This window comes from Mesorhizobium shangrilense (assembly GCF_040537815.1).
Taxonomy (GTDB): Bacteria; Pseudomonadota; Alphaproteobacteria; order Rhizobiales; family Rhizobiaceae; genus Mesorhizobium; species Mesorhizobium shangrilense.
Genome location: NZ_JBEWSZ010000010.1, coordinates 57,672 through 115,342 on the forward strand (window position 1 = coordinate 57,672; position 57,671 = coordinate 115,342).

The window sequence follows — 57,671 nt, forward strand, 5'->3', positions numbered from 1 at the left end:
CTTGCCCCGCTTGCTCCTGTAGCATCATGAAGGAGTGCGTCGCGAAATTTGGATCGGATGGATTGAGATTGTGAAGTGGGCCCATGTTAACCTCCGAATACGGGTAGGCTGGCTAGCCTTGGCGTTCCTATGCTGTGCGGCTTTGCTTACGAGAAACTGACGGGTGCTCTTAAGGATTCACAATGAGCATTGGGAGCCGCAGTGTTGTCCCGGAGATGCCGCCGTTGGGGCTCCGTTGCAAGTGGCGGAAAGCCTGCCCAAGCAAGAACCCGGTGGAGCAGGCGAGCACGATCATCGGCCCGCGAGTTGTTGAACAAGTCTGAGAACGAACGGTCGAGCGTGCTCAATGCCCCTGGTCCACGAACGATGGTTGGTAGGCACTAGTTCGGCCGAGGTCGATGTGCGCTATGTGCAAAAGCAGCTCGGCCACGCCTCAGCCGAGATGATGCGGAAATATCAGCGCCGACGTGACCGGTGTCGCATCAATCTCACCAAGGCCCGGGGTTGTAGGCGACAGAAAGCCGCTTCTCCTTTACGCACCAAACAGCCGCCGGTCCCAGTAGACGGGCTGGTGCAGACTTGTCTGGATCCTTGAAAACTCCGGATGCGCCGGATTGATCAGCGCATTGCAATCGAGACGCGCCACGACACTCGGCACCAGCAGGATGACGCTGCGCCGTTCTAAACACCAGGTTTCGCCAAATCCCTTGCTCACCGTCGCCGGCATCGTGTCCCAGCCGGGCAGTGACGGCTGGGAAAAGACCTCGTAGCTCAGCCCGCGCGGGATTGTGATTTCGATGTAGTGCTGGTTGGGCGGCAGTCGGCCGCTGCCATGCACCAGTTTTTCCAACAGGGCCGTCGAATAGTGCTCGCTCGTGTAGATTATAGGACTTCCGGGCGTGTTCCATCGCCCTGGCGCGATTGTCGAGCCGGTCGCATCGAAGATCGGGTAGGTGCCGGCCGGATCACCGATACGAAAGGACGATAGCGTGCGATCGAGGGTCTGCGCCGTCACGCAGCACTGCCGTACTTCAGACCTCCGAGGATATCGACCACCATTTCGGCGCCGAACTCGCTCAGGATAACGACGTCGATCGGTCGCTTGTCCTCAATCATCGGGTGCGGCCGAAACAAGAAATCGCGCGCTTCCTCTTCGTTCTGCCAGACATCGACAGCAAGACCCCAGACGCGCGCCACGCGGGCCAATCGTGTGCCCTCGTCCGACGAGAGACGATGTACCGTCTTGCGCCGCTCGTAGGTCGCCTTGGGGATCAGCCGGTATTTGAACTGAGCATCGCCAGGCGCCAGAAGATGCGCAACGCGCTCAAGTGCCCCGATGGGAAGTCCATTCTCGATCCGGGAGATCAGCCCGAAAGGCGACCGTGAGGCCACCTCTTTAACGGGCAGCCCTAACACGTCGGCGATATTTCCGAACGCTAGCATATTATCCTCCATTCCATGTGAGGCACGATATAGCCTCACATGGTGCGCCGTGCAAGCCCAGCATCAGCGCGAACCGATCCATCAACGCGTTATTCTGTCATCGTTGCTGCCAATGGGCGACTGCAACGGCCATGTAACATCTGGGTTGACAGCGACTATTTGTGACAAGGTGGGCTCCGACCTAAACCTTGAGGTGACGCCAAATGTGATGGATCCGCAATGGTACGCGCTGGAGCAGATGCAGGGGTTTACCGGCCGAAGACGAAAGGACCTGACATCAACCACCTTTGCCCGTCGCGAAGGTCTTGCATGTGGCTAAGCGCAAGTCAGGTTAATGTCAGGAAGGACGGCTATGTGCAACTGCCGACCATTGCCGCAATGAATGACCATTTCGCGCTTGCTCATGTGACGAGACCTGCGAAGGCAGCACGATCGAAAATTGAAGTCCATTTGGACTTCATGAGTCCAATTCGGCTCCGACTGTTGCATTGCCGACTTTTCAAGGAGAAGTCGGCAATTAGGTGAATGGGGTATTTCAGAATGGAAAAAGGTCCTTTGGCCGAGTTGTTGGTCGAACGGTTTGAGAATATGCCGCCGCAGCTGCGGATCGCCGCGCGTTTCGTGCTGGATCATCCCAAGGATGTCGCACTGATGTCGATGCGCGAGCAGGCGAACCAGGCCGGCGTTTCGCACAGCACGATGATGCGGCTGGCGCGATGGCTTGGCCTTGAAGGCTACGAGGATATGCGCAGCCTTTATGCGCGCGCGCTGCGTGAGACGATCGCCGGGGAGCCGGCGCGACAGGGTATCGAACAGCGTGGCGATCCGAGATATTCGACTGCCGGAGTCGTTGCCGACACACTCGCGGCCCAGATTTCAAGTCTTGGTGAATATGGCAATGCCATGCAGTTCACTGCCGCCGCCGACCTGCTTGCAAAATCGCGCAATCTTTTCGGTCTCGGCTCACGCGCCGCTTATCCGGTCGCGAATCACTTCGTTCATATCATGTCGTTTCTGGCTGGCGGTGACCGCAAGGTGACGCTGGTCGGCGAGATGGGAGGACAAGGTCTGGACGCGCTGCGGGATGCTGGACGGGGTGACGTGCTTCTGGCTGTAGGCATGTCGCCTTATGAACGCACGACCATCGACATGGCGCGCCAGTCAGCTCGGCAGGGTGTCAGGGTGGTGGCAATCACTGACAGCAGCGTGTCGCCGCTGGTCCGGATCGCGCAGGAAACGATCATTGTTCCGGTAAATTCGCAGTCGTTTTTCCGAAGCATGGCGCCGGCGTTCGCTGCCGTCGAGATTCTGGCGGCAGTGGCGGCTGCGCACTCTGAAACGAATGCCGCAGAGCGGGTAAAACAGTTGGAAGAGCAGCTTGCTTTTTATGGCATTTATTGGGAGCCCCCTCGATAACATCTGGAAGCTTCCGATCGGGCGGGCGTGAGGGCAGCCAGGCTGCCGGCGATGGCGATTTCCGAAGGTCGTTCAGATGGTGCGCCCGATAACGCCTACCAAGCCCCGTCCAGCCGCAGAAGGTCAATGCCAAGGCGAACGCCGCGCAAAAGACGTGGTTGGAGGCGCAGGCAGGGCTCGCCAACGTCGGCTCAGCATCCGATAGCGGCCGTCAGCCGAAGCATCTGTCTCAATGGTCGCACGGTCAGCTTTCCCTTTGCCGGCATCACGCCCTCCTCGTTCACCACATCTGAGCGGCGCGCACCGATAGCCTGCAGAAGATTGCAGCCTCGACATCGAGCCTAGACCTCTGCCGGAGAACTTGATCGAATTGATTGCTACCCCTGACCAGCAACGCGAACCTGCCGAAGGGAAATTGTAGCTTTCGTTGAATGATTCATTTCCAAGAAGTAATCGTTTTGGCAAATTCACGGCCGACATGCGGCAGCTGGTAAATCACCACATGGTTAGGAATCAGGAAATCCTCCGGCCTGCACTTTCTTCCGCAGCGCGCATACTGCCGCGACCATGTTCATGAGGGCAGGGCGGACCTCCTCCCATTTGCGTGTTTTGAGGCCACAGTCCGGATTTACCCACAGTTGGCCGTCGGACAGTCGCTCGCGGGCAAGCATGACGAGATCCGAAATCTCGCCAACTTCCGGGACACGTGGTGAGTGAATGTCGTAGACTCCGGGACCGATTTCGTTCGGATATTTGGAGCTCTTGAAGGCGTCTAGCAGTTCCATTTTCGAGCGCGACGTCTCAATCGAAATTACATCCGCATCCATTTCAGCGATCGCGTCGATGATCTCGTTGAACTCCGAATAGCACATGTGAGTATGGATTTGGGTCGCGTCCTCTACACCCGTTGAAGCGAGCCGGAAGCATTCGACAGCCCAATCGAGGTAGACTTTCCAGTCGGACTTGCGCAGTGGCAGGCCTTCGCGAAACGCGGCCTCGTCGATCTGGATCATCCTTGCGCCGGCTCTTTCGAGGTCCGCCACTTCATCGCGGATGGCGAGCGCGATCTGGCGGCAGGCCTCGGCGCGGGATACGTCGTCGCGAACAAAAGACCAGTTAAGAATGGTCGCCGGGCCTGTGAGCATTCCCTTCACCGGTTTTTCCGTCAGCGACTGGGCAAATTGCCACCAGCGCACCGTCATCGGATTGGGCCGCGATACGTCGCCGAAAATGATGGGAGGGCGCACGTAGCGGGAGCCATAGCTCTGCACCCAGCCATGCTGGGTGAAGGCGAGGCCGGACAGTTGCTCGCCGAAATGCTGCACCATGTCGTTTCGTTCGAACTCGCCGTGCACCAGCACGTCCAGCCCGATCTCCTCCTGCCAGCGAATAGCAGCCTCGGTCTCCTTCTTCAGGAAGGTCTCGTAGTCGACATAGCTCAGTTCGCCCTTCGCATGAGCGGAGCGCGCCTTGCGCACCTCCGGCGTCTGCGGAAAGGACCCGATGGTCGTCGTAGGGAACGGCGGCAGGCCGAGCGTGCCAGCTTGGACTTTGGAACGCTCGGCAAATGCGCTCTTTCGTTGCTTCATGCCGCCGTCAATGCTGGCGATCCGCCCCTCGACGAGCGGATCATGGACCTTTGTGGACATTGCGCGCGCGGCGGCAGCCTCGGCAGAAGCTTTCAATGCGCCTACTGCGGCCTGCCTGCCTTCGGACAAGGCTTGGGCCAGCACGACCAGCTCTTCGGTCTTCTGGGCCGCGAATGCCAGCCACGAACTGACGTCCACATCGAGCGCGGTCTCCATCCCCAGGTCGATCGGCACATGAAGCATCGAGCAGGACGGCGCGATCTCGACGCGGTCTAGGGGCCAGCCGGCGACGATCGGCTTGATGCGGTCGAGAATCGCAGGCAGGTTCGCGCGCCAGACGTTGCGGCCGTCGATCAAGCCAAGCGAGAGCACCAGATCCTTCGGTGCGAGCCGACCAACCGTCTCCAACTGCTCGGGAGCGCGCACGAGATCGAGATGCAGGCCCGCCAAGGGTAGGGAAATCGCGGTCTCGAGATTATCTTCCAGCGGCCCGAAATAGGTAGCCAGCATGATCTTCAACTCGGGCGCGGCTTTCGACAGCTGGCCGTAGGTGAATTCGAATGCAGCTCGTTCGTTCGGGTTAAGATCGAGCACAAGCGCCGGCTCATCAATCTGCACCCAGTCGGCTCCCGAAAGCTTCAGCCTCCGCAGGAGTTCCTCGTAGACAGGCAACAGCCGCGGCAGAAGCGCTATCGGATTGAAACCTTCGGCAGGTGACTTCGCCAGCTTGAGGAAGGTGACCGGTCCAAGGATGACCGGGCGTGTGTGAATGCCGAGGGCTTTAGCCTCGAGGAAGTGATCGACCGGTTTCATAGACAAGAGGGCGAAGGTCTGATCGTCGGTCAGCTCCGGCACGATGTAGTGATAGTTGGTGTCGAACCATTTGGTCATTTCCATCGCGGTCGAGCGGTGCCCCTGAGCCACATGCTCGTGGCCGGCATGTCCACAACCTGCGGTCTCACCCTGCTTGCCGCGCGCCATCGCGAAGTAGATGTCGAGTGGGACCTCGCCGCCCTTCCATGCGTAACGGGACGGCACGGCGCCGACCATGGCTGCAGTGTCGAGCACATGGTCGTAGAGTGAGAAGTCGTTCGACGGAATTTTCGATACGCCGCAATCGTGCTGCTCCCTCCAGTTAGCGGCACGGAGCGCCTTCGCCGTCGCCAGAAGGTCGGCAGCGGAAGATTTTCCGGACCAGTAGCTTTCAAGCGCGAATTTCAGTTCTCGCCGGCGACCCATACGCGGCATGCCGAGCGTTGCAACAGGAATTTGCTGAGAGATAGTCATGCCATACCCCGATGGTTGGGGCGTGGGGCAAGGAAGGCGCTAGCAGGCCGGCATGAACGCCGGGCTGCCGCGGCCACCGAGACACCCCGCCCGTGGACGTTGTTCGCCGTGGCAGGTCTCCTGGCTCGCGGGTCACAGCCTCTGCCCGTCTTCCCGAGGCTGTTCGCCTCAGTGACATTGCTGGGTTGGCTCGCCGCTAACAGTTGCGGGGGCAGCGCCGGCATCGCACCGGCTTCCCTCTTAGCTCCGTTGCGGCAGCGCCGTACGGAGAACCACGACCCGCCGACAATCACAGCAGTCCGCGCTCTTGTCAATCCAGCATAACGAAATGTTTATGTGTTTATGTGATTGCGCCGTGCACTTATCGGCGTGTTGCCAAAGTCGCTTTGATCGTTGTCGTGAGCTGTTGGCGCTGCAGCCACTCTCCAGTCCGCGCAAGCTGTGCGCTGAGCGGCCGGCAAATCTGCGAATCACATGATTCGCTCTTTGAACGACTTGCGGCAAATGTCAGCGTCGTGATGATCAAGATCGCCTGGAACTGTTACCGGCATTTGCGTCAACGTTCCTGAGCCTCGACAACCAGAAACTCAGACGGAAAGCCGCCAGCTTTCACGGATGGGCATGCGACATTTCGATTTACCCGCGCTTGCCTGGACCGCCTGCACAACGGGGAGATGGGCAGCTCGTCGCGGAAATGCCCACCTGATGTAGCCCCGCCTGTTCCGCCTCGCGGCGCAGATTCTGCCTTGGCCTTGGGCCGATCTGCTGGATCACCAGACCGGCGGCCAGTGAGCCGAGGTCGCCGCAGGTCTTGAGGTCGCGGCCTTGCGTGTAGCCGTGCAGGAAACCGGCGGCATAGAGGTCGCCGGCGCCGGTCGTGTCGACCAGTTCCTTGATCGCGGTCGCCTGGATGACCACGGTCTCGTCGCCGCGCACGATGACCGAGCCTTTTTCCGAGCGGGTCACGGCGGCGATCCGGCAATCCTTGCGGATCTGTGCCAGCGCCTCGTCGAATGACGATGTCTGGTAGAGCGACTTGATCTCGTGGCTGTTGGCAAAGACGATGTCGACGGTGCCCGAGCGCATCAGGTCGAGGAACTCGTCGCGGTAGCGGTCGACGCAGAACGAATCCGACAGCGTCATCGACACTTCGCGGCCCGCCGCGTGCGCCAGCTTGGCCGTCTGCCGGATGGCCTCCTTGGCGCGCGGCGGGTCCCACAGATAGCCCTCGAAATAGGTGATCTTGGCACCGGAAGCCTTGTCGGCCTCGACATCCTCCGGCCCGAGCTCGACGCAGGCGCCGAGATAGGTGTTCATCGAACGCTCGCCGTCGGGAGTGACGAAGATCATCGAGCGCGCCGTCGGCGGCTCGCCCTTGAGCGGCTTGGTGTCGAAGGCGACGCCCTGCGCATGGATGTCGTGGGCGTAGATTTCGCCGAGCGCATCGTTCGAGACCTTGCCGAAGAAAGCGGCTCGGCCGCCGAAGCTGGCGACGCCGGCCGCCGTGTTGCCGGCGCTGCCGCCGGACGCTTCGATCGCCGGGCCCATGCGGCTGTAGAGCAGTTCGGCGCGGTGGGTGTCGATGAGGTTCATCGCGCCCTTGATGATGCCGTTGGTCTTGAGGAATTCCTCGTCGCACTGGGCGATGATGTCGACAATGGCATTGCCGATGCAAAGCACGTCATAATCCGGCATCAATGTCTCCGCCAAGAACCCGCCGGCTTTCTGCCGCGCCGGCCGGGCGCGGGTTTGACGAGTTGGAATGGGTTGCCGCATGTCGCTGGACCCAATATCGGCGCCTCACGCAGCTGCCGGTCCTGCCTCACGCAGCAAGTCGTCAGCTCTGTCCGTCCTTTCCCAGGTGAACTCCGGCTCTTCACGGCCGAAGTGTCCGTATGTCGCGGTCTTGCGGTATATTGGGCGCAAGAGATCAAGCATCTTGATGATGCCTTTCGGTCGGAGATCGAACAGCTCAAGAATGAGGCGCTCGATCGTCTTTTCCTCGATCCTCGCGGTCCCGAAAGTGTTGACGAGGATAGACACCGGGGCAGCCACGCCGATCGCGTAGGCAAGCTGAACCTCGCAGACCTCCGCAAGGCCGCTGGCAACGACATTCTTTGCGACGTACCGCGCGGCATAGGCGGCCGAGCGGTCAACCTTGGATGGGTCCTTGCCCGAAAAGGCGCCGCCGCCGTGACGACCCATCCCACCGTAGGTATCGACGATGATTTTGCGGCCGGTAAGCCCGCAGTCGCCGCGCGGCCCACCGACCACGAACCGGCCGGTTGGATTGACCAGGAACCTGATCCCCGTCGTGTCCAAGTTGGGAGGCAAGACCGGCTTTATGATCTCCTCGATGACGCCTTCGCGGACCGTTTCTTGTGAGACCTCCTCCGCATGTTGCGTCGACAGGACTATGGTATCAAGCGCCACCGGGCGCAAACCTTCATAGCGGACGGACACTTGAGATTTCACATCCGGGCGCAGCCAGCCAAGCCGTCCCGTTTTCCGCACCTGTGCCTGTCTTTTTGTCAAATCGTGAGCGAGTTGGATTGGCAAAGGCATCAATGTCTTGGTCTCGTTGCATGCGTAGCCGAACATGAGGCCCTGATCCCCCGCCCCCTGCTCGAGATCCTGCCCTCGTCCCTCGTCAACGCCCTGGCTAATGTCGGGCGACTGCTCGGAGAGAGCCAGAACGACGGCGCAACGCCGACCATCAAAGCCGATGGCATCGTCATCGTATCCAATATCGAGAATCGTCTCGCGGGCAACTTGGCTGTAATCGACCTGCGCATCGCTGGTGATCTCGCCAGCCAGAACGACCATCCCTGTCTTCACCAACGCTTCGCACGCGACGCGCGCCTTCGGATCGGTGCGGAGGATCGCATCGAGAATCGCATCCGAGATGTTGTCGGCCATCTTATCCGGGTGTCCGGCACCGACGGATTCGGAAGAGAACACGAACTGCTTAGTCATGGAATGTCCTCGCTTCAGATGTTGGAGTTAGGTCGCGACATTTGATTTGCCCGCCTTACCTGTCGGTGATGCCGGGGACCTGGAACGCAAGGCAGAAGTCGGCAACGTCTCTCCGCACGCAGGCATGGACATCCGGATCATTGGGCTGGCGGCAGACCAGGTCGATGAAAGCGGCAATCTGCGCCATTTCCGCTTCGCACATCCCCACGGACGTCACCGCTGGTGTCCCTAAGCGGATGCCGCTTGTGAGCGCCGGATGCCGCGGGTCGCCCGGCACCATATTAAAGTTCGTAATGATGCCTGCTTCCGATAAGCGCTCGGCATAGGCCTTGCCTGACAGCGGCCGGTTCCGAAGATCAAGGATCAGCAGGTGATTGTCAGTCCCCCCGGTGACCAGGTCATACCCCCGCTCCAGAAGCGCCTGGGCCAGCGCCTTGGCATTCTTGACGATCTGCTGACCGTAGACATGGAAGGACGGGTTCGCGGCTTCCTGCAAGGCGACAGCTAGCGCGGCGATGATATTCATATGCGGTCCGCCCTGCAGGAGAGGGAACACCGCACGGTCTATACGTTTGGCGAGATTGTGTTTGCTTTTCGGATGATAGAGCGCCTGATAGCGGTCTTCATTCCTTGACAAAATAAAGCCACCGCGGGGACCGCGGATTGACTTGTGAGACGTGCTGCTGACGACGTCGCAATGGCCGACGGGGTTCGGGTGCGCTCCTGCGACAATCAGGCCACTGATGTGTGCGATGTCGGCCACCAGATAGGAGTTCACCTCCGAAGCGACTTCGGCCATTGCCGCATAGTCAAAAACACGCGGATAAGCAGTTCCGCCGACCCAAATGAGTTTCGGCCGTTCCCGCTTGGCCGTCTCGCGGAAGCGCTGATAGTCAATCTGCTGCGTCTCTTTGTGCAGCCCATAGGGGACGCGTTTGTAATCAGTGCCTGAGAAGTTGACGGCCCATCCATGTGTCAGATGACCCCCACCGGGGAGGGGCAAGCCCATCACTTTGTCTCCCGGGCTCAAAAGCGCGCGATAGACAGCCTGATTGGCCGGCGAGCCGGAATAAGGCTGGACGTTGGCGTGTTCGCTGCCAAATAGTGTTTTCAAGCGGTCAATGGCGAGGTTCTCAAGCTCATCGACGATCTCGTTTCCCGCGTAGTAGCGCGCACCGGGGTATCCCTCGGCGTACTTGTTCGTGAAAATCGAGCCGGTCGCTTCCAGCACCGCCGAAGAGGCGAAGTTCTCGGAAGCAATCAGCTTGAGCGTCGTCCGCTCCTGCCGCTCCTGTCTTAGAAGCAGTTCGTGAACGCGGCAATCGACCGCGGCCAAGGTTGACCGTCCGTGAGTGTCGGGCTGCGCGGTCGCGCCATCTGCGAAGTTGTCCATGACAGTTTCGTTCCCATTGGATTGATCTATTTCACGTTCAAGCAGGCGGGCCCTTCGACCGCGCGTCGTGTATTACTTTGAGGCGTTGCAGGTCTCGTTTATGAAAGCCATCGTCGTGGGGCAGGAGATCGATCAACAATTGAACCAGCCCACCGTCCTTGCTCCCCGCTTTGAGATGGTACGAGGGCCGTGGTTCGTTGCAGCAAAGAAAGTCGGCTCTGGCGAGCAGCCGGACGTGTCGCACAACCTGCTCGCGACGCCGCCCCAGAATCTCCGCCAGCTCGCAGACCGTTAGGTCCGCATGCGCGCAAAGGCCCAGGATTCGAAGACGATCAAGATGCGCTGCCGTCCGCAAGCGACTGACCAGTGTCATCATTGGTGAGCATCAAGCCATATGGAAACATTGGGCATCCGTCTTACTGACCTTGTCATTTGATGCTCTCCGTACGCTGCAGCTTTCAAGGAAATTATGTTTGATACAAGTCACGATTCTGGTCTGTCGCGAGGTATCGAAAATCTTTATTGAGTGTTATTGTCCTAAACCAAAATGAATACTCTTATTTACATCGCCTTTAAAACGTGACGCATGCTGTTTGGCGGCCGGAAAGTGCACGCCACTACGATTTTGATCCACTGACTTCAGACGCTGCGAGAAGCGTACCATTCCCGGCGGCTTGGAGTTGCTAAGAGTCTATGAATTTCTTTGAAGGATCTGTTGCAACGCCTGCGCGCATTGGCGAGGTGCTGATCAGGCGGCGAGCAGAGGTAAGACAGGTACCGGACAAATGATCCAGGTCGCACCCATCACCGCCATTAGCGATCGCCGTCTCAGCATTCAGGAGTGTTGGCAAACCTTTTGATACGCCATCTGGTCGCGGCCGCCACCCAGAGAGGCAGCTTCTGTGCGGCCGCCACCCAGAGAGGCAGCTTCTGTCAAGGCCGGGTGGCGACTGGCACGATCGTGTGCGCGGGGCTGTTCTAGAAGGTCTCGACTGAGACGACGCGACAGGAGGGTCTGGGCTTCCTGTTTGTCCGTGCCATGGCGTTTGGCGGCCTTGGAACAGCCAAGTTTGTCGTTTCACATTCGCTGCTCGGGCATCGACGATGCGCGACCGGCAAGATGGTCGATGGCATAGTGGGCGTCATTCATTGGTCGAGTTCGCGCCTGTCGAAACGCACCGGCTGGTCGCGGCGCGCGTCGCACCTCGATCGGTCGGATCGACAGAGCGGATGCTTCCCCACGTCCTGCCATGGTCAGCTCCTCGATCCTTTTGAAATCTGCGCGGCTATTGTTCGCGGTTTCGCGTCTAAATTGCAAACGTCTGCCAAGCAATCCGGCCCCGTTTGTCCGAAACTTCCAGTCACGTTTTGGAAGTGCGTGTTGGAAATGGTGATTCTATGACACATTCTCGCCACAGTTTAGCCGCGCCATTGCCTCAATGTCTGACGAGATAGACGGCGTTGCCTGAGACGGTTCGGTCCGGCACCGGCTCGTACCCCCAAGCCCCCCCGCCCTCGGGTCAGTGCCGGATCGAACCACCCTGAAAAAATCAGCTGCGACGATCCCAAAAGATAAACGGCCGGCGTCAGGAGCAAGCTGACTCCGGTTTTTTATTGGCTGATGCATTTGCCGAAAAGTGCGCAGGGGAGGCCGGCTAGCAGGTCGGACGAACTGCTGACGCTTGTGCTCAGCCCGTGTCGCTCGTGACCAGAGGTGCAAGCCCCGCTTGTCTGCCGGGCAGGGAGGCCGGCCGCAGATGCAGCCGATTGCGCCGATCAACGCGGATATCATTGGCCCTTAGACTCGTCAGCTTCTCGAAGGGATCGCGGAAAAGGGAAGCTGTGAGCCTGGCCCTCGCCCCATATCCCCGTCTGGGCTCCCTTCGCGACCGACGTTGGATAACGGAACAGCGCCACCACAAGCCCACTCGGCCTGACCTGGAGCTTTCGCGAGCCGGCCGCAGCCTGATCGCCAACGCTTAACCCAGGTCGGACCTTCTTTTTGTGCATCCGGGAGAAGCCATCGTCAGCTAATCGTCAGCCAGGCGATCTATCCAGACCTGCCGTGCCTAAACAGCCTGAACTCAATGCGAAACATAGGAATGCGAACGTCATGTATGGTCGAACTAGTGGCTCAGGCTCGTCCGATTTACACTCACCGCATTGGCGAGGCTAACCAAACGAATCAGTCGGTAGCCGTGGGGCAAACGGACGCGGGAAGCCAAAGATTTTGCGGACCTGGTTGCCCGGATGCACTTAGCCGGAGGGTCGAGTGGCAGCCTATCTTCGGCGTAAGGGCGAGCAACAGTGCCGGTGAAGGCAGCGTGCAAACAACCCCACTCTGTCTCTGCAAGACACTACGGCTGAGCGACATCAGCCCGCAGCACCATAAGCAGCGCATTCTCGCCTATATCGGAGATGGAATATGACGGGCATTGGCCGACCTGGGAGATCGCGCATTGGGGATGCCGGATCGAGCAGTTCACGCTCGCAATCAAGTGGGGTCCCTGGGGAAGGCAGCCAATCGTTCGACGCCGTCGTGGAACGGATGCGCTCGGTGGCTCTAGAGAGAACGACGTCCTCCGTTCCCATTGCGCGCGGTGCCGATGATGCCCTTGGCGACAGGTCTTCCGGTGCCTCCGTTGGCGCGCATCCAATCCTCGGCGCTCCGCTACGTGCAGCCGCTACGCCACGTCCAGTCACTGCGCGGCGGCGCGGTTTTCCCTCACTTTCGGAGGGTGGAGACACGGCGCCGGTCCCGAGCCAGCCGCCAATTTCGGGTGCGGCAGTTCCCGTTTCCTCGACAGACGAAGAAATCAACACAGCAAAGCGACGAATGAACGGCCTGCTTGAGGAATTTGACGCTCGCCGTCATGCGGCCATGCAACCCCTAGACGCAACGGAGGCGCAAGAGGTGATCGATCGGCTCATCAATGCAGCCTCAACAGTTCTGGACTACCACGCGAGCCTGCCCCGGCCTGTGGCGCGTAGCATTCTGTCCGATGATCGGGCGCGTCAACTTCGCGACGAGGCGCTCTCTGCGGCGCACCAATGCAACCGACTGGCCACCGCAACTATCTACGACTTGGAAAAGGACAGGATGCGTGCGGCGGCCGTGCTCCCCGGGATGCTCCGGTCCAACACTCCCCGCGACCAGCTGAGCCGAGTGGTTTCCAGTGTGGCGAAGCACCATGTGGCCTGCATGGAGTGGTGGGAAAAGAAGGCACGGCGCTCGGAATGGGCGCGGGCCGCCTGCGCCGCAACTGTCAACTTACCAAGTACAACGGCAGAGATGCGGCAGGACGGAGAGGCCGCACTGCGGCTGCATACCGGCTGGGCACTGTATACGAAGTGCATGCAGCTGCAATCGCGTGTCGCTCTAGCGCAGGTCGAGATTGAGCCGCTGGCGAGCACGTTCGGAGCAGCCGTGAGCGAAGGCCTCATGGGTGAGAACGGTCGGGTGCGTCTGCTGGGAACCTTCATCGGCGACGTTTTTCCGGCATTCCTCTCGACGTATGACGCTGTTCTGCGCAGCGAAGGGCGCCCGCTCGACGCGGAGCACTGCGCCGTTCTGGAAGGAGTCATGGAGCGGCTTTCGGAATTTGGATTGGCGTTGCACGACATTCTTGCCAAGCTGAGCGTCGACCGAACAGGTGCCGGCCTCCCATTGGGACTGTTGGGCCAAATCGTGGACGACGCGTGGATCACTGCACACGACGTCATGCACTTCCTAGCACTGCAGCCGAAGACGCCGGCCATCATTGCACCGCCGGCCGACGCTGGCGCTGCGATACCGGCCGAAACTGCCGGCAAGGCTGCAGTGGCCGGAGGCACTGCAGCGCACAGGAAGGGGAAAGGCAAGAGCAAGCCGGCCGCTGGCGCCGGGAGTTCGGCCGCCGGGCGGCGGGAGCCGCAAGTCGCTCGGGGCGCCGGCGACACTGCGCCAGCAGCCACGGTTCTCGTGCGCTCGGAACTAGGCACGAAGAAGCTCGTGAGCGCGAAGGAGGCGCACGCGAGTGCCTCGGCGGCGGCGGCACACTTGGCGATCTGGCAGACCCCGGCGTCGACGGAGGCGCTGACGCGAGGACTTGAGCGGTTGGACGAACTTTTGCAGTTCGATCTGGCTGGTCAGCAAAGGGCCGTCTCGCAAGCGCGCCAGATGAAACCCGAGGACGCCGAACACGCCGTGGACACCGTGGTCGAGCGCCTGCAGACGCAGGCCGTCGAGATGCAGGCCTGTCTGGGCGCGTTGGAGGAGCCTCGTCGGCGCGTCCTACTCACGCCTGCGCAAGTGCCCGAAGTGCACGACAAAACAGTCCGGCTCAAGGAGAAGTTGTCCCAGGCGCAGGGACTGGCCAAGGTTTTGAACGAGGGAAAGGCCGCTACTACGATCGAGTGCATGAAGACCTACCCGTTTCCGTCGCAGAAGTACCTTGAACTCTTGCGGGAGGCCAAGGAGTTGACGCCTGCGGATTTACGCGCGTTGAAGGGCGAGCCAGGAACGCTGTTCGAGATCAGGCTGCAACCCAAGGGGCTGCGCAATGGTGCAATGCCGGGTCCGATGTGGGTGCACATCCATACGAACCGGCCGGTACATGCGGGGCAGTTGGCGACGCTGGATGACGCCGGCTTCGCCGCTTGCCACGTCAAATCCAATGAACAGCGCGGCCACAATCGGCAGTGGCAGGACGCCCGGGCCGCGATCGGTCACGAGAACGTCGTGATCCACCGCGGCAAGCTCACCCCTGCGTTCTGTAAGTCCTTGTTAACCGCAGGGCTTAGCGGCCAGACACGCCATCCGCTTGCCGAGGCGGAGCACCGGTCGACGCAGGCTGCTCGACACGGGATGTAGTCGGGGGCTCGCAGTAGAGTGCCGCTTGTGGTGATACCATGAGTCAGTTGAGCCTCTTTGGTCTTGAGCCAAACAGCGAATGCCGCGAGCTGCACGAGTTGCCGGCCACGCAACTCAAGTACCGCAAAGAGGCCGAGCGGTGCTGTCGCGTCATCTGAGGTTGGACCTGACAGCGCCCCTCGCCGCCATCCGGCTCGCCGCCGAGATCGAGCGGAAGATCGTCCGGCGACCGGAGCAGGCGCAATCGATCCGGTTCACCGGCTTCGGCGCATCGGAACTCGCCAATGGCATGTTGCCCGGCGAAGACGGATTTCGGGAGGGCGGACGAGCTCGAGGAGGCGCCCCGAATACGCTCGCTCGCTCGCCGCAGCCGGTATGCGCGCTTCACGCCGCAGCTCATCGTCCAGGCGATCCGGGCTGGATTGCTGCAGCCCGGCGGGCGCGGGGGCAGGGTGCTGGAAGCGGGCATAGGGACGAGAATGTTTCCGGCGCTGATGCCAAAGGGACTGCGTAAGGTTTCCCACGTCACCGGGATCGAGCTCGATCCGGTGACCGCACGCGTCGCGCGCGCCAGTATCCTCACCGGCGACTTCGCCCGCACCGGGCTGCCGGCGAATTTCGATCTCGCCATTGCTCCGCCTTTCTCCGATCGCGTATCGCTCAATGGGTTTGCGTCTTCACGACAACCGCATCGTGCGCTCGATTGATCTCTTGAAGCCGGGCGGGCTCGCGGCTTCGTGACGTGTTCCGGCACCATGGACAAGATCGACAGCCGAGCGCACGAGCATATCGCGAGGTCGGTCTCAGTGTCGACCATCAAGCGCCGCCGTCTTTCTCGCCTGGAATTGTGCGCAGCCGGGCGCCCGCTGAACAAAAAAAGCACGTATCACCAGTCCTGGCCGACATCCCAACAAGCACGCCTCTCGCCCGACGGAAGGAGGCGATCCCGCCCGAAGATCTGGCCGCCGTCCTGGAGGCGCTCGACCGGGGGACTTAGCGTGGCCGCCGCGACCCTGCTCATTGGCTTTTCCGGCGGCTTGCGCCGTTCCGAGATCGTCTGCCTCGGCCGACGCCCCGATCAGTTAGAGGATGGCCGCGGCTGGATCGATTTCTTCTCCGCAAAGGGCTGCTGGTGACCTTGTGCGGAAGAACCGGCTGGCGAGAAGGTCGAGATCGGCCTTGGGTCTTCCGACACTCCCGCCCGGTCGCGGCGCTCGAAGCTTGGCGAAGCTTGGCCGCATCGCTCTTGAACCGCTGCTCCGGCGCCCTCCGGCCAGGGCAAGGCCGTGGGGGCGGATCGGCCTAATGTTCTACTTCTTGTCCTCCGTGCGGTCCCGGACGCGCAGGCGGTGATGATCGAGCCGGACCACCTGCGGGCGCAAGGACTTCCAGATCTGGCGGCGCGCTCAAGCGCAAAAAAGCTTTCAATCGGCGGCGCAGGCGCGCCGCGTGTTGGCGCCGCTCGCCACCTCGACATAGTCGAGGGCGCGTCGGCGGCAGGCGAGGGGACCCCACGATCGCGCCACAATCGGAAGCGCTGGTGCTCTTGTGCATCGCTATTTTCAGCCGATCACGCGTGGCGAACTGCCGCCTCTTCTGCAAAGAGGTATCGCATGTCCGATCGGCGCCGTGTGACCGCGGAATTTGTCGCCTCGGGTTCCGCGCTCGCGGCAGCGCGGTGCGCCCGACGACGATTCTCACCATCGAATTTCAGAGGCCCCCTTATTGTGCCCTATCGCGCCCAATGTTGGCGAGCGAACGATCCCTGCCAATCGCTTCACGCGGGCCTCTCCGAGAAGTTCCGAAGCAAGCTAGCTCGTAGCTCAGTCCTAAGTGTTTGAAAGTCGATCGAGCTCGCCGGCGTCGATCTTTTCATCATCAGTCGCTGACGAGTGACTTAACGCATTACCGACGACGGAAAGTGATGATGGGTTACCTTGAACGGGTGTAACTTATGATTTACATTCACGCTTCTCAGAGAGCACTGCGAGATGCGCAATGGTGGCTATCACCCGAGACAGATCAAAGGCACGTGGGCGGATGGATATGCGCTCGACATCCATACGACCGGAAGTGTCTATCTCGGCGTGAATGAATATGGGCACGACGTCTACGACACCACACGCTCGGAAGTCGGCGAGTTACTCTACCGCTTGAAATATCGGACCGACCTTAAGGCCGCTGAGGAACTGATCGCGGTGGCAGCGGCCCACATCGCGCCACCGTCGCGAATCTCGATGTGATGGTTCCAGTTCCGCCCTCTGGGGTTAGAGCTGTCCAACCCGTTATCACGTTGGCCAACGGAATCGGGGCCACCCTCAACATCCCGGTTGCGAACTGCATCGTGACCACGCGTCCGCCAACACAATTGAAGGGCGTGGTGGATCCACAGCGCCGTCGCGAACTGCTTGAAGGGCTCTACGTGCTGAACGGCGATCCAGTTCGCGGTCGTCGCGTTCTCCTGTTTGATGATCTATTTCGGTCCGGATCGACAATGAACGCCATAACAAACGTGTTGATGGGGCAGGGAGGTGCGGCGAGCGTCCACGCGCTTACAATCACACGCACTAGGAGCAATCAATGAACACGGTTTTTGTAGGAGGCTCGCGCCACGTCTCGCGGCTACCAAGCCAGGTCAAGGAGCGGCTCGACAATGTGAGGAAAAGCGGATTGCGCGTTGTCGTCGGCGACGCCAACGGTGCGGACAAAGCCGTTCAGAAGTATCTCGTAGAGACGTCTTATCCCGAGGTCACCGTGTTTTGCTCCGGGCAAGCTGCCGCAATAATCTTGGCAACTGGCCGGAAGAACATATCAGTGTGGACAAGTCGGCGAAGGGTTTTCAGTTCTATGCCGCGAAGGATCGCGTCATGGCCCGCGAGGCCGACTTCGGTCTGATGATCTGGGACGGCAAGAGTCCGGGCACGGCGCTAAACGTCCTGCGTCTCGTCCGCGCAGGCAAGAAGGCCGTCCTTTTCAACGTCCCCGCTCGTCGGGCAGTGACGTTCAAGGCGGCGGGTGACTGGGAAGAGTTTCTGAACCAGGGTGATGAGGAACTGCAGCGGGGGCTTCGCGAACGGGCGACTGATGAAGAATGGCAGCCGCACAACGTTTCCGACCAGCCAGATATGCTTGATGCGCTGACGGCATCGGCGCCGCCGGACGAACTGGCCCCGTTTCAGAGTGAGACCGAGCTGCATGCGGCGATGAACGAGGCACTCAGCACCGGTGATGCCAAGGCGATTGTCGAAGCTCTCGGAAATATCGCGCGAGCACGCGGCATGAGTAAGATCGCGCGTGATACCGGCCTTGCGCGCGAAGGGCTGTATCGGGCTCTAAGCGCCGACGGCAACCCCGAATTCTCGACAGTACTAAAAGTCCTTACGGCCGTTGGATTCAAGCTCACCACCACGAAAGCGGCAGCCTGACAATTGGGACGCGCAACCACGTTCCAAGTGCAAGGCTGCCTTCACACCAGGTCTGATCCATGAAGCCGCCCTCAAAGCGTGCTATGATGCATACGATGGGCGAATACCTGTGAGCGCCGCGCGCAATGCTTTTTTCGGCTTTGCAAAACGGGCCGCCATATTGGAAGATGCAACCTCCGCGATGCAGTGGCTCGTTGCCTGTAAGTCGAGCACCGGAAAAAAGTACAAGTGTAGGCGTCGGCGACATGTGGCTGGCGCCGCCGCGGAGGGCTGTGTGTTGAGATTTCACGCTAGCGAAGCAGAAGCAATCCTCAAGGATGGACGGAACCGTTCGGCTGGGCAAAGAGGTGCGACCGAGCTATGCCGCATGATGGCCGTGGAGGAGCGGTGAGATGACCGCGTTGAACAGATTTGAGAGGCCAGTCGTTGTTCAGGCTGGCCGCCACAGCTCGGAGCGTATCGTGTTCAGTATCAATGACGCGGCCGCGATCTTGCTCCGTGATCTTCATCGCCAGACTGTGAAACGGAAGGTAGCGATGGACGCCTGTCTGCAGGTATTGCGCGGTGAAGCTCATCCGCCAGCCGCTCGAAGAGCTTTCGTGGCAGCCGCGCTCGAAGCAAAGATTCTGCGCTGCGATTAAAGGAATCCTCGCATCGCGCGAGTTTTATCGCTGATTTCGCAGTTTAGCCATTCTGTCACGTTCCCTCCACAGGCGGGGCGCTGCCCGTGATTACCCAGGCGCTGCGTGTCGGCAAACGGCAAAAAAACGAGCTGCCTGAACTGGCAAGATCCGGCAAATGCCTCGAAATTAGCGTTAACTAGCTAGCGTGTCAGTGTGTCAGGTTCCGAACATAGACGACGCCGCTGCTACCCGACCAGCTTCACGGAGCGTAGATGACGGGCCAGGTAAAGTTTCGCCGGAAGTTGCTACGCGGACAGTTTCTGCGCTTGATGGAAAGCCCGCCTGCGGCTGTCGTTGCCAAGGATCACGACGTTTATCGAAGTTCACATACGTTGGTCGTATCCGCTCATCCCTTGCTTCTCTCCGCCTTCGTGCTGGCAGATTCCGCCTTGCCTCGCGGCTCGGCGTACTGGATATCCGGCGGCTACTGAGCCAAAGCGTCGGAACCAACATTTTTTTAGTACTAAAGCGGTCATCGTTTTCTACCCCACGATCGGGTCGGCCAACATGTGCGGAAGTGATTGGCTTTCTGCTATCCACCAGTCAATGCAAGCGTCAGCAAGGATATTAATCGGGTCGACAATGTCATTGTCGTCTGCGAGATCTCCGCAGATCGCGGACATTTCACTGCAAGCTAGGATAATTTTGTCGGGCTCGAAAGATCTGGCGGCTTGGACAAGTCTCATTAGATTTTCCTGTGCATCTGTTGTGTTACCGGACTTCACGTCAGCTATTATCTTGATGGTATCATCCTGAAGTTTCTTGAGGTTGCGAAAAAACTCTTTGCCGAAGTCGTTTTCATCTGGTCCAGCGTAAAGCCCATTTTGCATTGAGGCGCTCGTTCCCAAGGAAATTGAGCGAAGGTTGTGTGCTTCGCTGCCACGTGAGTCCTCTATGGCTTGTCGTGTGATCTCTACCATATCGATAAATTTTACTGACAGCGCTTGTTTAATCTCTGTGGCCCAGAGATGTGCAGTATTGCAGGGGATAGCAAGTGCTCCGCATCCAGCTTTCTCTAGCCAATACGCGCGTTCCAAAATTTGCCGCAAGGGGGCGTCGCTGCCGATTGAAATTGCATGCGAACGATCAGGGATATTGGGAACCGATAGACAAATAAACGGGATGTGATCCTGGTCTCTTTCAACTCGGCTTTTGCGAGCCAGAACCTCCAAGAATTTAGCAGTCGCCAAGCTTCCCATTCCGCCGACCACTCCAAGTGGGTTTCGTTGCCCAAGAAGTCCGGGAGATGGGGGATTACGTTGCGGGATGGCGTCGATCATCGAAAATTCCTATTGTTGAGGTTTGCGCCCGCGATCATCTGTGAGGCCGGCCCTCCGCGGTTTCCGTTTGCGTGTTCTCAATAGCGAAATGTTCTCTACCTGCTCCGCCGCGTGTGCGGGATGCCCGGCATCGCTGGAGCCATGACGACGCGGATCCGCCTAGAATTGCCGAGCTTTGTTGACGCACGATGAGCGCATCAAAAATCGTGCCAACTTCGCTGAAAGAGACCTGGATAAAGTTTTGATATCAAGATCAGGTATTTAAGCCAGAGCGCGGTACGAAATTGGGCCACACACCACTATTTAGCAGGCGCGACAAACCCGACAGGGCATGATGGTCGATGGCCGGGTAGAGATAGCGCCAATGCCGGAGTTTTCGCGTAGGTCTCGGCAATTGAACCGCCCGCAACGCTGGTTCCAGCGCGCGCTCACAGGAAATGCTGTTCGGAAAACTCGGCACGACCGGGAAATCATGCGGACCCTCTGGTCACGGATACCGCCGGCACTGCAATTGCTGAACGTTTATTGCGCCGCCACGGGTCGTCAGATGCGTCGAAGCCCGGACGGTAACCTTATAATCAAATCAGCAATAGCTGTCTTTGGTTGATACAGGCCGCGTACGATTTTGAGCAGCTCTTCTGTGGTTGCCGCCCGTTGTGCAAGTCGTTTCTGACCTTTTGAACGTGTGATCGAATGCGGTCTTCTGTCAGGCCTTCACTTGCGGCGTTTTCAGAAGCCGCTGGCGATCCGGATAGTTCGATCTTGCGCCCATTCAGGTCATCGACTTATCACACCTCGTTGCCGACATTGACGAAAGCTGCGTTCATGCAGCCGCCGTCAGCGCCGGATTCCGATAATCTTCCTGCCGCGTCAGCATCGTCCAGATCATACGCGCCATCTTGTTCGCCAGCGCGATCGCCACCAGCATTCGGGGCTTTCTTCCAAGCATACGCACCATCCAGGTTTCAATGGATGTTTCCTTGCGGCTCGCCCAATTCACGCGAGCCATGGCGCCGATGATCAGCAGCCGACGAATGTCGACCTGCCCGGCTCTCGAGATCTTGCCCAGCCTTTCCTTGCCGCCGGACGAAAACTGTCGCGGCACGAGGCCGAGCCAGGCGGCAAAGTTGCGCCCCGATTTGAAGTTTTCCATCGTCGGGGCAAACGCCTCGACGGCCACAGCGGTCATTGGCCCGATACCCGGCATAGTCTGAAGACGCCGGGCAACATCGGTCTGCTTGGCGAGAGAGGCTAGCTTCTGGGTCTTGCTGTCAATTCTGACGGTCTTTTCACCGATTTGTGCCAAGAGATCACGGCCCTCTTCGCGTACGAGATCGGGCAGGTCACTAGCCGTGTCGTTCAGTATGGCTTCCAACCGCTTGACGTGTCCGATGCCCACGGGAACGACATGCCCATATTCATAGAGCATTGCGCGTAGCGCATTCACCAATTCCGTGCGTTGATGGACAATGCGTTCTCGCGCCCGGAATAGAATAGCCCGCGCTTGCTGATCCGGTGTCTTAGGTTCGACAAAGCGCATTTCCGGCTGCCGCGCCGCAATGACAATCGCTTCTGCATCAGCAGCGTCGTTCTTCTGACGTTTCCGGAAAGGGCGCACATATTGTGGCGCGATCAACTTGGCCTCATGACCCAGCGCCATCAACTCGCGTGCCCAGTAGTGGACGCTCCCGCAGGCCTCCATGACGACAACAGCGGCCGGCTGGCTCAGCATGAAACGCAGAAACTGCCCGCGCGACAACTTCTTGCGAAACAGCACCTCCCCGTCATCGATCCCCCATGGAGCTGGAAAACATTTTTTGCCAGATCAACCCCAATCATAATATTCTTCATTTGCCATCCTCTCCGCTGCGTGACCTTTACGGATCACAACTTTGGCACACTGCGATGCCGTCTGGGGAGGGCGGCAACCACCCCATCTTGTTCTGACCCCTTTGAAGCGCAGCCGCGTGCTGCGACAAAGCCTTCAGCGTTCAAGTCAGTTTTGTTCTCTAGAGCACATCCTTTGATTGATGAATCGATTGTGATGTGACGATGGGGTGTTTTGCTGATTCAACGTCCACGTCTACGGAGGTGGAAGATGGGCAGAGCACTGAGCGGGGATCTTCGGTCCCGAGTGTTAAAGGCTTCGGACGAAGGCATGTCTGCGCGGCAAGCTGCAGCCCGGTTCGGGGTTGGGATATCGAGCGCGATCCGCTGGTTTGCGCGGGCGAAGATCGGCGAGTTGACGCCCCGGCCGCAGGGGTGGCAACGCGCTTCCCGCCTCGATGCGCATGAAGCCTTCATTGTCGGGCTGATCGAGGATCGCAAGGACATCACGCTGAACGAGATGGTGGAGCGGCTTTCGGACGAGCAGTCGGTGCGGATCAGCCGCAGCGCGTTGAGCGCCTGGCTTCGCAGGCGCGGCTGGACATACAAAAAAGTCCGCACACGCACTGGAGCAGGATCGCCCCGACGTTCTGAAACGGCGCCGGGACTGGTTCGACGGCCAGCTCGATCTCTATCCGGCGAAGCTCGTGTTCATCGACGAAACCGGCCTCTCCACAAAGATGGCCCGCCTGCGTGGAAGAGCGCCGCGCGGCGAGCGCTGCCGGGCCGGCGTGCCGCATGGTCACTGGAAGACCACGACCTTCACCGGAGCGCTGCGGCTGACGGGCATGACTGCGCCCTTCGTCTACGACGGTGCCATGAACGGCAGCGTGTTCCTGGCCTATGTCGAGCAGGTGCTGGTCCCGACATTGTCGGAGGGTGTCGCGTTGCCTCAAGGAAAATGTTACCGCGCGGCTTGGTTGCCTCACCTAAAATGTTACCCGTGAAGGCGAATACCGCCATGATGCTCTCACCACGAGGGAGGCATCATGACGACGAACATGACACATGCCATGCGCATGGAACTGGCCAATGCGGTCAGGGATCGCTATGCGGCCGCAGCGACTAAGGACAAGCGCAGGATCTTGGAGGAGTTTATCGCCGCGACGGGGTATCATGAAAAGTCCGCAATCCGTGTCCTGAACAGCCCCCCGCAGCCGAGGAGCCGGCAGACCCGTCAACGCCCGTCGCTCTATGACGAGGCCGCTCGGGGCGCGTTGATTGTGCTGTGGGAAGCTTCCGATCGAGTCTGCGGCAAGCGCCTTAAGGCACTGCTGCCCATTCTATTGCCGGCGCTGGAACGCAATGGGCATTTGAAGCTCGAGGAGGAGATCCGCCACAAGATCCTGTCGATGAGCGCCGCGACGATCGACCGCTTGCTCCAAATGCCGAGGCGCACCATGCCTACGAAAAAGAAGCCAAGGGTCGTGCCAGAGCCCCGGCGGCGCATCAAGATGCGCACCTTTGCTGACTGGAACGAGCCGCTTCCGGGCAGCATGGAAATGGACCTGGTTGCTCATTGCGGAGAGGCCAACCGCGGTAGCTACGTTCACAGCCTGGTTCTGACCGATATCGCGAGCGGATGGACGGAGGCCGCGCCCATCGTGGTCCGAGAAGGCACCCTCGTGGTCGAGACACTCGAGCGCATCCGCATGGGCTTGCCCTTTGCCCTGAGAGCGCTGGATGTGGATAATGGCAGCGAGTTCGTCAACAATAGGCTGATCGAATATTGCCTTGGTCACGGCATCGAACTCACTCGCTCGCGGCCTTACCGTAAGAACGACCAAGCGTGGATAGAGCAGAAAAATGGCGCCGTTGTACGGAAGCTCCTGGGTTATCGGCGCTTTGAAGGCTTGGCGGCGGCCAGAGCGATCACGCGCCTCTACACCGGCATCCCGGCTGTTCGTGAACTTCTTCCAGCCCTCGTTCAAGCCGGCTGCCAAGCAGCGCGACGGAGCGAAGGTGGCCAAGCGCTATCATCCGCCGCAGACGCCCTGTGAGCGTCTCCTGCAGGCGGAGGGCATCCCGATGGCTGCCAAGAGCAAGCTGCGCGAGATTGCCGCCGACCTCGATCCGCTGAAGCTTCTGGAGGAGATACGAGCTGTGCAGGCCTATCTCGCAGCCCTGGCTGACGACGAAACACCGCCGCCGACGACATCCGAACCACCCGACCTGGCCGCGTTCGTAGCAAGCCTGTCGAGTGCCTGGCATGCGGGCGAAATCCGTCCGACGTTCTCCACCGAAGCCAAACCGCGTTACCTACGACGTCTACAAAAGGTCTCGACGCAAGTCCTTATTGCGGCTCCCACCGCCGCGCTCAAGCCGGTGATCTCACCCACTCCTACCGCGAAAGCCGCGAAGATGCAGGAGAAGCTGAAGCCGGTCTACGCCGAGCCTGGCCAAGCCCGCGTCCAGGCGCTCCGCATGGTGTGGCCGATCGTTTGCCGCCGATTGGAAGAATTCCCCAACATCAATGCCACGCAACTCTTCGACGAGCTGTGTGTCCAGTTTCCAGGTCGATTTACCCGCAAGCAGTACAAAACACTCGTCCGGCGGGTCAATCTGTGGCGCCAAGCAGCTCGCGCACGCGGTGTTGTCGTTGGGCCGAAGACGTATCGTCGGCTCAACGACAAACCGCGTGGCCGACGTCCCGACATCTTTAAGGACCATTGGGAAGAGATGGCACGATGCCTTGAAGAGCGTCCGGATCAGACCGCACTTGAACTTCTCGTCGAGTTCCAGGCCCGTCACCCAGGACGATACAGCTTGCGCCAGCTTCACACGCTGCAGAAGCGAGTAAGGGCGTGGCGACAACAAGCCGTGCAGCGGCTCATCGGCGAGGTCAGCGGCCCAGCGCCATACCTCGCTTCAGATTCCACACGTCTGGCGAGCGGGTAACATTCTTGGTGAGGCAGCCGGTAACAAAATTACGTGAGGCAACACGACAGGAGGGCGACGTAGTCGTTATGGACAACCTGCCCGCCCACAAGGCGGCAGGGGTTCGAGAGGCAATCAAGCAAGCCGGCGCCAGGCTCATGTTCCTGCCGCCATACAGCCCCGACTTCAACCCCATCGAGAACGCCTTCTCCAAGCTCAAGGCGCTGATGCGCGCCAAAGCCGAAAGAACTATCAAAGCTTTATGGGACGCCGTCGGCTCGCTCCTCCACCAATTCACGCCAGCCGAATGTGCCAACTACTTCAAGGCTGCCGGGTATGAACCAGATTAAACAGGACGTGCTCTAGCTGGTGCTTCCCACCTGATGACATAAGCCGGAATTGCGACCGCTTCTGGCATGCGCATGCGAGTCTGGTGCATGTGCCCAGCTACCGCGATTGTGCCAACGTACTCCGTTCGGACTTCCTCCCGTCAAACGCAAGCGACAGGTTGAGATTGTGCTGCACCATCTGATTCCCTGGTTCTGTTTCGAGAGCTTGCCGATACAGCGCTTGTGCAGCGTCGTGCCGCCCTTCAATATCCAAGATAACTCCCTTCGCATTCAATGCACGCAAGTTACCTGGATCCGCAACTAAGACGCTTTCGAGTACCTGAAGCGCCTCATGCGGGCGTTTCTGCGTCACCAAAGAATTCGTAAGACTGATCGCCCCATCGACATTGTCAGGATGCTGCTTCAGATCATCCCGCAACGCCCGCTCTTGAGCATCCTGAGTGACTGCGCGCAGAATGCGTTCGCGCATAGCCGGATCGACCTTATTGGCGCCGAGCAACTCTGGGGGCGACGTCTCCTTCACTGAAAGAGCCGGCTTATCCCAGCTGGCGCAACCGCCAAGAGGTAAAATGGCGAGTATTGCGAAGAGAAGTGAGCCCAGACGAAATAACAGTAACGGCGGAGTGAGTGTTTTCTCATGTGAATTCATGCTTCGTTCTCAGCTTTCATCGAGTGCTGTGCCTTTCAGTTGGTGGCAACCCGGATAGTGCGAGAATCCCCTAGCGTTCCACTGTTTGTTCCAAGCGGAAGCTTGACGGATCCGGCGGGCTGAATCGTAAAGTCGGAGGCGAGATCCTGATAAGACAGTACGGCAAGATCGATCCCGTTTCGGGTGAGAAAACCGCGGACGAAGCGTCGGACATCCATTGAAGTTAATACAACAGGGCGGGGCTGACCCGGTGCTGTGCTGGAAAGGATCTGACGCATCTGTGACAGCAGCGCTTCGCTTTGCCGATCCTCTAACACGAGGTAGGGGCCTGCAGCCGAATCCCGAACCGCACTGCGCACCACATCCTCAGTCTCACGTTCGATGATAAAGGCGGCCACGATACCGTGTGTGGCATAGCGGTGACAGATCTGCCGCTTCATACCAGAACGAACGTATTCCGTGAGCAGGGCGACGTTTTGCTCACGTTCGCTCCATTCGGCCAATGCCTCCAAGACGAGCCGGGTATTGCGGATCGGGATACCTTCATCCAGTAGGCGGCGCAGCACATCGGCAATTCGAGGGATCGGCGTCGTGCGCAGCACCTCCTTCACCAGATCAGCATATTCCCGCTCCATCCGGCCCAGCAATTGGCGGGTCTCTTGGATTCCCACCAAGCGCGGTGCATAGCGGGTCAACGTCGCATGGACACGCAACGCGAGGAGTTCGCTTGGACGGTGATGCCCGATGCCGGCGGCATTGAGGGCCGGTGCATGGCTTTGTTCGACCCAGATTCTGCCCGTTTCTGCATCATGCCGAAAGGGGATGCCGCTCGATTCAATGTTCGCCAGATCGTCTGTGAGCGTTAGCTGTGTCGGATTAATCAAATCCTGTTCGACTGGCACGCCCTCGACATCTATCCTGAATTGCGACTCGGGCAGCTGCTGGTCGGCCGCGACTGGGATGCGGGGAACGATAATGCCGAGATCGGCTGAGACTAGTTGCGAAACGCGTGCAATATGCTGTTGCAATTCGACTTGGTCGATCGCATCCGTAAGGCTCGGCGCAAGGAAGAAGGCGATCGGACATGCCTCCGCAGGTACGTTTTCCTTTTGAGGCTCCCCTGGAGCTGCAGTTGTAGCATCGACATTGCCGGCGCCCAGCCCATTACCCTTGACAAGGCTTGCGGTGGCGAAGACTGCGGCCAAGATCAGAAAGACGGGTAGCGGGAAACCAGGAACAAACCCCATCACAACCAAGACGCAGGCCGCAAGCCGCAATGCTCGCTTACTGGACGTGAGTTGATTGACTATGTCGGTACCAAGGTTGAGGCTTGCAGCCCCAGTTACACGAGTGACGATGGTCGCCGCGGTAATTGAGAGCAGCAGGGCCGGAATCTGCGAGATTAACGCATCACCTATCGTGAGCAGAGTATAGTGATGCAGCACCTCGCCGAAGGACATGCCCTTCGAGAGCAGGCCGATTGAAATCCCACCCAGCATATTGATGCAGATAACCACCAGCCCGGCGATGGCGTCGCCCTTCACAAATTTCATCGCGCCATCCATCGCGCCATAAAGTTGGCTTTCCCTCTCCAATGCGGCGCGCCGCCTGCGAGATTCGTTGGCATCGATGTGACCGTTCCGCAACTCTGCGTCGACCGCCATTTGCTTGCCCGGCAGAGCGTCGAGCGTGAAGCGCGCCGCCACTTCTGCTACGCGTTCGGCGCCCTTCGCGAGGACCATGAATTGCACCATGGTCACGACCAGAAATATGACGAAACCTACAACGATATTGCCTGAGATTACGAAGTCGCCGAACGTGTGGATGATGCTGCCTGCCTCCCCCTCGGCCAGGATCAGTCGCGTCGTTGCGATGGTGAGCGCCAGACGGAATACCGTGGAAATCAAAATGACGCCGGGCAAAGAGGAAAAATCAAGTGGCGTGCTGACATACAGGGCAACCATCAGCAGCAGTATGGCCAACCCCATATTGAATCCGATCAGCGTGTCGATCGCCACGACCGGGACTGGCATGACCATCATGGCTACGGCCAGAAGCAGCATTAACGCGACCATTAAGTCCGGGTTGGCCGGCGCACGCTCGATGAAGTTACGCAGGACGTTGGCCATGGAGGCCCCTTTATGATCGTTTGAGAATTGCTCTGCTGCTACGCAGCTTTCGAAGACCCACCAGCGCATGGCTACAGGCTGAGAGGCAGGCGTGAAGACAGCTGGCCCTGGGATGTTCCAGTCTGTCCAGAACCGTCAGGCCCTCACCGCCGAAACCTCCCGAGATCAGTGCATAGGCGAGAAGCCGCAGCAGTTGAACATCCTGAAAATTACCGTGGGCAGCGAGCCCCAACAGGGGCAAGTTTCGCGCGCTCTGCCCACACGCAAGGTGGAGGTAGGAAAGGGCGCAGAGGAAATCGCGCTCCTGCTCGGGGATCAGCACGACATCACCGGTTTCGGAAACGTTCGTCGGTCACGCTGGAGCGTTGCGCTCGATCCGGATCCACCATCGGCTAGCCTTTGATCAAGCTGTTCCGGTTCTGCCGGAGCAGGACCACCTGCCGTAACTCGTCCCGCAGGACGACAATTGCCTCAGGCACGGCCGAATGATACCGAGCGCGACAGGATAGGTGGGGCAGCTTGACCATGGAGTTCTCCTTTTCGTACGGCCTGCGAACCTGGAAACTTTTAATAAGGGAGAGCAGCAAGGCGGCCATTTCGACTCAGCAGCACGCGGCCGTCCTCGATCCGATCGACCGTCCATCCATCATCCAAAAGGGCGCCGACGAAATACTTCTCACCATCGATTACAACATACGGCAGGGAGCCACGCCAAACAGCTTCAACGGCGATTGCGGATGGCCCCTTCTCCTCTTTGAGGACCACTCCATTGACCAGTGTTAGAGCGCCCTTCGTGCGATGATCGAACCACTGCTGAGCCTTCTGCCAACTGGTGGCCGATGCAGACGTGACGGTGCCCTCAGCGGTCACAACACCCTTTGCGGAGCCGATCTTAATATTGAGCAGGCCCGCTTTATTGACTTCGTCTTGCAGGTCTTTGGCCGCTGCCACGGTAGTCTGATCGTCAGCGCGGTTATTGGTCAGCTGGGACTCAAGTTCGGCACCAGGTGAATTGGCGCTCAATGCACCAGTGTTGCCGTAGTAGGAAAAAATGGCCGATAGCGCGCCGATCCCCAGAGAGCTGAGCAACACCAAGGCGAGTACGGAGATGGATAGGCGTGGTATCCCGATCGAACCAGCTGACGCTGCATCCTGCGCTGACCAAAGAATGGACATCGCGCCTGCATGAATGACGACAGGAAGCGGAACCACAACGCACTCGCCTGCGGCAATATTCCTGTTGCCCTCCACGCTGAGGCCGGCTGCAAGCGCCTCGACCTCGATCGAATTGCCAAGAAGAGTGATACGAAGATGATGTGGCTCCAGTCTTTGCTCGACGAAGATTATATCGGCATCGAGGCCACTACCGATTAAGCTCGTTTCGAGAGCCGCCTTACCGGTCAGTCCGCAATAGAGCCCCGACAGAACTTCGAAATGCAGGGAAACGGCGTCATTCAAGGATGATCTCCCGAAAAAGGAGAGGAGCCGCACGGCAATTGCCATGCGGCTCCTCTCGGTTCCACACGCGCCACCTGGGCGACGTGATCGGGGCTACCCTAGAACCCCGATCCGACATTACTGAACGCGTTCGTCGGCCGCCTTCTTGATTGTCTGGAGGTTGGTCGTAACAGTGCGCAGCTCTATACTCCTTTCCGTAGCCTCCATGCTAACCGCCGCTAGCTCCTTGATTTGCGCCTGGAACTCGGCAGCACCAGCGACTTTGGCAGCTGCGTCTGCACCAGCCGCAACGCCACCACCAGCCGCACTCCCAGCAGTACCTACTTTACTCATATCTTTTCCCTTTCTGTTAGATCTGTGCCGACACCAATGGCACGCACCTCCTGACGCCGGACCATCCAGCGTCAGGCATCCTCTTCAGTTTCTGCCATAGCGTCGTCGGTATCAGCCATGGCATCGCTCACAAGCTGCACCGCAACCGAACGAAGAGCCATTTCGAAGGCCTCGCTTTGAGCAGCAGCTTGCGAGCCGTCCCCAGAAATGGTCGGACTATCAGCCCCATCGCTCCCGCCAACCGGCCCGTTATGACCAGAAGACCCGGTGGATCCGTGCTGCGGCTGTCCATGCGAATCTCCATGCCCCCTATGGGCCAAGGAAACACCGATGTTGCCAATTCCGCTCCCAATTGCTGCGACCATCAGTTACTCCAGCATCTGTTTCCATTGGCGGCGACGTGTAGAAGATCAATTTCCACAAGCTATGAGCGCGAGCTTTCGAGAAGCTGACGAGTCTCGACAAAAATCGCGCTATCGCAAAAATAAATAGTCGTGCGCGATCTGGCCCCCTACCGAGGCAGAGTTCTTTCGTTCGCGGCAAGGTGATGGTGTGGGCAGTACGCTTCTACCGCAGGCATCGGGTCAGCTGTCGTGATCTTGAATGGTTTCGCCTTAAGATAGCGCGAAGAAAGTCAGGATATATCAGGCTGTGACTGAGTGCCCCACCCTCGGTGCGGTCCTCTTCACAGACGACACCGGTTGCCAGCTGAATCATCAGCCGTGCTGTGTGGCCCTACTCCTGTTTTCCGCTCAGTCTTGGTCACCGAGTGCACGCACGCGGCGCCTTTTTGTGCCGGATAGTAGAGGTCCGCGATCGGTGCGTCGGCCGCCAACGTTCGGCGCTAATGCGTCCACATGACCTGGCTCTTCCATTCGGTCGTCCTACGCTCCCGGCGCATCCAGACCTGCGCGGCTGCGATATCAATAGGCCCGAAGCTGCCGGTCAGTGACCCGTCCGCCTGAGCGCTTTGTGCCCCCCGCCTTCGTACCAACTTTTTCTTCAGCGGGCCACCGACGCAGCTTCAGGGAAAAATAAACGCAGTTTCCACTGGATCATTGTCATCCTTCTGCAACTCGTCAGCTTCTCGAAAGCTCACGCTCCTTTCATGAGAGCGTGGACATCAGGCAGAGGGCCACGCCGGAATCGACGCGACCGCGAAGAGAGGCGGCCGTTGCGGTTCATCTAGGCGAGGGAGCGCTCGACGACCCAGCGTCGTTGGATGACCGACAACCCTAAAGTACCGCATCTCGTCTGCATTGGAGGTAGATCATGACTGGTATAGGCCGACCCGGGAAGTCGCCCATTTGCGAATCTGAAACCGACCGCATCAGGGGAGCGCACGGCGCTGAATCAAGTCTTGCCCCTCGAGCAGAAGGCAGCCGATTGTTCAGTTCCGCTATACAGCGGATACGCTCTGAGGCTCAAGGCGAAGGGACCTCCTCCGCTCACATCGCGCCGCGCACCAGCGATGTCCTTCGCGACAGGTCTGAGGGTTCCTCCGCGGCGGGGCGTCGAGCCCCTGCGGCTTCGCGACGCGGTATCAGTGGGCCGCGGCATGGTTTCCCCCAAGCTCCGGAGGATGAAGCGCTGGCTGGAGAAGAAAGCTCTTTGCGTTCTGACGAGAGGTCCTGGCTCGGCGATCAAGGACCGAGTAGCTCTCAAACAGACGCGCTCTCGCCCCATGAGCAAACCGAGTCCAGGCCGGGTGCAGGACCGGGAAGGCGGCGTTTCGACCATGTAGCCGCACAGAGCTTCAACGATGCATTTTCGCAAAACCTACTTAATGACGCTTTACATGAGATCTCTTTCGCTCGCGACATCACCAGATTCTCGTGCGCTGTGGTGAAGCATGACAAGAAGCTGCAGGGCCAGGCGCATCACGCCACATTCCTGCAAAAGGCCGCTTCCGAGTTCACGCGTCAATTTGTTCGAAGATGGGAACAAGATATCCGCGCGCGCAATACCTGGGGGTACGCCACCTCATGCAACGCGATGAGCCGGGAGCCTGGAGGTCAGGCAGGCATGGAAGCTTGCAGGGCCATGGCAGCTCAGGTGTCGAGGCTCGGCAATGCGCTAAACGATGTCCAAAGCAAGACGCTTTCGCTGTTCGTATTGTCCTTCAGCCGATATCCCCGAGTGGCGGAATGTCGCAATGGGATGATCAGAATCGCCAAGGTCTTTCATGAGCACCGCGGAGCGCTTTCGGAGCTAAACGGTCAAAGTCTGGCCCTGCTGGTCAACGGCTTCAGCAAGTGGCCGGAACAGGAGAACTCTCGTGAGGCCACAGTAGCAGTTGCCGCCGAGATTCGCCGCCGCTCTGCCGGACTCTCTGATTTTGGTCCGCAGAACCTGGCTAACGTTGTGAACGGCTTCAGCAAGTGGCCGCAAGAGGCGGAGTGTCGCGGTGCTGTAAGGGCAATCGCCAGCGAGGTCCGTCGCCGCGCGGGCCGCGCCGAGCGGCTCTCTGGTTTCGCGTCGCAAGGGCTGGCGAACCTGGTGAACGGCTTCAGCAAATGGCCGCAAGAGGAGAACTTAGGTCACGCCACCCTTGTGATCGCCGGTGAGGTGCTTCGCCGCGCCGAGCGGCTCTCCGGGTTTGATCCGCAGAACCTGGCCAACCTGGTGAACGGCCTCAGCAAGTGGCCGCAAGAGGCGGGCTGTCGCAACGCCGCAGTGGCGATCGCCGGCGAGATCCGTCGCCGCGCCGGCCGCCGCGGTGTCTGGCTCTCTGATTTCACTCCGCAGAACCTGGCCAACCTGGTGAACGGCTTCAGCAAGTGGCCTGACGAGACGGGCTGCGGCGACGCGGCAGTCGCAATCGCCGGCGAGGTCCGTCGCCGCGCCGACCGGCTCTCTGGTTTTGATCCTCAGGGTCTGGCGAACCTGGTGAACGGCTTCAGCAAGTGGCCGCAAGAGGCGGGCTGTGGCGACGCCACGGTGGCGATCGCCGGAGAGGTCAGTCACCGCGCCGACCGGCTGTCTGATTTCACTCCGCAGGAGCTGGCGAACCTGGTGAACGGTTTCAGCAAGTGGCCGGAGAATTGCCGCGGCGCTATCGTAGGGATCGCCGGTGAGGTCCGTCGCCGCGCTGACCGCCGCGATGTCTGGCTCTCTGATTTTGATCCTTTGCAGCTGGCGAGCCTGGTGAACGGCTTCAGCAAGTGGCCGGAGGGGGCGGACTGCCACGGCGCTATAGTTGCAATCGCCGGTGAGGTCCGTCGCCGCGCCAACCGGCTGTCTGATTTAACTCCGCAGGGTCTGGCGAACCTGGTGAACGGCTTCACCAAGTGGCCGGAGGGGGCGGACTGCCACGGCGCTATAGTTGCGATCGCCGATGAGGTCCGTCGCCGCGCCGACCGGCTGTCTGGTTTCACTCCGCAGAACCTGGCCAACCTGGTGAACGGTTTCAGCAAGTGGCCTGACGAGACGGGCTGTGGCGACGCGGCAGTCGCAATCGCCGGCGAGGTCGTTGGGCGCGCCGAACGGGACGTCCAGCTCTCTGAATTTGATCCACAGTCGTTGGCGAACCTGGTGAACGGCTTCAGCAAGTGGCCGCAGGACTGCCGAGACGCGCTAGTTCAAATCGCCGACGAGGTCCGTCAACGCGCCGATCGGCTTTCCAGTTTTACTCCCCAGCACTTGGCGAACCTGGTGAACGGCTTCAGTAAAAGGCCACAAGAGGAGAACTCACGTCAGGCCGCCGCTGTGATCGCCTGTGAGGTGCTTCTGCGCGCCGACCAGCTTTCCGGTCTTACCGCTCAGAACCTGGCGAATCTGGTGAACGGCTTCAGCAAGTGGCCGCAAGAGCCGGAGGGTAGCCAAGCCACCGTTGCGATCGCCGGTGAGGTGCTTCGTCGCGCCCACCGCCGCGATGTCTGGCTCTCTGATTTTGACCCGCAGGATCTGGCGAGCCTGATGAACGGTTTCAGCAAGTCGCCGGAGGATTGCCGCAGCGTTACCGTTGCGATCGCCGGTGAACTCCGTCGCCGCGCCGGCCGGCTCTCTGATTTCACTCCGCAAGGTCTGGCGAACCTGGTGAACGGGTTCAGCAAGTGGCCGCAAGAGGAGAACTCAGGTCCGGCCACCGTTGCGATCGCTGGTGAAGTGCTTCGCCGCGTCGACCGGCTCTCTGATTTTGGTCCGCAGGGATTGGCGACCCTGGTGAACGGCTTCAGCAAGTCGCCGGAAGAAGCAGCGTGCCGCCAGGCGATCCTGGACATCGCGTGCAAACTGGGCTCCGGAGGCCTCCGATTCGGAGCGTTCACCACAACACAGCTCAGTATGATCGCCAATGCTCTGGCGCGGGGTGTCATGAGGGCAGGGGACGACGGCGAGATTGCAGAGACCGCTCTGCTGAAGGATCGGTTACATCAGCTGGCCCACTACCTTCACTATGCCAGCGATCGCTTGGAGCAGGCCGATGCTCTGGGCGTCACGAACTTTTTTAAGGCGCTGGTCAAGGCTCAATTGTTTGACGATCTCGGTTTGCTCGCACGGCCGGGGTTGGATCGGTTGACCGAACTGCATCGTGCCCCTGCTTTTGCCGCTGAGAACAACCTCGAAACGATGGGCAATCTCTGCGTCGCCCTGCTGCCACTGGCGCGCAGCCCGCGCAAGGACCTGCGCTGGCACCGGAGGCAGGCTCTAAACTTGCTCAACGACATTCAACCGATCGTCGAGCACAAGATCGAGGCGTATCTCAAAGCAGGCGATGCCGAGCGGACCCGTGGACCGTGCTCGAGCCGTTGTCCCGCCTTGTCGATCTATCAAACGCTCAAGGCCCGCGCGGTTCTGGCGGCATTGTTCCGGCGGCCGTATGTCGAGGGCAAGAAGTCCGATTTGCGGGTGAGGCAGGAGGAGCTGCAGTTCAAGACCAAGGAGATTTTGGACAAAACGGGCGGCCTCGTCGAAAGCGACCTTTCCAACATGAGCTGGAACCTGATCGCGGAGATCGCGGCGGAGACACCGGTCGATGCGCTGGACACGTTCGTGGCGCAGAATGCGGCGACGGTCCAGGCCCAACATCCAGCGTCCGTGTTCGACGTCCATCAGGTGTTGCGAGCCATGGACCACGAGCCCAGACCGCCGCAGGGTGAGGCGGGACTGATGCAGTTGCCGGTGGTGGACATGCAGGGCCGGCCAGTGGCCACGGAGCCCGAGACACGCTATTCGATTTTTCATCGCCTGACCTCGGGAGCTTTGCCAGTCGTCGCGGTGCAGCTGCCAGGAAAGCCGAGCGCCTTCATGCTGGCGCGCACGGTCACCGTCAAGGGGGTGCCACACCGCATGGACCTGTTCGGCGGAAGCAAGTTAAAGCCGCCAAAAAAGCCCGTTTCACAGATCGCCGCCCGCCTTCCAGGGGGGGCGGAAGCAGCGTCTCTCGGGGGGAAGCTGCTGGCGATTCCGTATGCCGAAACGGCGCCAGGCACAGCGTTCGAGCAGCTATCGCGTGCCTGGGCCCCTTTCAAGGAGGCATATTATTACACTCAGCGCAGGGGTTTTGCCGCGCCTCCTGCAATCAAGGGCCTGGGGGTTCACGACTACGCGCTGGAGGGCGCCTTCAAACTGTCGCTGCTGCCGGATCGCCCTGCCAACCAGGAGCATCCCTTCAAGCTGACTGGGCCGGAAGGCCCGATCGCCTTGCAACCGCATGATGGCTGCGGTTTCATTAAGGCCTCGCTGGCCAACCATATGCCGGCTGTTCGCCGGTCCGGCCGGCAGGAAGGTCCTGATCGGGTGCCTGCCTTTGCTGAGGGACGGAGATCGTCCGTTCCTGCATCGGCGCTACACCACTATCCGCGCAGCGAGCCGGTGGCGGATGAGGCGCGAGAAAAGGCCAAAACCTGGCTCGAGAGCCGACAAGGGCGAGAGCTGACGTCTGAAGATCTGTTTCGAACCGTGACGGCTGGACACATCGACGGTCCCGGCGCGGTTGCAGTACCTTCCAGTGATGAGTGTCTCCATGTGCCGACGCTCAAGAGCGAGACGTTGACGGGGACGAGCGGCGTGCTGATTGGGCGCTCGCCCTATGACAAGCCGAACTTGCGCCCGTTTGCCGCCGAACAAGTCAAGTCGGCCGTCGAGGGGGGGCCGACCGCTGTGTTTCTCGATAACTGCACGGCCATCCAATACAGCTTCAATGTCGCCCATAAGTCGGGGAGGGAACTGGCCGCCGACGATCCGACCTTTTTTGCCAAAGGCATTCTGATCGTTGTCCCGGATAAGATGTGGCCGGCCGCCTACGCCGACCGTGGGTTGGTGATGTCTGCCGAGGACGTCAAGTGCCATTCGAGCTGGACGTCGAACAAGGACCGCGTCAAAGTGGACACGCCGCTCGAGTGCCTCGGCATCCTGCAGGCGACCGAGGTGTTTGCCCCGGGCTCGTTGGTTGCCGTCCCGACCGGTGAGCAGAAAAAGCTTGACGGCGACTTCGACGGGGACACCGTTGTCATCGTCGGCGACCGGCCACAGCTTTATGCGCATGTGCGCCAGTTCGATCACAAGGAGCAAGCTCTCGGACTTCCGTCGCTGAAGCCGCCAAAGTCGCATACCCCGGCGCTTGAGAGCGACAATTACCAGTTCGGTCGTGCCCGCCAGATCCTCGCCGCCACGCAGGATGTCCTGGAAACCTATAGCTGCCTGCAGCGAAACTTTCTGGCTCAATCCCATGAAGCACGACGCTGGTTTGCCGAGCGTGCCGTCTTTGGCACCTACGAGGGCGTTCACCACGAGCTCCGGCGAGAGATCGGTCAGCTGTTGAACCAGGAAGAAGTGAGTGGCCAGGATATCCAGAACACGTTTGCGAGAGCGAGGCGCGAGATCGAGGTCGCCCAACATCCGGTTGCTCGCGAAATGGCCGAGTTGCTCGTCGCCGACCTTGCGGCATGGGCTGGGAAGCCGAGTGAGCAACTCCTGCCCGAAACAATCGAAAGCGCGAACGCCGCAACCCCGAGCTTCAGCGCAAGGCTCTGCGAGCTTTTCCCGGATCTGGCCGAGACCTATCCGGCAACGCCTCAGCCCCGAGACCGCATCCAGCTTTTGCTCGACCACTATCCTCCGCGCATCGATCCTCGCCCGGATGGTTACAATCCGGACGACCTCGTACAAAGCGCAACCAACTTGCTGAGCCTCGGCATCAAGGTCGGCACCGACGCCTATAAATCCGATACTGGCGCCAACCTCTTTTTCAAGAAGAGCAGTCACCTTCAGCGGCATCTCCACCAGACGCCAGGCTTGAAGTCCGTACCCTACGTCAAGGGCGTGGCAGCGACCCTGGCCCAGGGAAGGTTTGATGTCGATGCGACCTTGGAGGATCTGAAGGACAACCCCACGCTGGCGGCTTCAATCATGGAGACCTCGATCAAACTCGCTGCGGAGCAGGGCATTTTGCCCAAACCCTCCGGCCTCCGGCCCGCCGCCGAGGATGCTGACATGATCGCGCTGACCCGCGAGGAGGCCTCAGAGCGAGCCCAAAATGAGGCTGACCGCGCTATAGCCGAAGAGGGCAAAATCACCGAGGGGGCACGCAGCGTTGCCGCAAGCCTTGGCGAAGCCGGCATCGAGGTGAAGATGCCCCATCTGGAGCGCCGCTTGAGGTCGCATGCCTCCATGGCAGATCAGCTCACCGGTATGAGCGTCGCGCCCGGCAGCGCTCCACAGCTCATCAGCAATGCTGTACGCCATGTCTTCGAAGTCCCCGACAAGGATTTTACACGAGCCTTCAAGAAAGCCATGCTGGCCTTCGAGGAGCGGGACTACACCGAACGCCAGACAACCAACTGGTTCAGAATGCGCAGTCCGATTTTCGTCGGCATCAAGACAGTGCTCACCACGCCGGAAGCTTATCGCTTCGAGGTGGAGTTCCACACGCCAGGCAGCTACAGGGCCAAGCTTGCCAATCACGACACTTATAAAATCCTCGACAGGCTGCGGCGACAATCAAGCGGGGATGCTTTGGAGCAAGCTAAGGCCGAGGAGCTGGTGCAGCGGACGAGAGAGGTCTGCACGGAGATTGCGATACCCGGCGGCGCCCTGGACATACCCCACTGGGGAGCCGAAGGGGATCGTAGGGGTGGCGCCCCTGCGGCATTTGGATTGCGAGCTGTCGAACAATCAAGAATGCCCGGGATCGCCAGGTCACCGGAGGCAAGAGAGATTGTCGAAGCCCTCGGCGTGCGGCCGATCGTGCTCGTCGGCATGCCAGGCGCTGGAAAATCCAGCATTGGCCCAGTCCTCGCCAAGCGACTGGGGCTGCCCTTCATCGATACCGACCAAAAAATCCAGAAGGAGGCCGGTAAATCGATAAATCAAATTTTCGATATCCATGGCAAGGAGCATTTCAGGGCGCTCGAAGCGAAGGTAATCGCGCGCGTGCTCGAGCAAGGGCCCGCGGTGATCGCGACTGGTGGCGGCTCGATCACCAATGAGCAGACCCGGCGCCTCATCGGGGAGAAAGCGGTCTCGCTCTGGCTCGATACCAACTTGGACGTGATCCGACGTCGCCTTAAAAACGATACCAACCGCCCGCTGCTGCAAGGCCCCGACCGAGATGAGATAATCACCAAACTGATCAGCGGGCGCAGGCCGTTGTATGCACAAGCCGATGTCACGATCGTCCCGCCCCACATACAAGACAAAAAGAACGCGGATCCCTGCGTTGAGGCGCTGTACGGCTATCTCCGCGGCGAAGCGGCCGCCTGCAGCCCCTCGAATGTCGCGGGTGCGGCACAATGAACCGGTTAGCGAACTCAGCCACAGTCGAGGCCGTCCTCAGCAAATGTCCGACGTCAGCGCTGGTTGGACCAAATGGCTCGAGTGCGAATGGAGGATTTCTGGTTCATCGTAGCCCCTGAAGGAGGGAAGATGAGACAGAAATCCGGGATAGGGAAGCGCCACTGGAGAAGGCCATCAAAGGAAATCCGCAGAGCGACCCGCTCGCATTATTCGGCCGGGGCGAAGATCCGGATCGTTCTAGAAGGCTACGCAGAGGGGAATCGATTGCTGTGCCGACGCGAGCGAATGCCGAGAGCCTGCACTACAACTGGCGAAGGAGTTTCGTCAAACCGGGAAGGGCGGCTTGCCGGCGGCACGGAAAGGATCGTGGGACCATGGCTTCCAGTGGCGCTCATCCCGATCCATTTAGTACCGTCGCAACCCGCCGACCGACAAAAACACATTCACGCAACAAGAGCAGGCGCGAAATAGTATTTCCTGGATGCAATAGTCCCTTTGGCAGTTGACCAGTGATCCTTTCTGACGTGAGCCTAACTCGATTCGGCCAAAATAAACTCATCTAACCGCGTCCATAGCCGGTGCGTAAGGAGGTTGCGGATCTGCCCTGTCGGGGGCGATTGAGCTTTGGCTCACGGCCTCGCGATTTGTCTGCCGGGCCTTTTGCCGCCGGCGCATGATGGTTGAACGTTTCCACGCAAACATTGTCGCCGAGCCACCCCGCCGGACTTCCCGATCGGAACGCGGGTTCATAATCTTGGGTTGGCTCCGGCCGGAAACCGGCGACATCGCAAAACGGCCGATGCTGGTTGCCAGCAATGACACGCCGATAAGGCTCCCGGCGGCTCGCCGACACGCTGCGTTGTCGACTTCGACGATTGGACCTTTCGTCGCAAACTGCTAGCGCCGTTCTCAGGCCACGGTCTTGAGGTCCTGCTCCTGATGTGCGCCCAGGGCAGGAGGTTGCCGATCCGTCTGTTCGGGTGGCCGTCGATGATCCCTGGCGAGCAGTCGGCCAGGTAGCCGAGCGGCTCGACGTCGTTCAGCTTGCGCGTCTCGATTGACTTGATCTGGTCTATGGCGTCGCAAAAGACGGCGTTAAGGCGTTCGCTGACTCCGGCATCAAAACCCGATCGAACCTACGAAAACAAACCCCTGCGCTGCTCAGGCGGTAACTGCTCCGCCTGGGCTCTACGCCGAATGGATACCACTCGTTGCGCGCACTGCCGTTTGCGACGAGCCCTTTCGCTCACTGCGCATGACCATGGGACACCGCAGATAGTCAGATGTGGCCCGCACCATCGCGACTATCTCCCACGAGAGTCCGGTCACATGAAGTCATCCTCGCACGAGTACCGGGGGGAACTTGGTGCGCTCTCGGTATCACTGCTCTGGCTGTCCTCGGCTTTGCAGACATAGAGTGGAGGTTTGTTTGCACGCTGCCATTCACCGGCACTGTTCTTCGTCCACTTTTCGGGATGCTGGGTAGGGTCAAGCACCATGTCGCCATCATCCACTTCAACAAACCCCATCGACGCCGCGCGGGCTTGTGCTTCTGGATTAGCCGCACGCCAATTCAGCAACGGTCGGTCGCCGTCCATCCGAAGTTGATGCTCCAGCAGAATATCGCCTGCATTCTCGACGAGCGGATGAGCGACCTGTAGATCCACTATGGAGGTGATCTCAGTTCGACCAGGAAACTGTTGCCGCCAATTTTCGGATTCGAAGTCAGTCATTCTGAATCCGCCTTCCGTTCTCATCAGTCCGGCACTCTGGTCTCCTAATTGGTAGCTGAAATATCGCGCATGCTCCGTATCTCGACGCATGCCGTATTGCCTGGCAACGTCTGCAGTGCGAATGGCTCGTGAGGATACGAATTCCGAATACTCTTGTGGATTGTCGGCGATGTGCATGATTTTATCGCCATGAAATTGCCTCACCTCCCTCTTGAAAGAAGACTTGTCGATCTCCACCACCGGCGGTCTGGATTGGAGGGAATACGCTTGCGTTGCCGCCGAAGATGAGTTGCCGCTGGAATCCGATCCGGCTAAGTGCATCCGGGCAAACGTGTCCGCGAACTCTTGGCTTTCTTCATCTGTTTGCCCGCTGGCACTACGCGTGTAGTGGATATCGGACGAGCCACCAATTCGACCATACATGACGATTCGCACTCCTATGTTTCGCATTGAGTTCAGGCTGGTTGGGCGCGGCAGGTCCGGATAGACCGCCCGGCTGACGATTAGCTGACGAAGGGCTTCTCCCGGATGTACAAAAAGAATCCGACCTAGCTTAATCGTTAGCGATTAATGAAATCAGGCTGCGACCTACACCGACCGGCGAAGGCCGCAGGTCAGCCCCCTAAACTTTTCGGGTCTTGCTGGGCTGCCAATCCGAGGGGAGCTTCGTGATCGGCAGGGATTGTTAGGAATTCTATTGCGCGAGGCCGATTTCGTCATTGGCTGACGAACCTCTCGCCGAAGAAATTGCGGATTGGGTTTTGGCGTCGAACCATTTCGCGCGGCAACCACAGATGGGCTCCACATCTAGGCTAAGCCTGCGGCGAAGAGTGCTTTCGCGACAGGCTCGAAATATTGCATGGGAACGGCGTTGCCCAGCTTCGCTGTGCGTATGAGCTGATGCGCAAGCGCATGATCATCGACAATTTTGAGACGTAGCGCCTGCGCCTCCTCAGACATTTGTGAAGCGACCTCGCCCTCGCCGCGGCAAACTAATACCGGCACTCCGGTCTCGCCACGAACGTAACGCAGACCGACCAGGATCGCCCTCCCTCTGAAGACCAACGTGGCGCGATGCACCCCAAGGGGAGGCTCGCCAGCGGCCTCGTTGCGGAGGCGACGTCGTTCATGCTTCAACTCTGGCGTCCCTTGCTGTTCCTTCAACTCGCGCGTCACTTCGGTCTTAGTCATACGCATTTCGCGCTGAAACAACGCACGCTGCAACAGGAGATCGATCAGCCCGCCGACCAGAAGTGCACCGGCGCCAATCGCAATCAGCAGTTTCGCCTCCGTAAAGACGAATCCGACACAGCCCATGCCGCAGACCGGCAGATAGACCATCGTCTTCCATGTGCCGAGAAGGAAGAGGAGAAAGGTTGTGCTGAGGACCAATACCTTAAACAGCGTCTTCCCAACCTCCACTGCAGAACGCGCAGACGCCATGCGCTTCAGCCCTTGAAACGGGTCAATTTTCTCAAAGTTGAACTTCATCGGCTCTAGAGAGAAGACAAATCCACCATTGGCTATTAATCCGGCCAAAATTACCGCGGCGACGAGAGTTCCAAGCAGCGGGCCAACAGTTTCCAGTGTGAGTTCGATCAGCAGGACCAATGCCTGCCGGACCGCGATATTGAAAGGCAGATTCTGCAGATTGTCGGTTAAAAGTAGCGCTTCGTGGCATTTGTCTTGGATCACGCTCCCTCTCAGCCAAAGGTAACCGAGCCCAGCGCAAGTGGCGGCCGCGCGGACGAAATCGGCGCTGCGCGGAATCTGCCCTTTTTTGCGCGCTTCGCTCAGCTTCTTCGGGGTGGCGGCGTGTGTCTTCTCTTCACTCGTGTCGCTCATTTCAGCAACTTGTCGAACCACTCAAGCGCACCATTCGCTTGTGTGATCTCCAGTTTCATCCCCTCGATGAGATAGGCAGTGTAGGCAATCATGATAATTGGAAAGCCGATATTCTTGATCGTCGGGGACAGTTGGCTCGACTTGAATTGGGGCGCAAAGCGCCGCAGTATCATCATTGACATGTCAACCAGCAGCAGGAACGACACTACAGGCCCGGAGACCAACAATGTCGTGCGCATGATGTGGTCGAGGAGCCCTAATACCTCCATTGCTCCTTGCGCGGTCAATGTGGGGTGAAACTGATACACGGGCCAGATCTGGTAGCTGCCATAAAGGGCGCTGATCACGGCCTCCAGACCTCCTGATGCGACGAAGATCGTAATTGCAGTGATCCCGAGAAAAACCCCCATAGCGGAAGCCTGACTGTTCGTCGCGGGATCGGCCTGTGCGGACGGGCTGGTGATGCCGCGTTGGTTGTCGATAAACTCGCCGGCCGCCTGAAGACTCCATAACGGGATGCCGAGAAAAGTGCCAAGTAGCAGGCCGACAAAAACCTCCTTCAATCCGAGCAGAGTTAGCTGGATCAGACGTGTTTCAGGATCCAGCGCCTGCAACCCCTCACTGACGTGTGCCAAGCACGGCAGCCCGAAGGCAACAGCCAGGCCGCTGCGGATCAGCCCGCCGATCTGAGCTCGCGTAAACACAGGAAGAACCATCATAATGCCCATCGCGCGGGCCGCGCCAAGGCCGGCTGCGACGACGAGTTCGATAGCCGCATGGATCAGGATTTGAATCTCGGCCGATGACGCATACATGGTGGAGGCTAGTAGCTAGGTGTCATTGCGGGAAACTCCGTAAAGATCTGGTCGGCCAGCCCTATGAGCGGGGCGCTCAACACAGGGGCAAACAGGCCAATCACCGCCACAACGACCAGAAGCTTCACGGTGAGGGGCAAGCTTTCATCCTGGATCTGCGTTGCCGCCTGAATGATACCAATGCCTAGCCCAACAATCACCGATGCAATGAGCGGTGGCAGAATCCAGATCATGAAAACCACTAACGACTGGCTCATAAGAGTAACAATACTGGATTGAGTAATAATCAACCTCCTGGTGTTGTGTAACTCAGCACAAGTCCGTGCATCAATCTCGACCAACCATCAATAGCGACGAACAAAAAGAGTTTGAAAGGGACAGATATGACTGTTGGGGAGACCATCGACATGCCCATAGCCATCAGAATTGTCGTTACGATAAGATCAATGACGATAAAGGGAAGATAGAGAAGAAAGCCTATTTCGAATGCACGCTTGAGTTCTGAAATTAGAAAAGATGGTACGAGAATGGCAAAATCATCAGGTGTAGCTCTGGCGCGCATTTCCTCTGGCCAGACTTTTTCGGTCGAGGAGAGGAAAAATCGCCGCTGCTCTTCGTTTGTGAATTTCTTGAGATGATCGCGCAAGGGCTCACCTCCCACTTTGGCAGCGCTTACCCAGTCATCGAGCGTCTGATAACGGAGCTTCGGATCCGTCATCCGATCATAGGTCTGTTCAACAACGGGCGCGCTAACGAACATGGTGAGGATCAATGCCGCGGCGTATAGTACTATGTTCGGTGGAATCGTCTGGGTCCCGAGCGCATTGCGGACGAGGAATAGAACAACTGATACCTTTACAAACGCCGTGGTTGTGGCGACCGCTAAAACCAGCAGACCGAGTCCGGCGGTAACCGCAAGAAGCGACAAGATTGCCGGCTGAACCTCAGTCATTGGATGCCAACCTGCCGCGGAGTCTGATGCCCAGCTCATCTCCGATGCGCACGATGTCGCCACGCCCGATACGCCGACCATTGGCAAGTATGTCGACCGGACCGTCGATCGGCCGACCAAGTTCGAAAACATGCCCTTCGCCGGCAGTCCTCAGTTCCCCTAGAGGGATAGGCCAGCGGCCGCATTCAAAGACAAGCACGATCTCGACATCGTCGAGATCGGCTTCCGACGGCCCTAATTGCGATTCGGGTTGTGTCATATGCGCATTCTCCAAGGGGCACGATCGCGGGCGGAAAGGTCCCCGCAGGATTAGGTGGTCGCCCTCAAGATCTGCCCCGGCCCATAACTGGCCCACGGACAGGGTGATCTGGCCGCGGCCGAACGGCGATATGTCTGGCAACAGAGCATCACCGACACATGCTTTGCGAAGAAGCGCTGCTGGAGCGCAAAGCGTGCCGATCTCTCCTGCCACTGTGACCGGGAGCTCTGGGAATAGCTCGCGCGGCTGTCGCGGCAACTGGCCAAGCAGTTCGCCTAACGCGCGGAAGGCAGACGGCACCATGCCATCAAGAGGCGAGAACAGGAACAGGAGACCCTTGCCATTCGCTGGGCCGAAGACGATATCCAATTCGAGATGAGGACCCAGTGTCATGGCTTCACGGACATGGAGGAGTTGCACGTTCCGCTGCATCTGATCCTCCAGTCGAGCGATAAGCGGCTCGAGTGCAAGTTCGAGAATGAGCGAAGCAGTTGGCTCGGAAGGGAAAGCAAAGCCGCTCTGCACTGTCGAGACGAGCGCCTCTACAAGCCGTCGCGACAGCGACAAGACGATGGTTTCAGCTCCCACGCGCCAAATGCAGTCAAGCATCGGAATGGCAGAAGGTTCCTGCTGCCAGACAAGCCCTTCCATCCGCACCGATAGCGGCTTGTCGCTGATCCGGCTCTGAAACGGCCTGCGGGAAGCCGCTATATCATTGAGCCACGAGACGACCACGTGGGACAGTGTTAGCGCTGGTTCGAATATAGCGGGTCTGACCACAGTGGTTACCAAAGCTGGCTCTAAACTGCACGATCGCGTCATGCAGAGAACCTGCGGTTATCGGATCTGGTTGCCCGACATCTGGGCGAGCGAAACCCTCCCATACCGAAGCGATATCTCGTCGTCGGCCTCAATTTCGCCTGCGGCCTCCGAATGAATATCGAAGGCGCGCCGGACGTCGTCCTCGATTTGTTGCCATTTTTGCCTTGCGGCCGAACATCTGACCCATTGGGCCCTCGTCCCAGACGCCGCTGTCTCGGCCTTCCCTTGAGCGATGCGCGCATCGTCAAGCTTCTGGCCTCTTAAGGTGATCTCAGCCGCAAGCCGCTCAATGTTAAGGTTGTGATGGTCGAGTACTGCGCTAGACAAGGTATCGAGCGCGATCAGCTCCTGGTAGAGCTGAGCTTCCGCCCTTGCGCGCTGTTGCTGTGCGATTGCAAGCCCCTGGAAGGCATTCTGTACGGCTAGGGTGGCCATGCGGCGCTGTGCTTCCTTCTTCGACAGATCCCTCAGGGCGCTGCGCTCTTGCATTTCCTTCAGAAGCCGTAACCTCGAAGCGTGAACACGATTCACGCGGTCAAACGCGACATCCATGCGACCGTTTCCTCAAAATCTGACGCCTCGTCTTCGCTCTGGCGCAAAAACTCCCTCAACTCGCCAATCGATGCGACAGCCCGGTCAGTAAGGGGATCGCCGCCTTGCTTGTATTCGCCGACGTTGATCAAAAACTCGGACTCTGCATAGCGCGAGAGGAGATCACGGAAGAAGGATGCTGCCTTGCGATGTGTCCCAGATACGACCGCATCCATAACACGGCTGCGACTCTGCAGCACATCGATAGCGGGGAAATGCGATCGCGCCGCGAGAGCGCGTGAGAGGACGACATGGCCGTCGAGAATGCCGCGCGATTCCTCGGCGATTGGATCGCCTGTGCCATCACCTTCGACAAGTACAGTATAGAAGGCCGTGATTGAGCCGCGCTCACCCATGCCGGCACGTTCCAGCAGGCCTGGCAGCATAGCAAAAACGGAAGGAGGAAAGCCCCGCCGGGTCGGCGGCTCGCCCGCAGCAAGACCTATTTCGCGCATGGCGCGGCAGAAGCGCGTCAGCGAGTCCAACATGAGTGCGACGCGTAGCCCTTGTTCGCGAAAGTATTCCGCGAGCGCAGTCGCCATAGGAGCACATTGCGCCCGCTCCACTGCCGAGCGGTCCGAGGTTTCAACGACAACGACCGTACGGCGGAGGCCCTCCTCCCCAAGATGCCGCTCGATGAATTCACGAACTTCACGGCCCCGCTCGCCTATGAGCGCGACTATGATAACGTCGGCGGCGGCACCTTTTACGATCTGCGACAATAACGTCGACTTGCCACCACCAGGCTCGCCATAAATCCCGATCCGCTGGCCCTCGCCGCATGTGAGGAGACCATCCAGGGCACGGACCCCGAGCGGGAATGGCCGCTCAACGATGCGCCTTGTCATTGGATTGGGCGCCCTGCCGTGCAGCGGACGAGTTTCGGTGGTTTTGACTTCGCCTTTGCCGTCGAGTGGGCGGCAGCGGCTGTCAATCACACGGCCGAGCAAATTAGGGCCGACCGGCACTTCACGCATTCGTCCAGTGGACACGACTTCTGCGCGGCTGGACAGACCCGCCAAGTCACCGATCGGCGTGAGCAACACGCCATTGTCCAATAAGCCGATCACCTCGGCTTCGAGCGACAGGCCGGTTCGCGTATCCTGCAGCAGACAAAGTTCCCCAATCCGAGTGTCTGGCAAGACGGCATGGACCAGTGTCCCGACAGCCCGCGTGATCCGTCCGCGCACGACCCGCGTGTCAATTTGCTTTGCTGTAGACCTCAAAGACGAGATCGCCGGATCGGGAGCCCGGGTGCCAGCGAGATTATTATGCTGTGGTACCGGCGTGATCACAGTTCGCCTTCTTCAGAATGCGACCCGAAGCCGAGGCGCAGCGCGCGCATCTGTGCGTCAAGTCCAAGATCGACGTTGCCGTACTCGCTCCACAGCACGCACTGTTGCGGCGACAACGTCGGATCCGGATCAATCCGAACCCGCGGCCGCCCCTCCCGTCCGTCGCATCCAGCAAACGCGCGCGCGAGCATATCGACTTGCGTGGGACATACATGAAGGCAAACTTCCGCGTCGCCATATTTGCGCTCAATCGCGTGACGAACAGCCCTCACCAACAGGTCGCCGGGATCGAAAGCGCCCAGAAGATCGCTTAGGATCTCCATCACGAGCTGTGGCAATTCCTGCTCCAGAACCGCCTTTCGTCGCGCCACTTCGCTGACTGCCCGCGCGATAAGTCCTGCCATTTCCTCGGCGCCTGCATTCAAGCCCTCGGTATGGCCGTGAGCCCGCTCACGCTTATAAGCGGCGCGCACCCAGCTGCGTACCCGCTGCTGATACCGTTCTGCTGCGTCACGTGCTTGTGTGGCGCTGTGCCAGATCTCAAGCTCATTCGCCGGTATCAGTGGCCCCATTGGGCGGATCTGCGGGGCGTCGGGCGCTGCGGAAACATCGGCTGTCATATCACCCGGATCTCCGTCTCAAACTGGGCTATGACAAGCGAAAACAACTGGCCCGAGGCATTACTGTGTTCGGGCGCTGGATTCTCGGCGGCGGTACCGACGGGCAACCGTAGAAGCACGCGGTTACGCTCAAGCGCTGAACTGTCATTGAGCCAAGCACCAAGGCAGGCATGTCCATCGTGTTCAATTTGCTGCGCGAGTTTTTCCGGATCAGCGATCAAGCTGTTTGCGATCGCATGCGCCAGACATCGGATGCCAAATGCGTGGGCATCAGCGCCGATATGTCCAATAAGCGCGGTGAGGTGAGGCTTTGAAACAAGCTTCAGCAGCGAACGGGCATGCCAGATACTACCGGCAAGGAGGGCAGCCCGACGCGGATCATGTCCGTGCAGAAGATCCGGCCCCCAGCCGCTTCCGTTCGAATCCATTTCATTGTCAAGCAGCAATTCTGCCAGTCTTGGCTGCAGCCTGGGACTCTTCTGCAACTGCACCAATGTCGAAGCGGACAACGCCGGATCAAGACGTGCGGCAAGACGAGTCGGATGGGCCGAAGCAGCAAGATCGCTCAGGCACACGGAACGCAATTGGAACGAATGATTGCGTTCGGCAGTCTGGATCGGTATCGGCATTGGCAATATTACCTACGCCCCGATGATCTTTTTGCGAATGGCCCCGACAGCGGAAACATCCGAGCGGCCCTCGACCTTGGATAGTTCGCCCGATGATTGCCTGCGCCGACGCCTAAGAACACTGGATAAGAGATAGCACGCCACTGCGAATACAGCTGCGGCAACACCCATCACGATCGCCAGAAGCGGCGCTGGGACGGACCAAGATGTCTGGGCCGAAACAGTCGCCGGTAAGGACCGTTGCTCATGTGCGGAATCCACTGGCACCAAAACCACTTCGACCTTTTCGTAGGACAGGCCTTCGATGCTGTCGGCGACGAGCAGCTTTATCTTCGGCAGCAGAACTGAGAGATTTGCTTTGGCGTCGTGCCGGATAAAAACCGAGGCCGAGGATGGCGTGCCGCCCGATCGTAAGAGGTCGTTATTCGGCAGAACGACATGAACACGTACTGAGAAGACGCCATCGATATCGCTGATCGTACGCGACAACTCTTCGCTCAGGGCATAGACGTAACGAGCACGCTCCTCGGTCGGCGAGGCAATCAGGCCTGATCCATTGAATATCTCGCCGAGGTTCTTGAAAGACTGGCGCGGCAGCCCCTTGGCATTCAGGAGGTTGATTGAGAGGGCAAGCAGCTTTTCGTCGACCTGGATCGTGCTGGTCCCATCCTTAGCGGCAACGCGGACCGCATCAACCCCGTTGTCGATCAGAAGCGCGAGCATCTCATTCGCCTCGCGCTCTTGCAATTGCGTGTAGAGATCGACCTTGCAACCACTCAGAGCGAAGAGAAGTGGCAGCACAACAAAATGAAGCGATCGCCGACCAGACGGGCGACTATGCATGATTTCGCCATGGGCCAAGCCAATCATGCGCGACGTTCATCCTTCTTTTAATAGTGTGTTCACAGATGAGGTGATGCCGCTGACACCTTTGGAAATAAGAGCAACTTGGGTAACGCCGTTGTAGACATCCCGCAGATCAGCAATCATCGATTCGAAATCATGCCCTGCTTGCGGAACGCCCGACATCTGCGTTCCCGCTGCCCCACCTTCGACAGGCAGCTTCTGCGCCGACCCAGGTAGAGCGCCCTTCGCAAGGCCTACCTGATGGTCAAGCGCGGCAGAAGTAACTGCGTTGTCCCGGTACATGGAAGAAATCGTCTGGAGGACCCGGTCGCCGAGTGGGCTTGTCTGCGCAGTCGCGCGTTGAACATCCAACTGCGGCGGAACCGGCGCCGCTCTCGCTGGCCCCGACGCGGTATCGTTTTTCATCGAGGCGGCCGCCTGCGCTAGCGCGCGCTCAAACTGAGCCTGCTCACCGAATGACGGTGACCCGACTCTGGGAAGAGTGTCCGTCAGACTGGCAGAGATCGACGTGACAGGCATCATCATGTAAGGACTCGATTGCTTTCTCTTTGACGCGAGATGAGTGACGCGAGATGAGTCCAGCCGGTTATCACCCGCTGTTGGGTCGATACCTAGAGAGGCGACCTGACGACAAGCTGACGGGAGCGTCGTTAGTCATGTAAAAAGTCACATTGGCGACTTTAGTGATTGTGAGAATTTCAGCCTTTGGTTTATCAGGACGAGATGTCAAGAACGCTCATCCCATCCGCCATCCTGCACAGCTTGAAGAGACTTCTCTGTGTAGGATTTTTTCTCTCCACCGGAATCCACACAACTCTTGGCGTCCCTCTGTCGCTCCCCTCGACGCCGTATAGGTATACGGTTCTAGATCAGGATCTCTCTGCCGCGTTGCAGGAATTCGGCAACAACCTGAATATCAGGATCAACATCAGCGCCGAGGTGAAGGGGCGGATTCGCGGGCGTATGCCGGATTTGCCACCGCGCGAGTTCCTCGACCGCTTGACCAAGCTGTACGATCTCCAATGGTACTATGATGGGCTTGTGCTCTATGTGTCCGCTGCAAAAGAAGCACAAACTCGGATGCTTGTGCTGACTCCGATTCGCTTCGATGCGTTCAAGGGCGCCCTCGATGAGCTTGACATCTCCGATGACCGCTATGTCGTGAGACCTGCGCCGGGAAATGGCCTCGTCTTGGTTTCCGGTCCACCGCGCTTCATCGCGCTCGTGGAGCAGGCGTTCAACGGCCTCGTGGCGGAGGCGCAGGCGCGGCCTCACGTCGCTGAGACGCCGCCAAGGGAATCGGTGCTGATATTGTTTCGGGGTTCCTCCACCATGGTCGTCCGCGATGGACGACCGGAAGCCTCTTATTCTTCTGACGTGCTGCAACACGATGGCGTTGGCGGGAAGCCTGAGCTGAGTCAGAAATGACATCCATGGAGACGCCGCAGCTTCTGGAGAAAACATTACCCGCAGCCGCCCTCCTGATTGTGAATTCTTTTGAACCCGTCAGGTTCTCGAAAGCTGAACCGCTCATGATGAGATTCAGGATCTCCAACGATCGCCGGCCATTGTGCTGGAATTGAACCTTGGAGTTAGCAACGAGCGAGCAGGGCCATTTTGGCGACCGGGCCAACGCTCGGAATTGTCAACGTTCGTGAACACATTGGCTCATATGAGGCCTTTGTTGGGATTTTAACGTCACGTCTGAGGATATACAATGTCGGCCAGCAACCTTTCACCATCCACCACCTCGAATCTCCCACAGTCCGCACTGGCCTGGTCGGGCCTGAAACCTTCTGCGCTTGCGTTAGTGGAGACTGAGCAAAGCGCATCGTCCTTCGAGGCGATGCTGTCCACCTACTCGCTGGAAGACAAGACCGATCCTTTCGCGCTCCGGGACGTGCTGGGGCCGGATGTCGGGTCGACGCAGGATGTCGAGTCGACGTCGGAAGATTTGCAGCAGCACCCATTGGACCTGCTGCCGCCACATATGAGGGCGGCAATCGTATCAATGGGTCAGGACCAGCAGCCCTCTGCGATCGATTCCCAATTCGTATCGCCGGCTCCCGTGCCGAGCTCGAGAATCACGTGGAATGGCGGCTCGCTGACCAAGGCCGAGTTGCAGATCGTGGCAGTGCTGAACCGTCACAAGGACCAATGCCCACTCAGTTGGGAGTCGCTTGGGGACAAAGCCAATGATCCCTCCACGCCGCCGGATCTGAAAGCGGCGATCGAGGGACTGCAGCAGGATCCCGAACTCTTTTACGCGATTGGCTCGCAGGGCGATGGCCGCTGTGGAGGCAAGATCACGGCGAAGGATTTGTCTGGATTCTCCCGCCTTCACTCCCAAGTTGCCGAATTTCAGGAACGCCAGGCGCAAAGCTACGACCAGAACTACATACCATCCGACAGCACTGGAAATGCTCAGCCTTCGATCATGACCTTGAGCGATGCATTGCGCGAGCTTTACCTGTACTCCGACAACCTGCCCAAGGACCTGAGTCCGGCTGATTTCAAGCAGATCGTCGACGGCCAAGCGAAAACCGACAAATGTCCGCCCCAGGTCATTGCGGCTGCTCAATACTTCCTCAACCACCCGGATGCCTGGAAGCAGTTGTGCGGTGGTGCGACAGACAGGGTCCACAAAGAGGACTTCCTGCAAGCCGCTTCATCGTCAATGAGCCTCACGCGAACCGAGCTGGATACGCTCAAGACGATTAACAGCCATCAGGACGCCTTCTTTGGAGGCGGTGACCTCACTCGTGACAAGCTGGCGAGCATGGCAGACAACAAGAGCCTCGATCCGAAAGTACGGCAAACTGCCTCGCAACTCCTCTCAGATCCTCTTTTGTTCGGTCTGCTGAACAATTCGATTACGGGCTATACGACCCATAATGGGTTCTTCGACTTCGGCGGCGGACATACGGTCGATTCCGGCAACGTCAGCAAAAAAGACTTTGCCCGTTTCTACACAAACATGTCGTCTGCGAACCGCACCGTTCAGCAGCCAAAGACCCACATGCCTGAAACCGCTGCAGAGCAGGACGCTGTCGCGGACATGAGGATGGGCCTGGCGGACCAGCCTGATATCAAGTCATCCAAAAAGAACGGCGGAGCCTTAATGCACGTAGTCGACTCTGTGCTCAAGGTGGAGGCTCAAGCGATTGACTGGGCTGCAACGGCGGTGGGAGTGCTCAGCTTCATTCCGGGCATCGGACAAGTGGCCGATCTTGCATCGATGGTTCTCGAGAGCGAGTCGCAAGCAGCGAATCTCCTGCATACAGCCATTAGCGGAGGCAATATGAAGCGGGCGCTGGAAGAAGCTGGCCTAAATGTCGCGGCGCAGGCTGTCGGCCTTGTCGCAGGCCCCGAGGTCAAACTGGCAATTCGCAACGGGCTCATCAAGGAGGCGATGGAAGAGGCCTTGACGGCCGGCGTCAATCTGCCGCTTTCCACGGCGCAGTACTATGCAGAAGGCTACATGAACAACCTCCAAGCACGCCTTGCGGCCGACCCTGTGCAAGCCGCCGGCCTGCCCAGCCAGATGGGCGCGCCATTATCCCAGAACGTGGCCTGACAAACAAATGTGCGCTTCCTCGGCGCGATTCGTCCATTCTATCAATCAGCTGCCGCGTAAGCTTTGCCTTCACCGCGCAGATCTGAGCAGCGCCTGGGAAGATCGAAAGGTCGCGATCTCGCTGTGAGCTTTTCACTAGGTTGTCCATCCGGCCCAAACCGGGAAAGCTGAGGTTGTCGAAGCTTCAGTGATTCTCGGAGGACCGGATGACCGTCCATAAGATGCCGGCTGACGCTACGCGTTCGAGAGCGAATTGTAAGGCGGGTCGAAAGCGGGCAGACGCCTGCAGCGTATCGAGACCATCGAACGGCTGCGCCGCCAGCGCTGGACGGGCAAACAGATCGCCGCTGAGGCCGGCCGTCTCGCCAGCGACTGCCAGCCGTGTTTTACACCGCCTGGATCGCGGCAGAAAGTTGAGCGTCGCGCCGGCCAGCTCGATCGCGCCGTGGACACCGGCTGCTTTGTACGCCGGCAAGGTGTCCATGATGACGATGCCATCCAGCTTCACGATCGGGACGAGGACCTGCTCGATAAGGAAAGGTGCCTTACGGGACCATCAGTTGCGCACAGCGCGACCATACTGATGAGGTGCAGCGCCCGTGAAGATGGGGGGCCTCCTTTCTCGGCACTTTCAGCTTGGCGGTCGTGTCCCAGCCTGCCCGGTCGAGCAGCAGCACGGCGTGCGCGCCGCGCGCCACATGGCGGCTGATCTCGTCGAGGTGAAGCTGCATAGCCGCGGTGTCGACAAACGGTAGCGCCAGGGCTGCTCCCTTGCTGCGCGCCGGGCAGACGGCGCCGAACAGGTATGCGCTTTGATAGCGCTGGTCGGCGGGCTGCCTGGGCCGCGTGCCACGGCGCGCCCATTGCCGCACGACACCGTTCTTCTGGCCAATTTTGGCTTCATCTTGAAACCACACCTTGACGGGCTTGCCCTTCGACAGGTCGGCGAGGTGGGCGGCTAGCGTGCGCGGAAAGTTTTTTTGAACTCTCCACGATCCAGGCATTCTGCGCCAGATGGCGCGGCCGCGCGCTCATGTGCGAGAAGCCGAGTTCCTTCAGCAGCTTGCCCACGTAGCGCTCGTGATAGGCGACGCCGAAACGATCCTCGATGACGCGCTGCAGATCGATGCGCCGCCAGCGCACCACGCCGTCAACCGCCAGGTCCGGTCCCGTCTCGACGATTTGCGCCAGTTCGGCCTTCTGTTCCGGCGACAGGCGCGGCGTGGGTCCGCCATACCAGGCATCCTTCAGTCCGTCAGGGCCATCCTCGTTGAAGCGATGCACCCAGTCCCGCAGCGTCTGGCGGTCCATGCCGCCGATCCGTGCAGCATCTTCCCGGCTCATCCCGTCCATGACCCCAGCCAGCGACAACAAGCGCCTGCTCTGGTTGACGTCATTCGCCACCTTCGCCAGTCGCCGAAGCAATCTTCACCGCTGATCCCATCGCCCGAATCCTCCTCGCGACAAGGAATCACGGATCAATCGCGGCGGATACCCCTAGAGAGTCAGCCCTCAGAACCTTTGGTATTAGACCCGCAACACCCGCCGCGTGGCGCGCGGCGCGCGGCCACGCAGCCGCGATCGAGGCCGCCTGGCCATTGAACCAAGTCGCCGCGCTTCAGGACACGCGAAGCCTTCAAAACCCCGCCAACAAAGATCGCCGCTCAGTGCTGTTGCCGTCGTCCCCATCGCCAAAAGGGTGCTTGGGGGAACCGTCCCGAATCCGCCACACCATCAGCGGACAGTGACGGCTGTTTCACCAAGCAAAGTCGCCAGCGCCGCGCCCACTCAAAGCGCCGTAGTGAGGTGAGGCGGCAGCCTGTTACCCATCTGGGTCGTCGAAGGTCAATGACGTCGATAAGGCGACGATCGTGCATTGACTCGTCGCCAAATGCTACGGATCCGCGATGGTGCGTGCTTGAGGAGGTGCCAGAGTCTACCGGGCGAAGACGAAAGGACTTGGCATCAGTCGCCACTTTTGTCCGTCGTGAATGTCCTGTATTTGGCAGCTGGTATGGCAGCACGATCACCATCGCTTGGCTTGACAGCCTTGTTGTCGAACAAATCGCGTGGATCGTTGACCATTACCGCGAGGTTATGGCGTGTCGAACAGCCAAGCGTCTGGTCGAAGGACTTGTCATTGAGCAACGGACTGGAAAACGACGGACAGACAGGGGGGCGGGCATGATAGACAATCGCCTCTATCCGCACTGCGCGCCCGTGTTGGTCGAGCAAATGGATGTTGTACGCATCGATGCCCATCTGCCTGGCCTGATGGATTGTCTCTGCGCTGAGCCGGGGCGACCCGCTGATAAGCAGATGAAGCGCATCGCGCCGTCCGCGACTGGCCCTCTCAAGGAAAACACGCAAACGCTGCCGTTCCGAAGCGCGAAGACTCTCTAACATCAGGACGGAGGTCTCCTGCCGGATAAGGATCGGGGTCGATGGCTCGACATAGATCGGCGGGCTTACGCAGCCACTTAGGCTTGCCGTAAGAGCGACCAGGAGAACTTTGATCCGCAACGTCATTCGACCACAGCTATTCGATGATAAAGCCGGCACTGCCCTTGGCGCCTGGCGCACCGGTGCGGGCAGTAGCGCGGCCTCGCGGCGGACTTGCCGGCGAATTCGTCACAGTGCCCCCCCCGTCCAACGCTGGTGCCATCCGGTCCGTGGGTGCGCTCATCTGGTCGGGGCTGGAGCCTGGCCTTACGATGTAAGGCGTAACCAGAATAACCAGTTCCGACTCTTCCTTTTGAAATGAGGACGAACGGAACAGGGCGCCAAGGATCGGCATTTCGCCAAGCCAGGGAAAAGCACTGATGTCATTGTTGACGTTACGCCTGATGAGACCGCCAATTGCAAAGCTCTGCCCGCTGGCGAGTTCGACGACTGTGTCGGCACGCCGCGTGGAAACTGCCGGCACGGAGATACCGTTGATTTGAACGGCACCTTGTGACGATAGTTCACTGACTTCGGGCTTTACGTGAATGTTGATTAGGTTGTTGTTGAGAACGGTTGGCACGAATTCAAGGCTGACGCCGAAGTGACGGAATTCAATCGAGACTTGCCCATTTTCCTGCGGGACAGGAATGGGGAATTCGCCGCCGGCGAGGAAGCTGGCGGTTTCACCGGACATCGCAGTGAGATTTGGCTCCGCCAAGACGGAAGCGATGTGCTCCTTGGCGAGCGCGTCGAGAACCGCGCCGACGCTGATATTGCCATTGTTGAATCCGATTTCTGCCGTACCGCCACCATTAGCCGCACCAGAGCCAGCACCTCCGCCGCCGCGTAACAAACCCACTTTGAAATTGCCGATTTGACCGAAGGCGGACAGGTTAATACCGAGTTCCTTCATGGCGCTACGGGAGACCTCCGCTACGCGCACACTCAGATTAACCTGCAAGGACCCAACGACCTTGATGTTATTGACGACCTGCCCACCGTCACCGAGAAATTGCTCAGTGACTCTTTTCGCAGTGTCGACGACTTCGGCATCGGGCGCTGTACCGCTAAGGATTGCGCCGCGCGGGGTATACTTGACGCGGATTGGATAGTCGCCGACCTGATCCCTCAACATGGCCCGCAGATCCCCGATCGGTTGCGTGACGACAATTTGCAACTCGGCGAGAGCCTCGCCGTTGTCGTCCAAGGCGAATAGGCTGGTCCGCCCGGATTTCTTGCCAAAGACGAAGATGGTTTTGTTCGAGGGTGCCTGATAATCCGCGATCGTCGGGTCGGCAACAAAGATGGTCGCGGCTGCCGCGGGCAGATGAACTGTCTTGCCGAGCGAAGAGGAAAGGTTGAGCGTGGCATTGATGCTATTGGAAGCGGCACGTGGCGCCCCTTTATCCCCGTTGTTTTGGGCCACGGCAGAAAGTGGAGATAACAGCATGAGCGCGCAGAGGAGAGGGCCCAAGTAAGGACAAACGGTAGCTCTCGAACCGTCGATGAGAGTCGGCCGCCGATTGGTGCCAGGATGACGAGTTGGAACCATTTTCAAGACAGTCTTTTCTTTCACATTCGACCAACTATGCGGATGCCGCGTCAGGCAATTCAAGAATGTAACCAATGCCACGCACGGTCTTGATCCGTGGCGTTGCACTTGACCCACTCAGATGTCTACGTAAGCGATAGATTCCGACTTCAAGCGCGTTGGTAGATACCTCGTCGTTGAACGAATAGAGGTGACCTTCCATCTGCTCACGCGGCACGATGCGGCCTGCACGACTAAGCAGATGCTCTAGAATACATAGTTCGCGGCGTGCGATCGTCAGCGGACAACCCGCAACGGAAACCTGTCGGCCGATCGGGTCGAAGTTGAGATTGCCAAATACAAGGATGGGGTCGGTGATCTGTATCGACCGGCGCTGAATGGCTCTCATTCTGGCGATGAGCTCAACAGGACAGACGGGTTTGAGAAGAAAATCGTCCGCGCCACCGTTGAAAATGGCAATTCGCTTCTCGATATCGTTGAAGCTACTCATAATGACGGCAGGAACTGAATGCCCCTCGCTCCTTAGCTGTCTCAGCCAGTCCAAGCCATCGCCATCAGGCAGAGCCAACTCGAGCAGGAGAATTTCATAACTCGCGCAATGAAATGCACTAGACGCCTGTTCCAGAGTACAAGCTACATCAACGGCGAAGCCGCTATCCGCGAGCGCAACGCGCACCGCGCGTGCAAGATCGGAATGATGGTCAACCAGCAGCGTTCGCATTTCATCTCATAATCAAAGTAGGAGAATCCATCGAGCACGTCACCGTCGGCTATGGGGCCGGGCGACAGCAGAAGTCGCGCAACTCGTGGCCGTATTCGTAACCGCTCTTTCGGATGGGTAGTCGCAGGAGCATGCAAGCCGCACGCCTGCAATAGTCGCGGATAGGAGCATGTGGAGGCCTGTTG

The 57,671-nt window shown here is 59.3% G+C and carries 42 protein-coding genes, 8 pseudogenes and 1 riboswitch (1 of these 51 only partly in view); of the genes and pseudogenes, 19 read left to right on the forward strand and 31 right to left on the reverse strand.

Translation table 11 applies throughout. The annotated features are described in order from the left end of the window. Positions 1–85, reverse strand: partial view of a YopT-type cysteine protease domain-containing protein gene (locus ABVQ20_RS36750; protein ID WP_354464716.1) — the beginning only. Its footprint begins 818 nt before the window's first position; the window shows 85 of its 903 coding nt (coding positions 1–85); its start codon is at positions 83–85; the stop codon falls past the left edge of the window. A gap of 297 nt (positions 86–382) precedes the next feature. Here ABVQ20_RS36750 and ABVQ20_RS36755 point away from each other — a divergent pair. Beyond that, a pseudogene (locus ABVQ20_RS36755) lies at positions 383–505 on the forward strand (integrase); the annotation flags it as partial. Positions 506–532: 27 nt separating this feature from the next. On the opposite strand, the gene ABVQ20_RS36760 reads toward ABVQ20_RS36755, so the two are convergent. Then, positions 533–1,015, reverse strand: a complete 483-nt coding sequence (locus tag ABVQ20_RS36760) for an RES family NAD+ phosphorylase (protein WP_354464717.1) — start codon at positions 1,013–1,015, stop codon at positions 533–535. Then, positions 1,012–1,443: an antitoxin Xre-like helix-turn-helix domain-containing protein gene (locus tag ABVQ20_RS36765; RefSeq protein ID WP_354464718.1), complete on the reverse strand. Its 432-nt coding sequence runs from the start codon at positions 1,441–1,443 to the stop codon at positions 1,012–1,014. Before ABVQ20_RS36765 ends, ABVQ20_RS36760 begins: the two co-directional genes overlap by 4 nt. Before the next feature lie 525 nt (positions 1,444–1,968). On the opposite strand from ABVQ20_RS36765, the gene ABVQ20_RS36770 reads away from it, so the two are divergent. After that, on the forward strand, positions 1,969–2,859 hold the full coding sequence (locus ABVQ20_RS36770; RefSeq protein WP_354464719.1) for a MurR/RpiR family transcriptional regulator: 891 nt from the start codon (positions 1,969–1,971) through the stop codon (positions 2,857–2,859). Positions 2,860–3,365: 506 nt separating this feature from the next. On the opposite strand, the gene metE is transcribed toward ABVQ20_RS36770, so the two are convergent. From metE to glyA, 4 genes and pseudogenes are all read right to left on the reverse strand, one after another. Continuing rightward, positions 3,366–5,735: a 5-methyltetrahydropteroyltriglutamate--homocysteine S-methyltransferase gene (gene metE, locus ABVQ20_RS36775; protein WP_354464720.1), complete on the reverse strand. Its 2,370-nt coding sequence runs from the start codon at positions 5,733–5,735 to the stop codon at positions 3,366–3,368. A 93-nt stretch (positions 5,736–5,828) separates the two neighbouring features. Continuing rightward, a riboswitch (cobalamin riboswitch) is annotated at positions 5,829–6,027 on the reverse strand. Between the two features lie 416 nt (positions 6,028–6,443). Next, a pseudogene (locus ABVQ20_RS36780) lies at positions 6,444–7,430 on the reverse strand (adenosine kinase); the annotation flags it as partial. A 105-nt stretch (positions 7,431–7,535) separates the two neighbouring features. Next, positions 7,536–8,711 (reverse strand): methionine adenosyltransferase, encoded by a 1,176-nt coding sequence (metK, locus tag ABVQ20_RS36785; protein ID WP_354464721.1) that lies wholly within the window; start codon positions 8,709–8,711, stop codon positions 7,536–7,538. A 55-nt stretch (positions 8,712–8,766) separates the two neighbouring features. Continuing rightward, positions 8,767–10,104 (reverse strand): serine hydroxymethyltransferase, encoded by a 1,338-nt coding sequence (glyA, locus tag ABVQ20_RS36790; RefSeq protein ID WP_354464722.1) that lies wholly within the window; start codon positions 10,102–10,104, stop codon positions 8,767–8,769. A gap of 100 nt (positions 10,105–10,204) precedes the next feature. On the opposite strand from glyA, the gene ABVQ20_RS36795 reads away from it, so the two are divergent. From ABVQ20_RS36795 to ABVQ20_RS36830, 8 genes and pseudogenes are all read left to right on the forward strand, one after another. Continuing rightward, a complete protein-coding gene (locus ABVQ20_RS36795; protein WP_354464723.1) occupies positions 10,205–10,399 on the forward strand; it encodes a hypothetical protein in 195 nt (64 codons plus the stop codon). 2,130 nt (positions 10,400–12,529) lie between these two features. After that, complete coding sequence (locus ABVQ20_RS36800; protein WP_435528495.1) at positions 12,530–14,956, forward strand: T3SS effector XopP-like protein; 2,427 nt, start codon at positions 12,530–12,532, stop codon at positions 14,954–14,956. A 178-nt stretch (positions 14,957–15,134) separates the two neighbouring features. Beyond that, positions 15,135–15,765: pseudogene (locus tag ABVQ20_RS36805) on the forward strand (lactate dehydrogenase); the annotation flags it as partial. Between the two features lie 1,182 nt (positions 15,766–16,947). Further along, positions 16,948–17,199 carry a hypothetical protein gene (locus tag ABVQ20_RS36810; protein WP_354464725.1) on the forward strand — a complete coding sequence of 84 codons (252 nt, stop codon included), beginning with the start codon at positions 16,948–16,950 and terminating at the stop codon, positions 17,197–17,199. 573 nt (positions 17,200–17,772) lie between these two features. After that, entirely contained in the window at positions 17,773–18,381 is a 609-nt protein-coding gene (locus ABVQ20_RS36815; RefSeq protein WP_354464726.1) for an addiction module antidote protein, read from the forward strand. Beyond that, positions 18,344–18,772, forward strand: a complete 429-nt coding sequence (locus ABVQ20_RS36820) for a DUF982 domain-containing protein (protein WP_354464727.1) — start codon at positions 18,344–18,346, stop codon at positions 18,770–18,772. The genes ABVQ20_RS36815 and ABVQ20_RS36820 overlap by 38 nt, the downstream gene beginning before the upstream one ends. Before the next feature lies 1 nt (position 18,773). Further along, positions 18,774–19,022: a DUF982 domain-containing protein gene (locus tag ABVQ20_RS36825; protein ID WP_354464728.1), complete on the forward strand. Its 249-nt coding sequence runs from the start codon at positions 18,774–18,776 to the stop codon at positions 19,020–19,022. A 254-nt stretch (positions 19,023–19,276) separates the two neighbouring features. Beyond that, positions 19,277–19,495, forward strand: a complete 219-nt coding sequence (locus ABVQ20_RS36830) for a hypothetical protein (protein WP_354464729.1) — start codon at positions 19,277–19,279, stop codon at positions 19,493–19,495. Positions 19,496–19,546: 51 nt separating this feature from the next. Here ABVQ20_RS36830 and ABVQ20_RS36835 read toward each other — a convergent pair whose 3' ends face one another. Then, on the reverse strand, positions 19,547–20,344 hold the full coding sequence (locus tag ABVQ20_RS36835) for an aspartate/glutamate racemase family protein (RefSeq protein ID WP_354464730.1): 798 nt from the start codon (positions 20,342–20,344) through the stop codon (positions 19,547–19,549). 409 nt (positions 20,345–20,753) lie between these two features. On the opposite strand from ABVQ20_RS36835, the pseudogene ABVQ20_RS36840 reads away from it, so the two are divergent. Beyond that, positions 20,754–20,951, forward strand: a pseudogene (locus ABVQ20_RS36840) (IS1595 family transposase); the annotation flags it as partial. A 216-nt stretch (positions 20,952–21,167) separates the two neighbouring features. Here ABVQ20_RS36840 and ABVQ20_RS36845 read toward each other — a convergent pair. Next, positions 21,168–22,195, reverse strand: a pseudogene (locus tag ABVQ20_RS36845) (IS110 family RNA-guided transposase). A 247-nt stretch (positions 22,196–22,442) separates the two neighbouring features. Here ABVQ20_RS36845 and ABVQ20_RS36850 point away from each other — a divergent pair. From ABVQ20_RS36850 to ABVQ20_RS36865, 4 genes and pseudogenes are all read left to right on the forward strand, one after another. Beyond that, a pseudogene (locus ABVQ20_RS36850) lies at positions 22,443–23,112 on the forward strand (IS630 family transposase); the annotation flags it as partial. A gap of 108 nt (positions 23,113–23,220) precedes the next feature. Continuing rightward, the gene (locus ABVQ20_RS36855) at positions 23,221–24,231 is read left to right on the forward strand and encodes a DDE-type integrase/transposase/recombinase (RefSeq protein WP_354464731.1); all 1,011 of its coding nucleotides are present in this window, start codon (positions 23,221–23,223) and stop codon (positions 24,229–24,231) included. Continuing rightward, positions 24,194–25,129: a hypothetical protein gene (locus ABVQ20_RS36860; RefSeq protein ID WP_354464732.1), complete on the forward strand. Its 936-nt coding sequence runs from the start codon at positions 24,194–24,196 to the stop codon at positions 25,127–25,129. Before ABVQ20_RS36855 ends, ABVQ20_RS36860 begins: the two co-directional genes overlap by 38 nt. A 2-nt stretch (positions 25,130–25,131) precedes the next feature. Next, positions 25,132–25,458, forward strand: a pseudogene (locus ABVQ20_RS36865) (transposase); the annotation flags it as partial. Between the two features lie 97 nt (positions 25,459–25,555). Here the strand turns inward: ABVQ20_RS36865 and ABVQ20_RS36870 are convergent. Together ABVQ20_RS36870 and sctV are read right to left on the reverse strand one after the other, a co-directional pair. After that, the gene (locus tag ABVQ20_RS36870) at positions 25,556–26,107 is read right to left on the reverse strand and encodes a hypothetical protein (RefSeq protein WP_354464733.1); all 552 of its coding nucleotides are present in this window, start codon (positions 26,105–26,107) and stop codon (positions 25,556–25,558) included. Between the two features lie 35 nt (positions 26,108–26,142). Then, positions 26,143–28,236 (reverse strand): type III secretion system export apparatus subunit SctV, encoded by a 2,094-nt coding sequence (gene sctV / locus ABVQ20_RS36875; protein WP_354464734.1) that lies wholly within the window; start codon positions 28,234–28,236, stop codon positions 26,143–26,145. A 91-nt stretch (positions 28,237–28,327) separates the two neighbouring features. On the opposite strand from sctV, the gene ABVQ20_RS36880 reads away from it, so the two are divergent. Beyond that, entirely contained in the window at positions 28,328–28,639 is a 312-nt protein-coding gene (locus tag ABVQ20_RS36880) for a hypothetical protein (RefSeq protein ID WP_354464735.1), read from the forward strand. Positions 28,640–28,803: 164 nt separating this feature from the next. On the opposite strand, the gene ABVQ20_RS36885 is transcribed toward ABVQ20_RS36880, so the two are convergent. Then, the gene (locus ABVQ20_RS36885; RefSeq protein ID WP_354464736.1) at positions 28,804–29,694 is read right to left on the reverse strand and encodes a SctD/MshK family protein; all 891 of its coding nucleotides are present in this window, start codon (positions 29,692–29,694) and stop codon (positions 28,804–28,806) included. Positions 29,695–30,098: 404 nt separating this feature from the next. Continuing rightward, on the reverse strand, positions 30,099–30,392 hold the full coding sequence (locus ABVQ20_RS36890) for a nodulation protein NopC (RefSeq protein ID WP_354464737.1): 294 nt from the start codon (positions 30,390–30,392) through the stop codon (positions 30,099–30,101). 1,480 nt (positions 30,393–31,872) lie between these two features. Between ABVQ20_RS36890 and ABVQ20_RS36895 the strand changes: the two genes are divergently transcribed. After that, positions 31,873–38,763 carry a shikimate kinase gene (locus ABVQ20_RS36895; protein WP_354464738.1) on the forward strand — a complete coding sequence of 2,297 codons (6,891 nt, stop codon included), beginning with the start codon at positions 31,873–31,875 and terminating at the stop codon, positions 38,761–38,763. 746 nt (positions 38,764–39,509) lie between these two features. On the opposite strand, the gene ABVQ20_RS40610 is transcribed toward ABVQ20_RS36895, so the two are convergent. The 13 genes from ABVQ20_RS40610 to ABVQ20_RS36960 all read right to left on the reverse strand — a co-directional run bounded on the left by ABVQ20_RS40610 (position 39,510) and on the right by ABVQ20_RS36960 (position 49,716). Then, positions 39,510–39,839: a transposase domain-containing protein gene (locus tag ABVQ20_RS40610; protein ID WP_435528498.1), complete on the reverse strand. Its 330-nt coding sequence runs from the start codon at positions 39,837–39,839 to the stop codon at positions 39,510–39,512. A 249-nt stretch (positions 39,840–40,088) separates the two neighbouring features. After that, the gene (locus ABVQ20_RS36905) at positions 40,089–40,919 is read right to left on the reverse strand and encodes an Effector protein NopP (RefSeq protein ID WP_354464739.1); all 831 of its coding nucleotides are present in this window, start codon (positions 40,917–40,919) and stop codon (positions 40,089–40,091) included. Positions 40,920–41,303: 384 nt separating this feature from the next. After that, complete coding sequence (locus tag ABVQ20_RS36910) at positions 41,304–42,341, reverse strand: EscU/YscU/HrcU family type III secretion system export apparatus switch protein (RefSeq protein WP_354464740.1); 1,038 nt, start codon at positions 42,339–42,341, stop codon at positions 41,304–41,306. Continuing rightward, positions 42,338–43,156 (reverse strand): type III secretion system export apparatus subunit SctT, encoded by an 819-nt coding sequence (sctT, locus tag ABVQ20_RS36915; RefSeq protein ID WP_354464741.1) that lies wholly within the window; start codon positions 43,154–43,156, stop codon positions 42,338–42,340. The genes ABVQ20_RS36910 and sctT overlap by 4 nt, the downstream gene beginning before the upstream one ends. 8 nt (positions 43,157–43,164) lie before the next feature. Continuing rightward, entirely contained in the window at positions 43,165–43,413 is a 249-nt protein-coding gene (locus ABVQ20_RS36920) for an EscS/YscS/HrcS family type III secretion system export apparatus protein (RefSeq protein ID WP_354464742.1), read from the reverse strand. A 29-nt stretch (positions 43,414–43,442) separates the two neighbouring features. After that, positions 43,443–44,108, reverse strand: a complete 666-nt coding sequence (gene sctR / locus ABVQ20_RS36925; RefSeq protein ID WP_354464743.1) for a type III secretion system export apparatus subunit SctR — start codon at positions 44,106–44,108, stop codon at positions 43,443–43,445. Continuing rightward, entirely contained in the window at positions 44,101–45,189 is a 1,089-nt protein-coding gene (gene sctQ / locus ABVQ20_RS36930) for a type III secretion system cytoplasmic ring protein SctQ (protein ID WP_354464744.1), read from the reverse strand. The genes sctR and sctQ overlap by 8 nt, the downstream gene beginning before the upstream one ends. A gap of 15 nt (positions 45,190–45,204) precedes the next feature. Further along, positions 45,205–45,741, reverse strand: coding sequence for a hypothetical protein (locus ABVQ20_RS36935; RefSeq protein ID WP_354464745.1), 537 nt, complete (start codon positions 45,739–45,741; stop codon positions 45,205–45,207). After that, complete coding sequence (gene sctN / locus ABVQ20_RS36940) at positions 45,717–47,075, reverse strand: type III secretion system ATPase SctN (protein ID WP_354464746.1); 1,359 nt, start codon at positions 47,073–47,075, stop codon at positions 45,717–45,719. The genes ABVQ20_RS36935 and sctN overlap by 25 nt, the downstream gene beginning before the upstream one ends. Continuing rightward, on the reverse strand, positions 47,072–47,695 hold the full coding sequence (gene sctL / locus ABVQ20_RS36945; protein ID WP_354464747.1) for a type III secretion system stator protein SctL: 624 nt from the start codon (positions 47,693–47,695) through the stop codon (positions 47,072–47,074). The genes sctN and sctL overlap by 4 nt, the downstream gene beginning before the upstream one ends. Then, entirely contained in the window at positions 47,692–48,324 is a 633-nt protein-coding gene (locus tag ABVQ20_RS36950) for a nodulation protein NolU (RefSeq protein ID WP_354464748.1), read from the reverse strand. Before ABVQ20_RS36950 ends, sctL begins: the two co-directional genes overlap by 4 nt. Positions 48,325–48,336: 12 nt before the next feature. Continuing rightward, positions 48,337–49,194: a type III secretion system inner membrane ring lipoprotein SctJ gene (sctJ, locus tag ABVQ20_RS36955; protein ID WP_354464749.1), complete on the reverse strand. Its 858-nt coding sequence runs from the start codon at positions 49,192–49,194 to the stop codon at positions 48,337–48,339. Between the two features lie 9 nt (positions 49,195–49,203). Further along, entirely contained in the window at positions 49,204–49,716 is a 513-nt protein-coding gene (locus ABVQ20_RS36960; RefSeq protein WP_354464750.1) for a nodulation protein NolB, read from the reverse strand. A 198-nt stretch (positions 49,717–49,914) separates the two neighbouring features. On the opposite strand from ABVQ20_RS36960, the gene ABVQ20_RS36965 reads away from it, so the two are divergent. Together ABVQ20_RS36965 and ABVQ20_RS36970 are read left to right on the forward strand one after the other, a co-directional pair. Beyond that, positions 49,915–50,619, forward strand: coding sequence for a secretin N-terminal domain-containing protein (locus tag ABVQ20_RS36965; RefSeq protein ID WP_354464770.1), 705 nt, complete (start codon positions 49,915–49,917; stop codon positions 50,617–50,619). Between the two features lie 289 nt (positions 50,620–50,908). Further along, complete coding sequence (locus ABVQ20_RS36970) at positions 50,909–52,768, forward strand: HrpF/NolX family T3SS translocon protein (RefSeq protein ID WP_354464751.1); 1,860 nt, start codon at positions 50,909–50,911, stop codon at positions 52,766–52,768. A 184-nt stretch (positions 52,769–52,952) separates the two neighbouring features. Here the strand turns inward: ABVQ20_RS36970 and ABVQ20_RS40615 are convergent, their stop codons facing one another. From ABVQ20_RS40615 to ABVQ20_RS36995, 5 genes and pseudogenes are all read right to left on the reverse strand, one after another. After that, positions 52,953–53,276 (reverse strand): hypothetical protein, encoded by a 324-nt coding sequence (locus ABVQ20_RS40615; RefSeq protein WP_435528496.1) that lies wholly within the window; start codon positions 53,274–53,276, stop codon positions 52,953–52,955. A gap of 112 nt (positions 53,277–53,388) precedes the next feature. After that, positions 53,389–54,193: pseudogene (locus tag ABVQ20_RS36980) on the reverse strand (IS630 family transposase); the annotation flags it as partial. Positions 54,194–54,733: 540 nt separating this feature from the next. Beyond that, entirely contained in the window at positions 54,734–55,297 is a 564-nt protein-coding gene (locus tag ABVQ20_RS36985) for a CpaD family pilus assembly lipoprotein (RefSeq protein WP_354464752.1), read from the reverse strand. A gap of 10 nt (positions 55,298–55,307) precedes the next feature. Beyond that, positions 55,308–56,765: a type II and III secretion system protein family protein gene (locus tag ABVQ20_RS36990; RefSeq protein WP_354464771.1), complete on the reverse strand. Its 1,458-nt coding sequence runs from the start codon at positions 56,763–56,765 to the stop codon at positions 55,308–55,310. A 34-nt stretch (positions 56,766–56,799) separates the two neighbouring features. After that, positions 56,800–57,486, reverse strand: coding sequence for a response regulator (locus ABVQ20_RS36995; RefSeq protein ID WP_354464753.1), 687 nt, complete (start codon positions 57,484–57,486; stop codon positions 56,800–56,802). Positions 57,487–57,671 lie beyond the last annotated feature (185 nt).

What these genes read in the sequence shown, in the direction of transcription:
- ABVQ20_RS36765 (WP_354464718.1), bottom strand. Translation starts at nt 1,443, where the DNA reads ATGCTAGCGTTCGGAAATATCGCCGACGTGTTAGGGCTGCCCGTTAAA.
- ABVQ20_RS36770 (WP_354464719.1), top strand. Translation starts at nt 1,969, where the DNA reads ATGGGGTATTTCAGAATGGAAAAAGGTCCTTTGGCCGAGTTGTTGGTC.
- metE (WP_354464720.1), bottom strand. Translation starts at nt 5,735, where the DNA reads ATGACTATCTCTCAGCAAATTCCTGTTGCAACGCTCGGCATGCCGCGT.
- metK (WP_354464721.1), bottom strand. Translation starts at nt 8,711, where the DNA reads ATGACTAAGCAGTTCGTGTTCTCTTCCGAATCCGTCGGTGCCGGACAC.
- glyA (WP_354464722.1), bottom strand. Translation starts at nt 10,104, where the DNA reads ATGGACAACTTCGCAGATGGCGCGACCGCGCAGCCCGACACTCACGGA.
- ABVQ20_RS36795 (WP_354464723.1), top strand. Translation starts at nt 10,205, where the DNA reads ATGAAAGCCATCGTCGTGGGGCAGGAGATCGATCAACAATTGAACCAG.
- ABVQ20_RS36800 (WP_435528495.1), top strand. Translation starts at nt 12,530, where the DNA reads ATGACGGGCATTGGCCGACCTGGGAGATCGCGCATTGGGGATGCCGGA.
- ABVQ20_RS36810 (WP_354464725.1), top strand. Translation starts at nt 16,948, where the DNA reads ATGCGCAATGGTGGCTATCACCCGAGACAGATCAAAGGCACGTGGGCG.
- ABVQ20_RS36825 (WP_354464728.1), top strand. Translation starts at nt 18,774, where the DNA reads ATGACCGCGTTGAACAGATTTGAGAGGCCAGTCGTTGTTCAGGCTGGC.
- ABVQ20_RS36830 (WP_354464729.1), top strand. Translation starts at nt 19,277, where the DNA reads ATGACGGGCCAGGTAAAGTTTCGCCGGAAGTTGCTACGCGGACAGTTT.
- ABVQ20_RS36835 (WP_354464730.1), bottom strand. Translation starts at nt 20,344, where the DNA reads ATGATCGACGCCATCCCGCAACGTAATCCCCCATCTCCCGGACTTCTT.
- ABVQ20_RS36855 (WP_354464731.1), top strand. Translation starts at nt 23,221, where the DNA reads ATGACGACGAACATGACACATGCCATGCGCATGGAACTGGCCAATGCG.
- ABVQ20_RS36870 (WP_354464733.1), bottom strand. Translation starts at nt 26,107, where the DNA reads ATGAATTCACATGAGAAAACACTCACTCCGCCGTTACTGTTATTTCGT.
- sctV (WP_354464734.1), bottom strand. Translation starts at nt 28,236, where the DNA reads ATGGCCAACGTCCTGCGTAACTTCATCGAGCGTGCGCCGGCCAACCCG.
- ABVQ20_RS36890 (WP_354464737.1), bottom strand. Translation starts at nt 30,392, where the DNA reads ATGGTCGCAGCAATTGGGAGCGGAATTGGCAACATCGGTGTTTCCTTG.
- ABVQ20_RS36905 (WP_354464739.1), bottom strand. Translation starts at nt 40,919, where the DNA reads ATGTATGGTCGAATTGGTGGCTCGTCCGATATCCACTACACGCGTAGT.
- ABVQ20_RS36910 (WP_354464740.1), bottom strand. Translation starts at nt 42,341, where the DNA reads ATGAGCGACACGAGTGAAGAGAAGACACACGCCGCCACCCCGAAGAAG.
- sctT (WP_354464741.1), bottom strand. Translation starts at nt 43,156, where the DNA reads ATGTATGCGTCATCGGCCGAGATTCAAATCCTGATCCATGCGGCTATC.
- ABVQ20_RS36920 (WP_354464742.1), bottom strand. Translation starts at nt 43,413, where the DNA reads ATGAGCCAGTCGTTAGTGGTTTTCATGATCTGGATTCTGCCACCGCTC.
- sctR (WP_354464743.1), bottom strand. Translation starts at nt 44,108, where the DNA reads ATGACTGAGGTTCAGCCGGCAATCTTGTCGCTTCTTGCGGTTACCGCC.
- sctQ (WP_354464744.1), bottom strand. Translation starts at nt 45,189, where the DNA reads ATGACGCGATCGTGCAGTTTAGAGCCAGCTTTGGTAACCACTGTGGTC.
- ABVQ20_RS36935 (WP_354464745.1), bottom strand. Translation starts at nt 45,741, where the DNA reads ATGGATGTCGCGTTTGACCGCGTGAATCGTGTTCACGCTTCGAGGTTA.
- sctL (WP_354464747.1), bottom strand. Translation starts at nt 47,695, where the DNA reads ATGACAGCCGATGTTTCCGCAGCGCCCGACGCCCCGCAGATCCGCCCA.
- ABVQ20_RS36950 (WP_354464748.1), bottom strand. Translation starts at nt 48,324, where the DNA reads ATGCCGATACCGATCCAGACTGCCGAACGCAATCATTCGTTCCAATTG.
- sctJ (WP_354464749.1), bottom strand. Translation starts at nt 49,194, where the DNA reads ATGATTGGCTTGGCCCATGGCGAAATCATGCATAGTCGCCCGTCTGGT.
- ABVQ20_RS36960 (WP_354464750.1), bottom strand. Translation starts at nt 49,716, where the DNA reads ATGATGATGCCTGTCACGTCGATCTCTGCCAGTCTGACGGACACTCTT.
- ABVQ20_RS36965 (WP_354464770.1), top strand. Translation starts at nt 49,915, where the DNA reads ATGTCAAGAACGCTCATCCCATCCGCCATCCTGCACAGCTTGAAGAGA.
- ABVQ20_RS36970 (WP_354464751.1), top strand. Translation starts at nt 50,909, where the DNA reads ATGTCGGCCAGCAACCTTTCACCATCCACCACCTCGAATCTCCCACAG.
- ABVQ20_RS36985 (WP_354464752.1), bottom strand. Translation starts at nt 55,297, where the DNA reads ATGACGTTGCGGATCAAAGTTCTCCTGGTCGCTCTTACGGCAAGCCTA.
- ABVQ20_RS36990 (WP_354464771.1), bottom strand. Translation starts at nt 56,765, where the DNA reads ATGGTTCCAACTCGTCATCCTGGCACCAATCGGCGGCCGACTCTCATC.
- ABVQ20_RS36995 (WP_354464753.1), bottom strand. Translation starts at nt 57,486, where the DNA reads ATGCGAACGCTGCTGGTTGACCATCATTCCGATCTTGCACGCGCGGTG.